The sequence below is a fragment of the Erwinia sp. PME.40.26/001 genome, from assembly GCF_055556675.1.
In genome coordinates this window covers 1-55,804 of sequence record NZ_JBVHNP010000001.1, presented here as the reverse complement: position 1 = coordinate 55,804, position 55,804 = coordinate 1, and the positions used below count along the sequence as shown (strand labels likewise).

62 protein-coding genes and 1 pseudogene (1 of these 63 cut by a window edge) are annotated in these 55,804 nt (G+C 55.0%); 22 read left to right on the top strand and 41 right to left on the bottom strand.

The genetic code is table 11. The features are described from left to right. A protein-coding gene (gene bglB / locus ACZ3HG_RS00315; protein WP_191933169.1) for a beta-galactosidase BglB crosses the window boundary here: on the top strand, window positions 1-32 show its 3' end. It extends 1,108 nt beyond the left edge of the window; 32 of the gene's 1,140 nt are visible here — the last part of the coding sequence; its start codon lies off the left edge, out of view; the stop codon is at window positions 30-32. A gap of 57 nt (window positions 33-89) precedes the next feature. Here the strand turns inward: bglB and ptsG are convergent, their stop codons facing one another. From ptsG to yceD, 14 genes are all read right to left on the bottom strand, one after another. Next, window positions 90-1,523 (bottom strand): PTS glucose transporter subunit IIBC, encoded by a 1,434-nt coding sequence (gene ptsG / locus ACZ3HG_RS00310; protein WP_191933170.1) that lies wholly within the window; start codon window positions 1,521-1,523, stop codon window positions 90-92. Window positions 1,524-1,827: 304 nt separating this feature from the next. Beyond that, the gene (locus ACZ3HG_RS00305; protein WP_191933171.1) at window positions 1,828-2,619 is read right to left on the bottom strand and encodes a metal-dependent hydrolase; all 792 of its coding nucleotides are present in this window, start codon (window positions 2,617-2,619) and stop codon (window positions 1,828-1,830) included. Window positions 2,620-2,629: 10 nt separating this feature from the next. Further along, entirely contained in the window at window positions 2,630-3,628 is a 999-nt protein-coding gene (holB, locus tag ACZ3HG_RS00300; RefSeq protein WP_191933172.1) for a DNA polymerase III subunit delta', read from the bottom strand. Then, entirely contained in the window at window positions 3,625-4,257 is a 633-nt protein-coding gene (gene tmk, locus ACZ3HG_RS00295) for a dTMP kinase (RefSeq protein ID WP_191933173.1), read from the bottom strand. Before tmk ends, holB begins: the two co-directional genes overlap by 4 nt. Next, window positions 4,247-5,272: a cell division protein YceG gene (yceG, locus tag ACZ3HG_RS00290; protein ID WP_191933174.1), complete on the bottom strand. Its 1,026-nt coding sequence runs from the start codon at window positions 5,270-5,272 to the stop codon at window positions 4,247-4,249. Before yceG ends, tmk begins: the two co-directional genes overlap by 11 nt. Window positions 5,273-5,284: 12 nt before the next feature. Continuing rightward, on the bottom strand, window positions 5,285-6,085 hold the full coding sequence (gene pabC, locus ACZ3HG_RS00285; RefSeq protein WP_191933175.1) for an aminodeoxychorismate lyase: 801 nt from the start codon (window positions 6,083-6,085) through the stop codon (window positions 5,285-5,287). Between the two features lie 129 nt (window positions 6,086-6,214). Continuing rightward, a complete protein-coding gene (gene fabF, locus ACZ3HG_RS00280; RefSeq protein WP_191937276.1) occupies window positions 6,215-7,456 on the bottom strand; it encodes a beta-ketoacyl-ACP synthase II in 1,242 nt (413 codons plus the stop codon). 88 nt (window positions 7,457-7,544) lie between these two features. Next, on the bottom strand, window positions 7,545-7,781 hold the full coding sequence (gene acpP, locus ACZ3HG_RS00275) for an acyl carrier protein (protein WP_004157115.1): 237 nt from the start codon (window positions 7,779-7,781) through the stop codon (window positions 7,545-7,547). A gap of 154 nt (window positions 7,782-7,935) precedes the next feature. Beyond that, window positions 7,936-8,670 (bottom strand): 3-oxoacyl-ACP reductase FabG, encoded by a 735-nt coding sequence (gene fabG / locus ACZ3HG_RS00270; RefSeq protein ID WP_062743729.1) that lies wholly within the window; start codon window positions 8,668-8,670, stop codon window positions 7,936-7,938. A gap of 13 nt (window positions 8,671-8,683) precedes the next feature. After that, entirely contained in the window at window positions 8,684-9,613 is a 930-nt protein-coding gene (gene fabD / locus ACZ3HG_RS00265; protein WP_191937277.1) for an ACP S-malonyltransferase, read from the bottom strand. 16 nt (window positions 9,614-9,629) lie between these two features. Next, entirely contained in the window at window positions 9,630-10,583 is a 954-nt protein-coding gene (locus ACZ3HG_RS00260) for a beta-ketoacyl-ACP synthase III (protein WP_191937278.1), read from the bottom strand. Between the two features lie 6 nt (window positions 10,584-10,589). Further along, a complete protein-coding gene (plsX, locus tag ACZ3HG_RS00255; protein WP_191933179.1) occupies window positions 10,590-11,624 on the bottom strand; it encodes a phosphate acyltransferase PlsX in 1,035 nt (344 codons plus the stop codon). A gap of 22 nt (window positions 11,625-11,646) precedes the next feature. Beyond that, window positions 11,647-11,817 carry a 50S ribosomal protein L32 gene (gene rpmF, locus ACZ3HG_RS00250; protein WP_003849870.1) on the bottom strand — a complete coding sequence of 57 codons (171 nt, stop codon included), beginning with the start codon at window positions 11,815-11,817 and terminating at the stop codon, window positions 11,647-11,649. Between the two features lie 14 nt (window positions 11,818-11,831). After that, window positions 11,832-12,353 carry a 23S rRNA accumulation protein YceD gene (gene yceD / locus ACZ3HG_RS00245; RefSeq protein WP_062743733.1) on the bottom strand — a complete coding sequence of 174 codons (522 nt, stop codon included), beginning with the start codon at window positions 12,351-12,353 and terminating at the stop codon, window positions 11,832-11,834. Window positions 12,354-12,495: 142 nt separating this feature from the next. Between yceD and ACZ3HG_RS00240 the strand changes: the two genes are divergently transcribed. Beyond that, window positions 12,496-13,083 (top strand): Maf family protein, encoded by a 588-nt coding sequence (locus tag ACZ3HG_RS00240; RefSeq protein ID WP_191933180.1) that lies wholly within the window; start codon window positions 12,496-12,498, stop codon window positions 13,081-13,083. 41 nt (window positions 13,084-13,124) lie between these two features. Here the strand turns inward: ACZ3HG_RS00240 and rluC are convergent, their stop codons facing one another. After that, on the bottom strand, window positions 13,125-14,087 hold the full coding sequence (gene rluC / locus ACZ3HG_RS00235) for a 23S rRNA pseudouridine(955/2504/2580) synthase RluC (protein ID WP_191933181.1): 963 nt from the start codon (window positions 14,085-14,087) through the stop codon (window positions 13,125-13,127). A 691-nt stretch (window positions 14,088-14,778) separates the two neighbouring features. Between rluC and rne the strand changes: the two genes are divergently transcribed. Together rne and ACZ3HG_RS00225 are read left to right on the top strand one after the other, a co-directional pair. Then, the gene (rne, locus tag ACZ3HG_RS00230; protein WP_465331288.1) at window positions 14,779-18,381 is read left to right on the top strand and encodes a ribonuclease E; all 3,603 of its coding nucleotides are present in this window, start codon (window positions 14,779-14,781) and stop codon (window positions 18,379-18,381) included. 146 nt (window positions 18,382-18,527) lie between these two features. Continuing rightward, complete coding sequence (locus ACZ3HG_RS00225; RefSeq protein ID WP_465331286.1) at window positions 18,528-19,277, top strand: NAD-dependent epimerase/dehydratase family protein; 750 nt, start codon at window positions 18,528-18,530, stop codon at window positions 19,275-19,277. A gap of 95 nt (window positions 19,278-19,372) precedes the next feature. Here ACZ3HG_RS00225 and flgL read toward each other — a convergent pair whose 3' ends face one another. The 11 genes from flgL to flgB all read right to left on the bottom strand — a co-directional run bounded on the left by flgL (window position 19,373) and on the right by flgB (window position 29,299). Then, the gene (flgL, locus tag ACZ3HG_RS00220; protein ID WP_465331284.1) at window positions 19,373-20,338 is read right to left on the bottom strand and encodes a flagellar hook-associated protein FlgL; all 966 of its coding nucleotides are present in this window, start codon (window positions 20,336-20,338) and stop codon (window positions 19,373-19,375) included. A 23-nt stretch (window positions 20,339-20,361) separates the two neighbouring features. Beyond that, window positions 20,362-22,005, bottom strand: a complete 1,644-nt coding sequence (flgK, locus tag ACZ3HG_RS00215) for a flagellar hook-associated protein FlgK (RefSeq protein WP_191933185.1) — start codon at window positions 22,003-22,005, stop codon at window positions 20,362-20,364. 130 nt (window positions 22,006-22,135) lie between these two features. After that, a complete protein-coding gene (gene flgJ, locus ACZ3HG_RS00210; protein WP_062743740.1) occupies window positions 22,136-23,077 on the bottom strand; it encodes a flagellar assembly peptidoglycan hydrolase FlgJ in 942 nt (313 codons plus the stop codon). After that, complete coding sequence (locus ACZ3HG_RS00205) at window positions 23,077-24,183, bottom strand: flagellar basal body P-ring protein FlgI (protein WP_062743741.1); 1,107 nt, start codon at window positions 24,181-24,183, stop codon at window positions 23,077-23,079. The genes flgJ and ACZ3HG_RS00205 overlap by 1 nt, the downstream gene beginning before the upstream one ends. 9 nt (window positions 24,184-24,192) lie before the next feature. Next, complete coding sequence (locus ACZ3HG_RS00200) at window positions 24,193-24,894, bottom strand: flagellar basal body L-ring protein FlgH (protein WP_465331281.1); 702 nt, start codon at window positions 24,892-24,894, stop codon at window positions 24,193-24,195. Window positions 24,895-24,980: 86 nt separating this feature from the next. Next, the gene (gene flgG / locus ACZ3HG_RS00195; RefSeq protein WP_191933186.1) at window positions 24,981-25,763 is read right to left on the bottom strand and encodes a flagellar basal-body rod protein FlgG; all 783 of its coding nucleotides are present in this window, start codon (window positions 25,761-25,763) and stop codon (window positions 24,981-24,983) included. Window positions 25,764-25,778: 15 nt separating this feature from the next. After that, window positions 25,779-26,534: a flagellar basal body rod protein FlgF gene (locus ACZ3HG_RS00190; RefSeq protein ID WP_191933187.1), complete on the bottom strand. Its 756-nt coding sequence runs from the start codon at window positions 26,532-26,534 to the stop codon at window positions 25,779-25,781. Between the two features lie 21 nt (window positions 26,535-26,555). Further along, window positions 26,556-27,764: a flagellar hook protein FlgE gene (flgE, locus tag ACZ3HG_RS00185; protein WP_465331278.1), complete on the bottom strand. Its 1,209-nt coding sequence runs from the start codon at window positions 27,762-27,764 to the stop codon at window positions 26,556-26,558. A 30-nt stretch (window positions 27,765-27,794) separates the two neighbouring features. Next, window positions 27,795-28,466 (bottom strand): flagellar hook assembly protein FlgD, encoded by a 672-nt coding sequence (flgD, locus tag ACZ3HG_RS00180; RefSeq protein WP_062743746.1) that lies wholly within the window; start codon window positions 28,464-28,466, stop codon window positions 27,795-27,797. Between the two features lie 11 nt (window positions 28,467-28,477). Then, the gene (flgC, locus tag ACZ3HG_RS00175) at window positions 28,478-28,882 is read right to left on the bottom strand and encodes a flagellar basal body rod protein FlgC (RefSeq protein WP_062743747.1); all 405 of its coding nucleotides are present in this window, start codon (window positions 28,880-28,882) and stop codon (window positions 28,478-28,480) included. A gap of 3 nt (window positions 28,883-28,885) precedes the next feature. Then, complete coding sequence (gene flgB, locus ACZ3HG_RS00170) at window positions 28,886-29,299, bottom strand: flagellar basal body rod protein FlgB (protein WP_154750752.1); 414 nt, start codon at window positions 29,297-29,299, stop codon at window positions 28,886-28,888. A gap of 155 nt (window positions 29,300-29,454) precedes the next feature. Between flgB and flgA the strand changes: the two genes are divergently transcribed. From flgA to flgN, 3 genes are all read left to right on the top strand, one after another. Further along, window positions 29,455-30,123, top strand: coding sequence for a flagellar basal body P-ring formation chaperone FlgA (flgA, locus tag ACZ3HG_RS00165; RefSeq protein ID WP_191933189.1), 669 nt, complete (start codon window positions 29,455-29,457; stop codon window positions 30,121-30,123). A gap of 104 nt (window positions 30,124-30,227) precedes the next feature. After that, complete coding sequence (gene flgM, locus ACZ3HG_RS00160) at window positions 30,228-30,530, top strand: flagellar biosynthesis anti-sigma factor FlgM (RefSeq protein ID WP_191933190.1); 303 nt, start codon at window positions 30,228-30,230, stop codon at window positions 30,528-30,530. A gap of 3 nt (window positions 30,531-30,533) precedes the next feature. Further along, complete coding sequence (gene flgN, locus ACZ3HG_RS00155; protein WP_191933191.1) at window positions 30,534-30,965, top strand: flagellar export chaperone FlgN; 432 nt, start codon at window positions 30,534-30,536, stop codon at window positions 30,963-30,965. 62 nt (window positions 30,966-31,027) lie between these two features. Here the strand turns inward: flgN and murJ are convergent, their stop codons facing one another. From murJ to rimJ, 4 genes are all read right to left on the bottom strand, one after another. Then, a complete protein-coding gene (gene murJ / locus ACZ3HG_RS00150) occupies window positions 31,028-32,566 on the bottom strand; it encodes a murein biosynthesis integral membrane protein MurJ (protein WP_465331274.1) in 1,539 nt (512 codons plus the stop codon). 203 nt (window positions 32,567-32,769) lie between these two features. Next, window positions 32,770-33,693, bottom strand: a complete 924-nt coding sequence (locus ACZ3HG_RS00145; protein WP_465331272.1) for a Gfo/Idh/MocA family protein — start codon at window positions 33,691-33,693, stop codon at window positions 32,770-32,772. Then, entirely contained in the window at window positions 33,690-34,340 is a 651-nt protein-coding gene (locus ACZ3HG_RS00140) for a DUF480 domain-containing protein (protein WP_191933643.1), read from the bottom strand. The genes ACZ3HG_RS00145 and ACZ3HG_RS00140 overlap by 4 nt, the downstream gene beginning before the upstream one ends. An 8-nt stretch (window positions 34,341-34,348) precedes the next feature. Beyond that, the gene (gene rimJ, locus ACZ3HG_RS00135; RefSeq protein WP_191933194.1) at window positions 34,349-34,942 is read right to left on the bottom strand and encodes a ribosomal protein S5-alanine N-acetyltransferase; all 594 of its coding nucleotides are present in this window, start codon (window positions 34,940-34,942) and stop codon (window positions 34,349-34,351) included. Window positions 34,943-35,204: 262 nt separating this feature from the next. On the opposite strand from rimJ, the gene grxB reads away from it, so the two are divergent. The 7 genes from grxB to solA all read left to right on the top strand — a co-directional run bounded on the left by grxB (window position 35,205) and on the right by solA (window position 40,325). Beyond that, the gene (grxB, locus tag ACZ3HG_RS00130) at window positions 35,205-35,852 is read left to right on the top strand and encodes a glutaredoxin 2 (protein WP_191933195.1); all 648 of its coding nucleotides are present in this window, start codon (window positions 35,205-35,207) and stop codon (window positions 35,850-35,852) included. A 152-nt stretch (window positions 35,853-36,004) separates the two neighbouring features. Further along, window positions 36,005-36,568, top strand: coding sequence for a lipoprotein (locus ACZ3HG_RS00125; RefSeq protein WP_062743757.1), 564 nt, complete (start codon window positions 36,005-36,007; stop codon window positions 36,566-36,568). Between the two features lie 136 nt (window positions 36,569-36,704). Then, the gene (gene pyrC, locus ACZ3HG_RS00120) at window positions 36,705-37,757 is read left to right on the top strand and encodes a dihydroorotase (RefSeq protein WP_191937284.1); all 1,053 of its coding nucleotides are present in this window, start codon (window positions 36,705-36,707) and stop codon (window positions 37,755-37,757) included. Between the two features lie 136 nt (window positions 37,758-37,893). Beyond that, window positions 37,894-38,136 carry a DNA damage-inducible protein I gene (gene dinI / locus ACZ3HG_RS00115; RefSeq protein WP_062743759.1) on the top strand — a complete coding sequence of 81 codons (243 nt, stop codon included), beginning with the start codon at window positions 37,894-37,896 and terminating at the stop codon, window positions 38,134-38,136. 194 nt (window positions 38,137-38,330) lie between these two features. Continuing rightward, complete coding sequence (locus tag ACZ3HG_RS00110) at window positions 38,331-38,618, top strand: hypothetical protein (RefSeq protein WP_191933198.1); 288 nt, start codon at window positions 38,331-38,333, stop codon at window positions 38,616-38,618. A 229-nt stretch (window positions 38,619-38,847) separates the two neighbouring features. After that, entirely contained in the window at window positions 38,848-39,102 is a 255-nt protein-coding gene (bssS, locus tag ACZ3HG_RS00105) for a biofilm formation regulator BssS (protein WP_062743761.1), read from the top strand. 107 nt (window positions 39,103-39,209) lie between these two features. Then, the gene (solA, locus tag ACZ3HG_RS00100) at window positions 39,210-40,325 is read left to right on the top strand and encodes an N-methyl-L-tryptophan oxidase (protein ID WP_191937285.1); all 1,116 of its coding nucleotides are present in this window, start codon (window positions 39,210-39,212) and stop codon (window positions 40,323-40,325) included. A 61-nt stretch (window positions 40,326-40,386) separates the two neighbouring features. Here the strand turns inward: solA and proP are convergent, their stop codons facing one another. Beyond that, on the bottom strand, window positions 40,387-41,865 hold the full coding sequence (proP, locus tag ACZ3HG_RS00095; RefSeq protein WP_191933200.1) for a glycine betaine/L-proline transporter ProP: 1,479 nt from the start codon (window positions 41,863-41,865) through the stop codon (window positions 40,387-40,389). A 598-nt stretch (window positions 41,866-42,463) separates the two neighbouring features. Here proP and ACZ3HG_RS00090 point away from each other — a divergent pair. Both ACZ3HG_RS00090 and ACZ3HG_RS00085 read left to right on the top strand, forming a co-directional pair. Beyond that, window positions 42,464-43,018, top strand: coding sequence for a cytochrome b (locus ACZ3HG_RS00090; RefSeq protein WP_191933201.1), 555 nt, complete (start codon window positions 42,464-42,466; stop codon window positions 43,016-43,018). A gap of 20 nt (window positions 43,019-43,038) precedes the next feature. After that, window positions 43,039-43,614, top strand: coding sequence for a YceI family protein (locus tag ACZ3HG_RS00085; protein WP_062743892.1), 576 nt, complete (start codon window positions 43,039-43,041; stop codon window positions 43,612-43,614). 45 nt (window positions 43,615-43,659) lie between these two features. Here ACZ3HG_RS00085 and trhO read toward each other — a convergent pair whose 3' ends face one another. Continuing rightward, entirely contained in the window at window positions 43,660-44,712 is a 1,053-nt protein-coding gene (gene trhO, locus ACZ3HG_RS00080; RefSeq protein WP_137268871.1) for an oxygen-dependent tRNA uridine(34) hydroxylase TrhO, read from the bottom strand. 207 nt (window positions 44,713-44,919) lie between these two features. Here trhO and ACZ3HG_RS00075 point away from each other — a divergent pair, with 207 nt between their 5' ends. Both ACZ3HG_RS00075 and mdtG read left to right on the top strand, forming a co-directional pair. Further along, window positions 44,920-45,840, top strand: coding sequence for a Kdo(2)-lipid IV(A) acyltransferase (locus ACZ3HG_RS00075; RefSeq protein WP_062743766.1), 921 nt, complete (start codon window positions 44,920-44,922; stop codon window positions 45,838-45,840). 135 nt (window positions 45,841-45,975) lie between these two features. After that, on the top strand, window positions 45,976-47,211 hold the full coding sequence (gene mdtG, locus ACZ3HG_RS00070) for a multidrug efflux MFS transporter MdtG (protein WP_465331265.1): 1,236 nt from the start codon (window positions 45,976-45,978) through the stop codon (window positions 47,209-47,211). Between the two features lie 5 nt (window positions 47,212-47,216). Here mdtG and ACZ3HG_RS00065 read toward each other — a convergent pair whose 3' ends face one another. Beyond that, window positions 47,217-47,966: a DeoR family transcriptional regulator gene (locus ACZ3HG_RS00065; RefSeq protein ID WP_191933203.1), complete on the bottom strand. Its 750-nt coding sequence runs from the start codon at window positions 47,964-47,966 to the stop codon at window positions 47,217-47,219. Window positions 47,967-48,049: 83 nt separating this feature from the next. Here ACZ3HG_RS00065 and ACZ3HG_RS00060 point away from each other — a divergent pair, with 83 nt between their 5' ends. Both ACZ3HG_RS00060 and ACZ3HG_RS00055 read left to right on the top strand, forming a co-directional pair. Next, window positions 48,050-48,634 carry an NUDIX hydrolase gene (locus tag ACZ3HG_RS00060; RefSeq protein WP_191933204.1) on the top strand — a complete coding sequence of 195 codons (585 nt, stop codon included), beginning with the start codon at window positions 48,050-48,052 and terminating at the stop codon, window positions 48,632-48,634. Between the two features lie 9 nt (window positions 48,635-48,643). Further along, window positions 48,644-49,006, top strand: coding sequence for an NUDIX hydrolase (locus ACZ3HG_RS00055; RefSeq protein ID WP_191937286.1), 363 nt, complete (start codon window positions 48,644-48,646; stop codon window positions 49,004-49,006). Between the two features lie 30 nt (window positions 49,007-49,036). On the opposite strand, the gene ACZ3HG_RS00050 is transcribed toward ACZ3HG_RS00055, so the two are convergent. The 6 genes from ACZ3HG_RS00050 to ACZ3HG_RS00025 form a co-directional block, all read right to left on the bottom strand. Next, window positions 49,037-50,368 (bottom strand): carbohydrate porin, encoded by a 1,332-nt coding sequence (locus ACZ3HG_RS00050; RefSeq protein WP_465331262.1) that lies wholly within the window; start codon window positions 50,366-50,368, stop codon window positions 49,037-49,039. A 577-nt stretch (window positions 50,369-50,945) separates the two neighbouring features. After that, window positions 50,946-51,464 carry a macro domain-containing protein gene (locus tag ACZ3HG_RS00045; protein WP_465331260.1) on the bottom strand — a complete coding sequence of 173 codons (519 nt, stop codon included), beginning with the start codon at window positions 51,462-51,464 and terminating at the stop codon, window positions 50,946-50,948. Further along, on the bottom strand, window positions 51,457-51,744 hold the full coding sequence (locus ACZ3HG_RS00040; RefSeq protein WP_465331258.1) for a hypothetical protein: 288 nt from the start codon (window positions 51,742-51,744) through the stop codon (window positions 51,457-51,459). The genes ACZ3HG_RS00045 and ACZ3HG_RS00040 overlap by 8 nt, the downstream gene beginning before the upstream one ends. An 11-nt stretch (window positions 51,745-51,755) precedes the next feature. Further along, on the bottom strand, window positions 51,756-52,199 hold the full coding sequence (locus ACZ3HG_RS00035) for a TreTu family toxin (RefSeq protein WP_465331256.1): 444 nt from the start codon (window positions 52,197-52,199) through the stop codon (window positions 51,756-51,758). Window positions 52,200-52,253: 54 nt separating this feature from the next. Further along, a complete protein-coding gene (locus tag ACZ3HG_RS00030) occupies window positions 52,254-53,309 on the bottom strand; it encodes a VENN motif pre-toxin domain-containing protein (RefSeq protein WP_465331254.1) in 1,056 nt (351 codons plus the stop codon). A gap of 265 nt (window positions 53,310-53,574) precedes the next feature. Further along, on the bottom strand, window positions 53,575-53,802 hold the full coding sequence (locus tag ACZ3HG_RS00025) for a hypothetical protein (protein WP_465331252.1): 228 nt from the start codon (window positions 53,800-53,802) through the stop codon (window positions 53,575-53,577). Between the two features lie 69 nt (window positions 53,803-53,871). Here ACZ3HG_RS00025 and ACZ3HG_RS00020 point away from each other — a divergent pair. Together ACZ3HG_RS00020 and symE are read left to right on the top strand one after the other, a co-directional pair. Beyond that, window positions 53,872-53,997: pseudogene (locus ACZ3HG_RS00020) on the top strand (SymE family type I addiction module toxin); the annotation flags it as partial. A gap of 167 nt (window positions 53,998-54,164) precedes the next feature. After that, window positions 54,165-54,500: an endoribonuclease SymE gene (gene symE, locus ACZ3HG_RS00015; RefSeq protein ID WP_338634858.1), complete on the top strand. Its 336-nt coding sequence runs from the start codon at window positions 54,165-54,167 to the stop codon at window positions 54,498-54,500. Window positions 54,501-54,545: 45 nt separating this feature from the next. Here the strand turns inward: symE and ACZ3HG_RS00010 are convergent, their stop codons facing one another. Further along, entirely contained in the window at window positions 54,546-54,818 is a 273-nt protein-coding gene (locus tag ACZ3HG_RS00010; protein WP_191935754.1) for a colicin immunity domain-containing protein, read from the bottom strand. Continuing rightward, window positions 54,815-55,804 (bottom strand): VENN motif pre-toxin domain-containing protein (locus ACZ3HG_RS00005; RefSeq protein ID WP_465331249.1); only part of this gene is annotated, 990 nt, incomplete at its 5' end. The genes ACZ3HG_RS00010 and ACZ3HG_RS00005, both read right to left, overlap by 4 nt.

Below are 55,804 nucleotides of genomic sequence, written 5' to 3'. Positions count from 1 at the left end.
GCCTGACAGAGTATCTGCGGGTCTATCTCTGAGGCATAAAAAAAGGGGCGCCTGCGCGCCCCTCCTTCGTGATGCTCATTCGTCATGCATTACGCATTACGCATGTAGTCATCCATATCGGTTTTCAGGTTATCGGACTTGGTGCCAAAAATAGCCTGAACGCCAGATCCTGCCACGACAACGCCTGCCGCACCCAGTTTCTTCAGTCCCGCCTGGTCAACTTTGCTCACATCCGCCACGCTGACGCGCAGACGAGTGATACAGGCATCCAGGTTAGTGATGTTTTCTTTACCACCGAACGCGGCCACCAGATTAGCCGCCATTTCACTGGCATTACCGGTCGTCTGCTCGCTGGTCGCGTCTTCACGGCCCGGGGTTTTCAGATCCAGTTTAGCAATCAGCACGCGGAAGATGGTGTAGTAAACCAGACCGTAAATGATCCCTACAATCGGGAACAGCCAGATTTTGCTGCTGTTACCGCTCAGGACGATAAAGTCGATCAGACCATGCGAGAAGCTGGTACCGTCGCGCATCCCTAACAGGATACAGATAGGGAACGCCAGGCCTGCCAGAATCGCGTGAATCGCATACAGGATCGGTGCCACAAACATGAACGAGAATTCAATGGGTTCGGTGATACCGGTCAGGAATGACGTCAACGCTGCGGAGATCATGATCCCGCCAACTTTGGCACGGTTTTCAGGTTTTGCTGAATGCCAGATAGCAATGGCTGCGGCTGGCAGACCGTACATTTTGAACAGGAAGCCGCCAGACAGTTTACCTGCCGTCGGGTCACCCGCCATATAGCGTGGGATATCACCGTGGAATACCTGACCCGCCGCATTGGTGAACTCACCAATCTGCATCTGGAAAGGAACGTTCCAGATATGGTGCAGGCCGAATGGCACCAGCGAACGCTCAACCACCCCGTAGATACCAAAAGCGACTACCGGGTTCTGATAGGCCGCCCACTGTGAGAACTCCTGAATCGCGGTACCAATCGGCGGCCAGACAAAGGAGAGTGCCACACCGAGGAAAATGGCGGTGAAGCCTGAAATGATGGGGACAAAACGTTTCCCGGCGAAGAAGCCCAGATACTCGGGCAGCTTGATACGGTAGAAGCGGTTAAACATATAGGCTGCGATGGAACCGGCAATAATGCCGCCCAGAACCCCGGTGTCAGCCAGGTGCTTCGCCGCAATTTCTTCGGCTGGCAGATGTAATACCAGCGGTGCCACGACTGCCATGGTTTTTACCATGATGCCGTAAGCTACCACGGCGGCCAACGCCGACACACCGTCGTTATTGGTAAAGCCCAGAGCCACACCGATCGCGAAGATCAGCGGCATGTTGGCGAACACCGACCCACCGGCTTCCGCCATCACATGTGAAACGACCGCTGGCAGCCAGTCGAAGTTGGCAGAACCAACGCCCAGCAGGATCCCCGCGATCGGCAGGACCGATACGGGCAACATCAGCGATTTACCGACCTTTTGCAGGTTCGCAAATGCATTTTTGAACATAGTGTAAAGCTCCTGAGTATGAGTGCTTTTCTTCGCGCTGTGCGCGTTGCAAGAGGGGGAGGTTCCTCTTACGGGTGGGGCAATTTATATGCCCTCGGTATTTATTACGAAGAGTAAAATAAATCCGTTCAAATTTGTTTGATGGCTATCACGTTTCGTTGAACGCGCACCATTTCCTGAGAAAAAGCGGCTCTGAATGGCCCCTTTTTTGCTCAAAAAAAAGGCAGAACCCGTTTTCATGGCGCTGCACTTTACGACTTTTAGCTATTAATTACGAGCTCTAAAAGAAATCCTGCGCGGTGAGTCAGTCCGTCAGACGTGACATCGGTACGTGGAACAGGCGGGAAAAGTTTTCCGTCGTCACCTGCGCCATCTGCTCAATGCTCACCCCTTTGACCACCGCCATATATTCCGCCACGTCGCGGGTATAAGCAGGCTGATTTTCTTTACCACGATGCGGTACCGGGGCCAGATACGGCGAGTCGGTTTCCACCAGCATGCGATCGAGCGGGACATAGCGCGCCGCTTCACGGATCTGCTCTGCATTACGGAACGTGGCAATTCCGGAGAACGAAATATAGAACCCCATATCCAGCAGCTTTTCCGCTGTCTGACGGTCTTCCGTAAAACAGTGCAGTACGCCGCCGCACTCTTCTGCTTTCTCTTCCTGCAGAATGGCCAGCGTGTCCTCACGGGCATCGCGGGTATGCACGATCACCGGTTTGTTCAGATCGCGGCCCACGCGAATATGTTCACGGAATGACGCCTGCTGGCGGGCCATCGTCTCCTTCTGATAGAAATAATCCAACCCGGTCTCCCCCATCGCGACAACGCGCGGGTGAGCAGCCAGCTCGCGCAGCTCCGCAAAGTCGTACGCCTCTTCCTGATTCAGAGGATGCACGCCGCAGGAGTAGGCCACACGGTCACGCTCACCGATCAGCTCAACCATTGCCTTGTAGCCCGGCAGGGTTGTGGCTACCGCCAGCATAAATTTCACATCACGCGCGGCCGCTTTTGCCAGCACATCGGACACGTCCTGATGCAGGGTTTCGTAGTTCAGGCCATCAAGATGGCAGTGTGAATCAACTAAAAACATAATGTACTCTCTAAAGCGGTGAAGCGGCTGAAGCCGGTTTAATCATTATTTCCCAGCTCAACAGCTGTTCAGTCAGTAACAGTTCGCGGTTAACGGCGACAACCGTTAACAGGCGGTCACGGCAAATCATCCATTGCCGCAGGCTGGCATCGAGCGCACTGGCGGGAAGCATCCCGGCGATATGCATCACTTCACTCTGGCGATCAACATTGGTGATAAAGGAGGCACCGCCCTGTTGCCATTTCACCGCATCCACCAGTAATGAACAGAGCCAGCCTATGCGCTGCGCGACATTATCGTGGTGCAGCACCGGGAGCAGACTCAGCATATCGCCCTGCAGGGCAGCAGGCAGCGCCTGACAAAGCAGATCGCGCTGATGCCAGGTTTTTTCTTCCAGCAGCGTTAGCGCTGCCGCCGGCGCACCCGCCGACAGACGCAGCGCGGCAGCCCGTTCGTTCACCCCGGCAGGGCACTGTTTCTGTAACCATTGCAGGCTCTGCGCTTCATCCGGCGGTGCCAGATGCCACAGCAGACAGCGGCTGCGCAGCGTGGGTAGCAGCCGGGAGGGCTCACGGCTGCTGAGTAAAAACCAGGTATTCTTCGGCGGCTCCTCCAGGGTCTTCAGAAGGGCATTGGCTGCGGCCTCCGTCAGTTGCCCGGCATCCGGCAACCAGACCACCTTTGCCCCACCCTGCTGGGCGTGATGATACAGCTTCTCGGTCACGCCACGAATAGCATCAACCCCGAGAGAACTCTTGCCCTTTTCCGCCTCCAGGCGATACCAGTCAGGGTGCGTTCCAGCCAGCATCAGCTGGCAGGCATGGCATTCCCCGCAGCTTTTCAGCCCCTCCGGACGCCTGCACATCAGCCAGCGGCTGATCCCCCAGACCAGCGCGTCATCGCCCATTCCCGCAAGGGCCTGTATCAGCAGTGCATGATGGCCACGCTGCTGTTGATGCTGACTGAGGATCTGTCGGTAGCTGTGATTCAGCCACGGATACCAGTTCATTGCTGTTCCTGTAACCACTGGCCAAGCGTCTGCTGCAGTGAGGCTGTCACCTGGGCCAGCGGCTGCGTGGCATCCACCGTTTTAATGCGGGGGTCGGCCGCGGCGAGTTGCAGATAGCGATCGCGGGTGCGGGTAAAGAAATTCAGGGACTCCTGTTCAATACGATCGAGTGCCCCGCGCGCCCTCGCGCGCTGCAGGCCAATCTCCGGCGTCACATCCAGATACAGCGTCAAATCCGGGGCGAAATCGCCCAGCACCGCCTGCTTCAGGCTGTTCATCAGCCCGGTATCCATCTGCCGCCCGCCGCCCTGATAGGCCTGCGAAGAGAGATCGTGGCGGTCACCCACCACCCAGGCACCCCGCGCCAGTGCGGGTTTGATGACGTTCTCCACCAGTTGAACGCGTGCGGCATACAGCATCAGCAGTTCGGCGCGATCGGTAACCGGTTCATCACTGATCCCCTGCTTGATCAGCTCACGCAGTTTTTCCGCGAGCGGAGTACCGCCGGGTTCGCGGGTGAAAACAATGTCGTTAATGCCATGGCGCTGAAGTTCGCTGACTACCGCATCACGGGCGGTGGTTTTCCCTGCGCCTTCCAGACCTTCAATAACGATAAATTTACTGTTCATTTTTTTCCTTCATCGCCAGGCGATAGACCTGCACGGCTTTATTATGGCTGGCCAGATTAGTGGTAAAGGTATGTCCCCCTTTCCCATCGGCCACAAAATAGAGGAAGTTGGTCTTATCGGGATGTGCAGCGGCAGCCAGCGAGGCTTTACCCGGCATGGCGATTGGACCCGGCGGCAGTCCGTTGATGGTATAGGTATTATACGGCGTCGGCGTTTCCAGATCTTTACGCGTCAGGGTGCCCTTGTAGCTTTCACCCATGCCATAGATAACGGTCGGATCGGTTTGCAGACGCATTCCAAGGCGCAGCCGGTTGATAAAGACCGAGGCAACACGGGTGCGTTCGGCGCTGACAGCCGTCTCTTTTTCAATGATCGAGGCCATAGTCAGCATATCATTTTTACTTTTATACGGCAGGTTATCCATTTTTCCCTGCCACTCGCTGTCCACCAGACTGACCATGCGGTCGTGGGCGCGTTTCAGCAGCGCGACGTCGGTGGTGTTCGCCGTGTAGAGATAGGTATCAGGGTAGAACCAGCCTTCGACCTCCGCCTGTTCCCCTTCCAGCTTTAGCGCTGATGCCACGCTGGCCAGTTTGTCATCTGGCAGGGTGTGTTTAATATAGGGCGCCTTACGCAGCTGGCTCAGCCACTCCTGCATCCGCGTCCCCTCCACGAAGCGCAGTGGGAATTGCGCCTCCTTTCCACTCGCCAGCAGGGCCAGCATCTCGCGAACGGTCATCTCCGGAGTAAAGCGGTAGGTCCCGGCTTTAAATTTTGCCAGATCGGGCTCCAGTTTCAGCAGTACGCCAAACCACGGGCCCGGTTGCACTATATGCTTCGACTCAAGCTGAGCTTCCAGCACCACGCGGCCTGATCCCGCCGGCAGGGTGAATATCGTTTCCCTGTCCACAGTTAACCGGGAATCGGCAAACTGGCGCGTCTGCCAGTAGCCATAAGCCACCGCCAGCAGCACGACGGCCAGTAGCACCACAATAATCTTTCGGAGTGTAGTCATAACGATCCCGCGTCATTCAAAAGGGTGGTTGAGCAGATTAAACAGCTGCCGGGAGGAGTAACACCACTCCTCAGCCTGGTAAACTGGCAGGACGGGCATCAGGGCATTGGTGATCAGCACTTCTTCTGCAGCGGCCAGCACGTCTATTTTTACGCGCACTTCTTTCAACGTAAAGCCCAGTTGAACGACCTGCTGCATAACCCGCTGACGCTGAATACCGTTCACCCCGGATGCACTGAGATCGGGGGTAAACACCTGATTTCCCGTGCGCCAGAATAAATTAGCCGCACAGCATTCCACCAGCATGGCGTCACTGTCAAGCACCAGTGCCTCATCGGCGGTAGTCTGCTCAAGCTCTGTACGGATCAAGACCTGTTCAAGGCGATTAAGATGTTTGATACCGGCAAGGTGCGGGTTTTTACCCAACCTGACGCTGCTGAGCGCCAGCCTGACGCCGCGCTCGCGCAGCACATGATAGTGTGCCGGGTAATCAGCAAGAGAAATCACCCGCGTGGGCTGGCAGCATCCCGCCGTGCTGTAGCCGCGCCCTCCGCTGCCGCGCGTCAGGATCACTTTCAGCACACCATCATCCCGGGTGGCCGCCGCGCCGATCATTTCACTTTCCAGCCGCTGCCAGTCTACATCGCCGATCTTCAGTCGTTCACAGCCCTGCTGTAAACGCGAAAGATGGGCTTCAGTCCGCTGGATCTTGCCCTGATGGATACGGGCCGTTGTGAAACAACCATCACCAAACTGCACTGCGCGGTCGCGGGCTGCAATACTGTCCCGCCGTTCACCGTTGACCCAAACCATGATCGCTCTCCGTTATCGTCCTCTGCCAAGACTACCTGCCAATCCCGCCAGAATCATCTGATTGTCTCATCCAACTCACCATAAAAAAAAGGCCCGCACGGTGCGGGCCTTTCAGTCGGTCGAGCAAACTCAGATCTTACGGAAAATCAGCGACCCGTTGGTGCCGCCGAAGCCGAAGGAGTTACACAGCGTGTACTCCAGACCTTTGGTCTGACGTGCCGTATGCGGAACGAAATCCAGGTCACAGCCTTCATCCGGGTTATCCAGATTGATGGTCGGAGGGACCACCTGGTCACGCAGAGCAAGAATGGAGAAGATCGACTCTATCGCGCCCGCCGCCCCTAACAGGTGACCGGTCATGGATTTCGTCGAGCTGACCATCACGCTGTTAGCGCTGGCACCAAAGACCGATTTCACGGCCTGGGTCTCCGCTTTATCACCGGCCGGCGTTGAGGTGCCGTGTGCGTTGATATAGCCGATTAGCTCCGGAGAGAGTTGCGCATCTTTCAGCGCGTTCACCATCGCCAGGGCCGCGCCTGCACCGTTTTCCGGCGGCGAAGTCATGTGATAAGCATCGCTGCTCATGCCAAAACCAACGATTTCCGCGTAGATTTTTGCACCGCGTTTTTTCGCATGCTCATACTCTTCCAGCACCACCAGGCCTGCACCGTCACCCAGTACAAAGCCGTCACGATCTTTGTCCCAGGGACGGCTTGCCGCCTGTGGGTTGTCGTTGCGGGTTGAAAGCGCACGTGCCGCACCAAAGCCACCCACACCCAGCGGGGTACTGGCTTTTTCAGCACCACCGGCCAGCATGACATCGGCATCGTTATACGCAATGATACGCGCAGCATGACCAATGTTATGCACGCCAGAAGTACAGGCAGTGGCGATGGAGATACTTGGGCCTTTCATGCCAAACATGATCGTCAGGTGACCTGCAATCATGTTAACAATGGTCGACGGAACAAAGAACGGGCTGATTTTACGTGGGCCACCGTTCACCAGTGAGGTGTGGTTTTCTTCGATCAGTCCAAGACCGCCAATGCCGGAGCCAATAGCGGCCCCAATACGGTCAGCGTTCTCTTCGGTGATTTCCAGGCCGGAATCCTGCATGGCCTGAATGCCAGCGACAATCCCATATTGGATGAACGCGTCCATCTTGCGCTGATCTTTGCGCGAGATGAATTCATCACAATCAAAATCTTTTACTAAGCCAGCAAAACGCGTTGCGTAGGCACTAGTATCAAAATGGTCGATGAGGCTGATGCCACTCTGACCGGCAACAAGAGCATTCCAGGTGGACTCTACGGTATTGCCGACAGGAGACAACATGCCAAGACCAGTCACAACTACACGACGCTTAGACACGTTCGTCCTCCAGGGAGGGAAAAGTTGACACTGTGTGGGACGTTCAGAAAAAACTCAGGCGGTCGAATGACCGCCTGGAGATGCTCACTTATGCCTGGTGACCATTGATGTAATCAATAGCAGCCTGAACGGTAGTGATTTTCTCAGCTTCTTCGTCCGGAATCTCGGTGTCGAACTCTTCTTCCAGAGCCATTACCAGCTCAACGGTATCAAGAGAATCAGCGCCCAGATCTTCTACAAAAGAGGCAGTATTAACAACTTCTTCCTGCTTAACGCCCAGCTGCTCGCCAATGATTTTCTTAACGCGTTCTTCGATAGTGCTCATACTATTAAATTTCCTATCAAAACTCGCTTTCGCGATGGTTTTCGTAGTGTATAAAATGTTGAAAAAGATGCAACTAAATCCCGGCTGGTCCAACCACGATTTTACGCTATTTTGCGGCCTTAACCCCAAATAACGCAAATATTTTTCGTGATTTTCAGACCATGTACATTCCGCCATTGACGTGCAGCGTCTCACCAGTGATGTACGCTGCCTCGTCAGAGGCTAAAAATGCAACGGCATTGGCGATTTCCTGCGCGCCGCCGAGGCGACCTGCAGGGACTTCCGCCAGAATGCCCGCACGCTGATCTTCGCTCAGTGCACGCGTCATGTCGGTTTCAATAAAACCAGGTGCCACGACGTTAACAGTAATGCCACGGGACGCGATTTCGCGCGCCAGTGACTTGCTAAAGCCAATCAAACCCGCTTTTGCTGCCGCGTAGTTTGCCTGACCCGCATTACCCATTGTTCCAACGACGGAGCCAATGGTAATAATTCGACCCGCGCGTTTTTTCATCATGGCACGCATTACCGCTTTTGACAGACGGAATACTGAAGTCAGATTGGTGTCCAGGATATCCTGCCACTCGTCATCCTTCATGCGCATCAGAAGATTATCACGCGTGATGCCTGCATTATTGACTAAAATGTCCACTTCGCCAAATTCGGCGCGAATATTTTCCAACACGCTCTCAATCGAAGCAGAATCGGTCACATTCAGCAGCAGGCCTTTACCGTTATCACCCAGATAGGTACTGATAGCGTCGGCACCGCTTTGGCTGGTTGCAGTTCCCACCACTTTGGCACCGCGTGCCACCAGGGTTTCTGCAATCGCACGGCCGATCCCACGGCTTGCACCGGTGACCAGCGCGATTTTACCTTCGAAGTTCATGTTTATCTCCGTGTTATTGTTCCAGCGCCGCTGACAGGCTGGCCTGGTCGTTTACCGCCGCCGCCGTCAGGGTGTCAACAATACGTTTCGTCAGGCCGGTCAACACTTTACCTGGACCCACTTCCAGCAGTGACGTCATGCCCTGCGCGGCCATAAATTCGACACAACCGGTCCAGCGTACCGGATTATACAGCTGACGCACCAGCGCACTGCGAATCGCTTCCGGTGATGTCTCGCACTTCACATCAACGTTATTGACCACCGGGAAGGCTGGGGCGCTGAACGTCAGTGCATCCAGCGCTGCGGCTAATTTGTCTGCGGCAGGCTTCATCAGCGCACAGTGTGACGGTACGCTGACAGGCAGCGGCAGTGCGCGCTTAGCGCCGGCGGCCTTACAGGCAGCACCCGCACGCTCAACAGCTTCTTTATTACCCGCAATCACTACCTGGCCCGGTGAGTTAAAGTTCACCGGCGAAACAACCTGCCCCTGAGCCGACTCTTCACAGGCTTTGGCGATGGACGCATCGTCCAGGCCAATAATAGCCTGCATGGCCCCCGTCCCTTCCGGAACGGCTTCCTGCATCAGTTTGCCGCGCAGTTCAACCAGCTTAATCGCATCAGTAAACGCAATGACACCTGCACAAACCAGCGCACTGTACTCACCCAGGCTGTGCCCTGCAAGCATTGACGGCGCTTTTCCGCCTTTTTCCTGCCAAACGCGGAAAATGGCAACAGAAGCAGCCAGCAAAGCAGGCTGAGTTTGCCATGTTTTGTTCAATTCTTCCGCAGGGCCCTGTTGCACCAGTTGCCAGAGATCGTAACCCAGTGCGTCCGAAGCTTCACGGAAGGTTTTCTCTACAATCGGGTTGGCTGCCGCCAGATCGGCCAGCATGCCTTGCGTTTGCGATCCCTGTCCCGGGAAGACCATTGCAAATTGCGTCATTGTGATTTCCTGTTAATTAAAAGCGAACCAGTGCAGAACCCCAGGTGAACCCGCCACCAAAAGCTTCCAGCAGAATTAACTGACCACGCTGAATACGGCCATCACGTACCGCTTCATCAAGGGCAGTCGGCACCGACGCGGCCGAGGTATTGCCATGACGATCGAGTGTCACCACCACTTTATCCATGTCCATGCCCAGTTTGCGGGCCGTGGCGCTGATAATACGCAGATTGGCCTGGTGCGGTACCAGCCAGTCGATCGACGAACGATCGAGCTTGTTGGCTTCCAGCGTCTCATCGACGATATGTGCCAGTTCAGTGACCGCGACCTTGAACACTTCGTTACCCGCCATGGTGACATACGCCGGCTGGTCCTGGTTTGCACGATCCTGATTCGGCAGCGTCAGCAGCTGGCCATAGCGTCCATCAGCGTGAAGATGCGTAGAGATAATCCCCTGCTCTTCGCTCGCCCCCAGCACAACAGCGCCTGCGCCATCACCAAACAGAATGATGGTACCGCGATCGTTCGGGTCAAGCATGCGGGCCAGCACATCTGCACCGATGACCAGGGCGTGTTTCACCGCACCGTTCTTGATGTACTGATCGGCCACGCTAAGTGCATAGGTAAACCCTGCACAAGCCGCCGCAAGATCGAATGCCGCCGCATCGTCAATCTCCAGCATCTGCTGGATCATGCAGGCTGAACTGGGGAAGGCATGGCTGGAGGAGGTTGTTGCCACCACGATTAAACCGATATCATTTTTATCGATACCGGCCATTTCCAGCGCGCGCTCAGCGGCGTGGAAGCCCATGGTCGCCACGGTTTCATCCGGGCCTGCGATACGACGTTCACGAATGCCAGTACGGGTGACAATCCACTCGTCTGACGTTTCCACCATTTTTTCCAGATCGGCGTTAGTCCGCACCTGCTCGGGCAAATAGCTGCCCGTACCGATAATCTTCGTATACATGTACGCTCAGTCACTCTTAGGTAATACAGCTTGAAGGCGGGCAGCAATCCGCTCGGGAACTTGCCGCCGCACCGCCTGCTCTGCCTGTTGGATCGCTACCGTAAATGCGCGTTGATTCGCTGCACCGTGGCTCTTAATTACGGTACCGCGTAACCCTAACAGACAGGCGCCATTGTACTGGTCGGGGTTGAGATGGCCGAATTTCTTCGCCAGGCGCTTCTGGATCCAGCGCCCCAGTAACCTCAACCACCAGGCCTTCTTTTTACCTTCGCCCTGTGATTTCAACAGCGAAAGAAACATTCTTACCACGCCTTCCATCGTTTTCAACGTGACGTTGCCGACAAAGCCATCGCAAACAAGCACGTCTGTTTTACCGGTAAGAAGATCGTTGCCTTCAAGGTATCCAATATAGTTAAGTTCTGGCGTTGCGCGCAGAATCGCCGCGGCATCACGGATCGAACTTAACCCTTTGGTCTCTTCCTGACCAATATTTAACAATGCCACTCGTGGCCGCTGGATAGCTAAAACTTCTTCAGCCATCACCGCACCCATAACGGCAAATTGCACCAGCATCGCACTGTCTGAGTCAACGTTAGCACCCAGATCCAGTACCACGGTTTTACCCTGATGCTGATGCGGTAACACGGTCATTAACGCCGGGCGAACAATGCCGTCCAGCGGTTTTAATAATAATTTAGCCAGCCCCATCAGTGCGCCGGTATTGCCTGCGCTGATGCAGGCCTGCGCCTGCCCCTCTTTCACCTGCTCCAGCGCAATGCGCATGGAGGTTCCGCGACTGGCGCGGATCGCCTGTGAAGGCCTGGCATCACTGGCAATAACCGATTCGGCAGGAATGATCTGCAGACGCGCCCTGAGGGCAGAATCAGCTTTGGCAAGTAATGACGTGATGGTGTCGGGGTCACCGACCAGAAGGAGATGCAGATGCGGATTAGATTCCAGTGCCTGCAGTGATGCAGGCACTGTCACGCAGGGACCGAAGTCCCCGCCCATGGCATCTATCGCCAGGGTCAACCGTGTCAAAGTAGCGCCGCGAACCGCGGAATTACTTAACGATGACCTTGCGACCGCGGTAGTAACCATCCGCAGTGATGTGGTGACGCAGATGCGTTTCGCCAGAAACTTTATCTACGGAAAGTGCTGCTGTGGTCAGCGCATCGTGTGAACGACGCATGCCACGTTTGGAACGGGTTGGTTTATTCTGTTGTACGGCCATGGACCTTACTCCTATTACTTACGCTTTAAACTGGCTAATACGGCAAATGGATTTGGCTTTTCTGCCTCTGCAGGCAACTTGCCAAAGACCATGTCCGCCTCGGACACTTCACAGTGTTCAGAATCATGCACCGGAACGACAGGCAGGGCGAGAATGATTTCATCCTCCACCATTGCCAGCAGATCGGTTTCGCCAAACTCGTTGACGTTGATCGGCTCGTACGCTTCCGGCAGTGCTTCGGCCTGTTCGTCAGTGACGACCGGGCTGAAACAGTACGATACGTGGACGTGCTGTGGAAATGTCTTGTTGCAGCGTTGGCAGCACAGCGTCACAGAGACTTCGGCCGTACCTTTCAGTACTGCCAGACGCTGTTCGTCAATCGCGAACGACATGACACATTCTACATCACTGTCCACACTCACTACCGACTCAGCAATCCGCTCAACCTGTTCAGGGGTGTAAACACCCTGGTAGTCCAGGCGTTTTTGAGCGGTACGAGCCGCATCGAGAGTCAGGGGTAATTTTACCTTTTGCATAGGGCGCGCATATTAACTTTGTAACGACATAGAGTCAAAGAAAAAGGCCGTATTACGGCATCTTTCACCCATCATTCGCATCCAGTGCGGCGCATAGTTTAAAATGCCTGCCACTGATTCGCTATCTATTATGGAAAAAATAATGCGACAACTGGTATTAGCCTCAACGTCGGATTACCGAAAAGCTTTATTAGCCAAGCTGGAACTGCCCTTTATTACCGCTGCCCCCGAGGTCGATGAAACTCCACTGGCGAATGAAGATGCCACGCAGTTAGTGGTCAGACTGGCCGCCGCTAAAGCCCGGGCGCTGGCAGAACGTTATCCCGACCACCTGATTATCGGTTCCGATCAGGTCTGCGTAGTGGCCGGGAAAATTTGCGGGAAGCCGCATACCGAAACCCGGGCCCGGGAGCAACTGCGCGCCGCCAGCGGTCACAGCGTGGTGTTCTATACCGGCCTGGCACTCTGTGACAGCCGCGACGGCTCATTGCAGGTGGTGTGTGAACCCTTCAGCGTGGATTTCCGCACGCTGACCGAGGGCGAGATTGCCACTTACGTGAGTAAGGAGCAGCCGCTGAACTGTGCCGGAAGTTTTAAAAGTGAGGGGCTCGGCATTACGCTGTTCGACCGCCTGTCCGGACGTGACCCGAATACGCTGGTCGGTCTGCCGCTGATCGCCCTGTGCGATATGCTGCGGGCCGCAGGCGTGGATCCGCTGACGGCATTATAAGGAAGAAAAGGAACAGGACGGCCGGGGCCGTCCATAACGGCTTACAGCGGAAGCGTAGTTTTACGTAAAACCGCCAGGCAACGCTTCAGTTCGTCATCCAGCGGTGCCTCTACCCGCATCACTTCGCCCGTGCCGGGGTGGGTGAAACGCAACGCAGCGGCGTGGAGGAACAGGCGTTTAAGGCCGGTGCCTTTTAGCTGCTGGTCAAACTCCTCTTCACCGTAGCGGTCGTCAAAGGCGATAGGATGCCCGGCATGTAAGGTGTGTACGCGAATCTGATGCGTGCGTCCTGTCACCGGGCTGGCTTTGACCAGCGTTGCCACCGCATAGCGCTCTTCCACCTTAAACAGTGTTTCTGACGGTTTACCTTCACTGTTAACCTTGACGATACGTTCACCGCTTTGCAGGATATTTTTCAGTAAGGGAGCCCGCACGGCTTTCACATGTGAAGGCCACTGCCCGCGAACCAGAGCGAGGTAATCTTTCTGCATGCCCTTTTCTCGCAGCTGTTCATGCAGCGAACGCAGCGCAGATCGCTTCTTGGCCACCAGCAGAATACCGGAGGTGTCGCGATCCAGGCGGTGTACCAGCTCCAGGAAACGGGCATCGGGGCGCAGAGCACGTAATCCTTCAATCACCCCGAAGCTGAGGCCACTTCCTCCGTGCACGGCGGTGCCGGACGGTTTGTTCATCACCAGAATATGTTCGTCTTCAAAGACAATAGCCTGTTCCAGCGCAGCGACCTTCGCCAGCTTCGGTGACAGATTATCATCCTCACGTTCCGCGACCCGCACGGGGGGGATGCGCACCTCATCCCCGGCTTCCAGCTTATATTCCGGTTTGATGCGTTTCTTGTTCACCCGCACTTCGCCTTTACGCAAAATGCGATAAATCATACTTTTCGGCACCCCTTTAAGATGGGTACGCAAAAAGTTATCGATACGTTGTCCTGCCTCATCGGCAGAAATGGCAATAAAATGTACGGCTGGAGTATTGGTTTTCATGGTTGGCGATTCTAAATAGTGCGCTGTGATAGCGCCACCTCTTTTTCTGTGCTTAACTGACGGAGACGGTTACCGCAGGAAGTTGTGACCGGTTTTTAGACAATCTGCTGAAAAGCACTGCAATACGTTCTAAAAGCTGAGAGAAACTTCTCAACGCGGATAAAGTCACCTTGCGATCACCGCCTTAGCAATGGAATAATATCTCCGTTTTTTACGCTAAGACTTGTGAATGCAAGGGAATAGATAGCGTACACCCCTTTGATTTCGTGTTGCAGCGAGGCAGCAGGCGAAATAAACCCTGGAAACGGACATAAGTCGGTATCCGCGGCGAATAAGAGCAGCTAACAGGGCTGTGGCTCGGAAGATTAAGGGTGAGAAATTTTGCAGGATAGCGCATACACGCAGCAATGGCGTAAGACGTATTGTGCAATCAGGCATTTAGCGGGCTGCGGGTTGCAGCCTGGACGATAAAACGGGATTGGTTCACCTGGTATCCTTACTGGCGGTTCCCCCCACAAATGCGCTGTTTTTCCATATGTAAAACAGGCTACCGAGTATTTGCGCCCCTTTAGCTGCTGACAACCGGGAGGTTGACGGCTTTGCGATGAGACACGGGGTCATCGGTTTCTGACGTCCAGCGTTACTTTGCCCGCAGCTTTGTCACTAATGTAAGAATAATGAGTAAGTTACGATGAAAAGAATGTTGATAAACGCAACTCAACAAGAAGAGTTGCGTGTCGCCCTCGTTGACGGACAACGTCTGTACGATCTGGATATTGAAAGCCCTGGACACGAACAGAAAAAAGCCAACATCTACAAAGGCAAGATCACCCGCATTGAACCCAGCCTTGAAGCCGCATTTGTTGATTACGGCGCTGAACGGCACGGTTTCCTACCTCTGAAAGAAATTTCCCGCGAATACTTCCCTGCTAACTATAACGCCCATGGTCGTCCAAACATTAAGGATGTACTGCGTGAAGGTCAGGAAGTCATCGTCCAGATCGATAAAGAAGAACGTGGCAATAAAGGCGCAGCCCTGACCACCTTTATCAGTCTGGCAGGGAGCTATCTGGTTCTGATGCCAAACAACCCACGAGCCGGCGGTATTTCACGTCGTATCGAAGGGGATGACCGCACCGAACTGAAAGAGGCCCTTTCCGCTCTGGAACTGCCAGACGGCATGGGTCTGATTGTCCGCACCGCAGGCGTAGGCAAGCAAGCTGATGCGCTGCAGTGGGATCTGAGCTTCCGTCTGAAGCATTGGGAAGCCATTAAAAAAGCCGCTGACAGCCGCCCTGCGCCGTTCCTGATCCATCAGGAAAGCAACGTGATTGTCCGTGCCTTCCGTGATTACCTGCGCCAGGACATCGGCGAAATCCTGATCGATAACCCGAAAGTGCTTGAGCTGGCTCGTCAGCATATCGCCGCCCTGGGCCGTCCGGATTTCAGCAGCAAAATTAAACTGTACACCGGTGAAATCCCGCTGTTCAGTCATTACCAGATCGAATCGCAGATTGAATCTGCCTTCCAGCGCGAAGTGCGTCTTCCTTCCGGCGGCTCGATTGTTATCGACTCCACCGAAGCGCTGACCGCCATTGACATCAACTCTGCACGCGCCACGCGCGGCGGCGACATTGAAGAAACGGCGTTTAACACCAACCTTGAAGCCGCTGACGAAATTGCCCGCCAGCTGCGCCTGCGTGACCTGGGTGGCCTGATCGTTATCGACTTTATCGATATGACACCCGTCCGTCACCAGCGTGCGGTAGAAAACCGCCTGCGCGAAGCCGTGCGTCAGGATCGTGCCCGTATTCAGATCAGCCATATCTCTCGCTTCGGCCTGCTGGAAATGTCGCGTCAGCGCCTCAGCCCGTCGCTGGGTGAGTCCAGCCATCACGTTTGCCCGCGCTGTAGCGGCACCGGCACCATCCGTGATAACGAATCTCTTGCACTGTCCATTCTGCGTCTGATTGAAGAAGAAGCGCTTAAAGAGAACACCAAAGAAGTGCATGCCATCGTGCCTGTCCAGGTTGCCTCTTACCTGCTGAACGAGAAGCGTGAAGCCGTCAGTGCCATTGAAAAACGCCAGGGTGGCGTCAAAGCAATTATCGTCCCTAACGATAATATGCAGACACCACACTACTCGGTGCTGCGCGTTCGCACCGGCGAAGAAACGCAGACACTCAGTTACCATCTGCCTAAACTGCACGAAGCCGAAATGGCGCTGCCTTCTGAAGAAGAGCACGCCGAGCGCAAGCGCCCTGAGCAGCCTGCCCTCGCCGCCTTCGTCATGCCTGATGCGCCACCAGCGCCACAGGAAGAAACCGCAGAAGTGGCCGTGACTCAGCCGGTTGCACAACCACAGGTCAAAGCCCCTGCCGCCGCTGCGCAGCCGGGTCTGGTCAGCCGCTTACTCAGCGGGCTGAAAAAGCTGTTTGCTGCCGAAGAGAAACCGGCTGAACAGCCTCAGCCGCCGGTTGCAGAAGAAAAACCGACCGAAGCAGCCACCCCAGCGCGTGGTGAACGTCGCAATAACCGCCGTCAGAACAACAACCGTCGCGACCGCAACGGCGAGCGTAATGAACGTTATGGCGATCGTAACGAACGCAACGGCGAGCGTAGCGACCGCAATGGCGAACGTAACGACCGCAATGGCGAACGTAACGACCGCAACGGTGAACGTAACGACCGCAACGGCGAACGTAACGACCGCAACGGTGAACGTAACGACCGCAACGGTGAACGTAACGACCGCAACAGTGAGCGTAATACCGACCGCAGCAGTGAGCGCACCGAGCGCGCCCCGCGCGAACGCAATAACGAAGGCCGTGACGACCGTCGTAACAACAAGCGCAACGCGCCGCAGAATGATGCCCGCAGCGAGCGTATGGTGCCGGATGAGTTTGAACGCAGCGAAACCACGCCGGCTCGTCCGCCGCGTCAGGAGCGTCAGCGTCGTCGTCCTGGTCAGAACCAGGAAGAAAAGCGCCCGGTTGTGCAGGAAGAGCCGATCGTTGAGCCGCTGATTGAAACCGCTGAAAATCTGGAAGAGCAGGAAGAGAACGTACAGGTCATGCCGCGTCGTAAGCCGCGCCAGTTGAACCAGAAGGTGCGTATCGAAACCGCTGAACAGACCGCAGCCCGCTCGTTTGACACTGAAGAAACGGCCCCGGCTGAACAGCCTGTCGCCAGCGAAACCGTGGCCGAAGTGGCAGACGGTGACGATCGCGATGGCAACAACATGCCACGTCGTTCACGTCGTTCACCGCGCCACCTGCGCGTGAGTGGCCAGCGTCGTCGTCGTTACCGTGATGAGCGCTACCCAACACAGTCACCGATGCCGCTGGCTAATGCTGCTGCATCACCAGAAATGGCTTCCGGTAAAGTATGGGTGTCTTACCCGGTAGCACAGGGCAGCGATCACGAAACGCATGAAGAACCTGGCCATTCTGTGGTTCCTGCTTACGGCCACGCTGACGTTGATGCGCCACAGGCCGTAGCAGCCGCAGACAGCATCATCAGCGCGAAGGAAGAAAACCATGAACCTGCTGTTGTCGCTCCTGTTGCAGAAGCTTCTGCAATTGAAGCTCCGGCAGCAGAACAGGCAGCCCCTGTGCAGCTTGCGGAACCCCAGCCTGAAAATCTGCCAGAAATCACTCCGGTGATAGCGGAAGAGACGTCGGCCATCGATGCACCGGTAAGTGAAGAACCGGCCGTCATCTCTTCTGCTGATGAAGCTGTCGCAGAAGAGACCGCTGCCGCGTCTGTTTCGGCAGACGACGTTCAGACAGAACCGGCCTTCGTTGCCGTTGATGCCGTGGCCGAAATCGTTGAAGAAGCGAAGCAGGCTGCACCTGAGCAGCAGGCAGCCGAGATTGCTCACGCCGCGCCGGTTGAAGTCAGCGACGCGCTTGAGCAGCAGGTTGCTGAAGTGCTTCATGCACCGGAAGTGGCAGCGGAACCCGTTGTTACTCAGGAACCTCATGCGCCTGTCCCTGCCCGCGATGAACCTGTCGCTGAAGCAGAGACGCCTGTCGCGGCTGAACCTGTTGTTAACGCACCGGTTGTTACTGAAACGGCTCAGGCTGAAATCGTGCCCGCTGCACAACCGGCTCAGAGCAACTTCAAGCTGCATGCCACGGCACCGATGACAAAAGCACCGGCTCCGGCTTACCAGCCAGAGACCCCACCTCAGAGCGACTGGGTGCGTCCGGACTTTAACTTTGAAGGTAAGGGATCTGCTGGCGGCCACGCGGCGACCCACCAGGCGACGGCTCCGGCCACGCGTCCTTAATACCGGATAAAGCGTCAATCAGGCCCTGACCTCTGGTCAGGGCTTTTTTTATGCCCTCACTTCACTGAATACCTTTTTCTCTGTTTCACCTTCCCCCCGGGCTGTGGCAGAGTGGCTGTCCTGTTTTCAACCCAAAGGCTGACAGCGTGACCGTTAAAAATATTCTCCTCACCGGCGCAAGTGGGCGCATCGGGCGTACCTTTTTCAATGCCATGAAGGAGAGCTGGCGCTTCGTACTGACCGACCTTAGCCTGCCGGCTTACGATGTACCTTCTCCGCACCTGTTTATTCCAGCTGACCTCTCGCTGCCGGGGGTGGCTGCCGAGCTGTTGCGCGGAGAGACGTTTGATGCGGTGATTCATCTGGCCGGCATTCCCGATGCCGGTGCGGCTTTCGAAGACCTGCTGCCCGCCAATATTTTATCTACGACTTACCTGCTTGAAGCCGTGTCGCATACCCCCTGCCCGCGCTTTATTTTTGCCAGCAGCGCACAGACTATCGAAGGGTATCCTGAAGACGTGCAGATCCACCCGGGTATGGCGGTGGCTCCGGCCAATTTATACGGCGTGACGAAATGCTACGGGGAAGCACTCTGCTCCTTTTACGCCACTCAGCGCGGCATAAGCTGCGTGGCACTGCGGATAGGGGCATTTGAAACCCGCTGCCCCAGCAACCTGAAAAACGCCAGAGACTACAGCGCCTGGCTCAGTCCGGAGGATGGCGTCAGGCTGCTGACCGCAGCGGTAACGGCAGAAAATATTACGTTCTTTATTGGCTACGGGATCTCAGATAACCGGTTTAAACGATTTGATCTGAGTCAGACTCGCGAGGTGCTGGGCTATCAGCCCCGGGATAATGCTTTCAGCGAATTTGTCCCGGAACAGTCGATCTTTTAACGGCGGCAAAAAAAAACCGCTGCCAACAGAGAGCTGTCGGCAGCGGGACAAACTGAACGTACCCGGTTAAAGCACGTTCAAATTCTGATGTCAGATTATCGATTCAAACTAAACAGTGACAGCTTGGACATCTGCTGGAATACGGTATAGGACGCCTGCAGGGCGGCCTGCTGCATGGTGTAACTGGAAATGGTTTCGGTCGTATCTGCGCCGATCAGTCCGCTGACCTTATTTTTCAGACTGAGCGTGGTGTCATCCCCTTTCGCATCCAGTTTCCCCAGTTCATCAAGATTGGTACCAATCTGTGCACGAACCGCTGACACGTTTTCCTGCGCATTGCGCAGACCGCGGTTGGCTTTACCCATATTAAGGGCCTCGGCATCCACCGCCGCCTGGTCGGCATTTTCCAGCGGGACCTTCAGCGATTTGATCGCCGTATCCAGAATGGTAAAGATATTACTTTCACTGGCCGTACCGTCAGGCTCTTTCACCGCGCTGCTGGTGAGTGAGTCGAATATCTGCGCACCGGTGTGGTTGATGATCAGCGTACGGCTGGCATCCACCTTCTGGGAAATGGGTGTACCCCCGCCCTGATAAGTGGTGTTTCCGTTCGCATCCGTCACAAACGGTGGCGTATCGCTTTCATAACCGGCAAATACATAACGGCCATTGCCGTCGGTGCTGTTGGCCAGGTTCAGCATCTGTGCACGAATCCCTTCTAACTGCGTCGCATAAGAGGCGCGGTCTGTGTCAGATAAGATACCGTTGGAGGCAGCCACTACCGTAGTCTGCGCGCTGATGATAACGTCCACCGCCTGTTTCAGCGTGGTATCTTCCGTCGACTGGTTCTGTGTGGCAAACACGCGCGCCGTTTTGTACTGGGCGGTTTCCGCCTGAGCCTGGGACACTACCACCGCCTGCGCTGCGGCCACCGGATCGTCCGACGGTCGGTTCACCCGGTTGCCGGTCGCGAGCTGTTCACCCACTTTCAGCCAGCTCGCCTGCGAAGTCTGGATGCCGCGCATCTGCTGGTCATAGATCATGCCGGTACTGAGTCGCATGGTATTAATTCCTCTGCAATAAATTAGCTGACAGCACTAATCAGTGACTGAAAAATGGTGGAAGCGGTCTGCAATACCTGGGCATTGGCCATGTAGTACTGCTGATAGCGCGTCAGATTCGAATACTCTTCATCGAGGTTAACCCCGGAAACCGACTGCTGCTGGTTGGTCAGCTGCGTTACCACGGCCGTCTGGGTCTTACTGGTGGTTTGCAGCGTACTGGTTTTGTTACCCACCTCAGCCACCAGGCTGGCGTAACCCTGCGTCAGGGTGCTCTTACCGTTGATCACGTTCGCGGTCTGCAAGGCCAGCAGCTTTTGCACATTCTCATTGTTGCTCGCGCCCCCCGTCGAACTGGCGGCAGCCAGCTCAGACTCCTTGGTCACCAGCACGCTCATGTCACTGACTACACTTGCAACCGGCTTGATGGTAAAGCTGTCTTTACTGGCGGGCAGCTGGTCATACGCAACGGAAAGACCGTCAAATGACAGCGTCTTCGCCGTAGCATCAACGGTTACCGTTGACTTGGTGTTATCCGACAGACGGGTCGCCGTCCAGTTAGTGCCGTCGTAACTGACAGAGTAATCAGACGCCTGCACCTTAGTGGTATCACTCCACGTGGCCGTCAGGGACGCGCCACCGGTATTGTTGGTGTTAGCCAGTACAGAAGGCTTGCCAAGACTGAAGAAAGCGCCGCCGTCCTCGCCCTGGCTATCTTTGCCCTGCATATGCTGGGCGTTAAAGCTGGTACCCAGCGCCATCGCCAGCTGGCCGACCTGATTGCGTGCGCCGTCAAGATCGCTGCGGAACGCCAGCAGGCCACCCAGTGAACCGGTGGTGATCAGCTTTTCAGAGAACTGCGTTTTTGCGCCCGTAGCCGGATCGACGGTGGCGAGTGTGGTACGCGCCGGATCGGCGCTGGACGGCACCGCCGCCAGCTGGCTGTAGGTGTCACCCTGCACCAGGGAGATACCGTTGCCGATGGAGATATTGTAACTGCCGCCATTCTGCTGGCTGACATTCACCCCCACCAGCTTATTCAGCTCACTGACCAGCTGATCGCGCTGATCCAGTAAATTATTTGGTTCGCTGCCCGCACCAGCGCCCTTCAGCTTAGTGATCTGCTGATTAACGTTCGCGATCTGTTTGGCGTAGTTATTAATCTGGTCGACAGTTGCCTTCACCGAGGTGTTCACGCTGCTGTCGAGATTCGATAAATAGGTATCGGTCACCTGGAACTGATTCACCAGTCCCTGCGCTTTGCCGATGACTGCCTGGCGCGCAGAGGAGTCGCTGGCATTGCTGGACAGCGTCTGCAGCGAGCTGAAAAAGTCCTGAATATTGGTCGACAGCGTATTCGTGGTGCTGGAAAAGATGTCATCAAGACTGGAGATCTGACCGTACTGGGTAGTGATCGCGCTGGACTGTGCGCTGGCCGCACGCAGCTGGTTGGTGATGAACTGATCGTATTCGCGATAGACTGTCGAGACATTCGCCCCGTTGCCGTAATAATTGTTACCGCTCAGGGTACTGTTCGCCTGAGCCAGCACGGTGGTCTGGCGTGAATAACCGGTAACGGCATAGTTAGTGATGTTGTTACTGGTGGTATTCAGCGCGGCGGATGCGGCGCTTAACCCGCTCATTGCGGTATTAATTAAGTTTGCCATTTCGGTTCCTTGTTAACCGGCAACTGCGAGCCAGCATTGACGAATCATTTGCCGGAAGCGGGTTAACCCCATCCGGCCTGAAAAGGTTATCGGTTAAATCGGGGTAAACTTGAGCCTTCTCCCCACATTTTTAAAACAAATCGCCAATATCCTGGCTGTAGGCTTTGACCACTTTTTCACCCATGCTTTTGAACTGCTGGATCATGCCGACCAGTTTCTGTGCATACTTAGGATCGGTCGCATACCCCGCGGCCTGCAATGCCTGTGCGCCCTGCTCGGGTGAAGATGCGGTGGTCACTGCGGCGTAGCGCGGGTTGTTACTCAACAGTTTGACGTAGTCGTTCAGGGCGTCGAAGTAGGAGTCATAAACGCGGAATTTCTGCTTTACCTTCTTCGCCTCACCGTTTTCGAATTCGGTGGTCATGATATCGGTGGTCTTGCCCTGCCAGCTGCCCGTGGCTTTAATGCCGAAGACGTTATAGCTCGGCTTACCGTCGCGGGTGAGGATCTGACGCTGACCCCAGCCGGATTCCAGCGCAGCCTGCGCGAGGATCAGGTGATGAGGAATACCGCTTTGCTCACTCGCTGCCTGCGCCGGTTTCGACAGCATGGCGATAAAGTCACCGTTATCTCCCGACAGCGGCATCTCATGGGAAGAGAAACGCGGCACCGCCTTGCGGACAATCTGCTCCATTGCAATCGGCGGTAACGTGTTAATAAAGCTCTTATCCAGCGGCATGGGCACCGTACCCGCTTTTTCATTCAGCGGCTTCTGGCCTTCCATCTGTTTAACAATGAGATCTGCCAGACCGAGGCCTTTCGCCCCGATCTGCTGGCCAATCTGCTGATCGTACATGGAGGTATAAAGCCGCGTCTGTTCGCTGCTCATCAGGCCATCCTGAGGCAGCGCCTGGCGCATACTTTTCAACATCATCTGTACAAACATCCCTTCGACCTGTTTGGCCACTTCCCGCGCATGGGCTTTCGGATCGTTGCCCGCCAGGCGTTTCAGGTTGTTTAGCGAGCGGCTGTCATACGCCGCGCTGGTCAGAGACTGGCTGTGGTCGGTCATCAGATAATTTCCAGTTTTGCGTGCAGACAGCCTGCGCTTTCCATGGACTGCAGAATCGACATCAGGTCGATAGGCGTTGCGCCCAGCGCGTTTAGCGCCCGCACTACGCTGTTCAGGTTGGCGCTGGCATTGACGGTCTGTAACGCCCCACCGCTCTGACGCAGATCGATCTGAGTCTGTGGTGTCACCACCGTCTGACCGCCGCCAAACGGCGTATCCGGCTGGCTGACGTTTTGCGTCTGGTTCACGGTAACTGACAGGCTGCCCTGCGCGATGGCGCACTGTGTCAGCATCACCTCACGGTTCATCACTACCGAGCCGGTGCGTGAGTTGATGATCACTTTGGCATCCTGGATCGGCACCGAAACGTCAATGTTCTGAATATCTGCCAGCAGGCGCACCTGAGAAGTGCTGTTCGCTGACGAGCGGATTTGCACGGTGCGGCCGTCAACGGCCTGGGCCATACCGTAACCGCCCCGGCTGTTAATGGCGTCGCTGATGCGCTGCGCCATGCTGAAATCTTCCTGATTGAGGTAGAGACTGACCACGTTGCTGGTGCCGAAGTTGTTCGGCAGCTCACGCTCAATGGTGGCACCGCCGGTGATCCGCCCGCCGTTGACCTGGTTCACCTGCACACTGCTGCCGCCGGCGGCCGCACTGGCCCCGCCGATCAGAATATTCCCCTGCGCCAGCGCATACACCTGGTTATCCACCCCTTTCAGCGGTGTCATCAGCAGCGTACCGCCGCGCAGACTTTTGGCGTTCCCCATGGAGGACACCACGACGTCCAGCACCTGGCCCTGACGGCCAAACGCCGGCAGCTTGGCAGTGACCATCACTGCCGCCACGTTTTTCAGCTGCATATTGGTGCCGGTCGGCACGGTGATCCCCAACTGCGACAGCATGTTACTCAGGCTCTGCGTGGTAAACGGCGTCTGCGTCGTCTGGTCACCGGTGCCATCCAGCCCCACCACCAGGCCGTAGCCGATAAGGGAGTTATCGCGCACGCCGCCCACCGTCGTGAGATCGCGAATACGATCGGCCTGAGCCAGGGTGCTGAACCCCACCATCAGCAGCAGGGCAAATCGAATCAGTACATTACGCATTAAAACCTCTTACATCGGTGATATGTTCAGGAAGAACCGCTGCAGCCAGCCCATATTCTGCGCTTCATTGATATAGCCGTTACCGACGTATTCAATGCGGGCATCGGCCACCTGAGTAGAAACAACGCTGTTGCTGGCGCTAATCGTGCGGGGGTTAACCACGCCGGAGAAGCGGATAAACTCTGTTCCCTGATTAATCTCAATCTGTTTCTCACCGACCACATTCAGGTTGCCGTTCGGCAGGACCTGATTAACGGTAACGGTGATGGTGCCGGTAAAGGTGTTGTTCGCCGAAGCGCCCCCTTTGCCAGAAAAATCATTTTTGCCTTCCCCGGAGAAGGTGGCTTTATCGCCGCCCAGCAGTCCGACCAGGGCACGCGGTGTGGCCGACAGCCCAAAGCTGCTGCTGCCATCACGTCCGGCATTGGCTGAAGAACTCTTACTCGCGCTGACATTTTCCTGCAGCGTGATGGTTAACGTGTCGCCAATATTACGCGGGCGTCGATCCTCAAACAGCGGCTGGTAGCCGTAGTTCATCGGCATCACGCCCTGAAAAATAGAGCCGTTGACCAACGCTGGCGAAGCAGGCATCGGCTGGGCCGTTGTCGAACCTTCGACCAGTGGCTTACGGGGGACTAACGCACAACCGTTAAGCGTTAGCAGCAGCGTGGCCACTAACAAACGTCCAGGCAATGAGATCTGCTGCGCCATGGATATAAACCTTTCATTACGAGAATATTTTATTAACGGGCCGGGCAAGCCCGGCACCTGTAACGGTCAGACAGTCCGTTTTACACTTACAGCTGAGTCAGCTTCGCCAGCATCTGGTCAGACGTACTGACCGCCTTACTGTTAATTTCGTAAGCGCGCTGAGTCTGGATCATGCTGACCAGCTCTTCCGCTACGTTAACGTTCGACGTTTCAACGTATCCCTGATACAGCGTACCTGCGCCGTTATTGCCCGGGTTACTCTCGGTGGGAGCACCCGAGGCCTGCGTTTCCTGGTAAAGGTTCTCACCCATACTTTCCAGACCGGCGTCATTGATAAAGGTACTCAGCGTCAGCTGGCCTACCTGTACCGGGTTGGTCTGCCCCTGCTGCGTAACGCTCACCACACCGTCACGGCTGACCGTCATGCTAAGGGCATTCGGGGGAATGGTGATGGCAGGCTGTACCGGGAAACCGCTGTTGGTCACCAGCTGGCCATTCTGATCGGTCTGGAATGAGCCATCACGGGTATAGGCGGTCGTTCCATCCGGCATCTGCACCGAGAAGAAGCCCTGACCACTGATCGCCACATCTTTCGATGAGTCCGTCTGCGACAGGTTGCCCTGATTGTGCAGACGTTCGGTAGAAACCGGACGGACACCCGTACCAATCTGTAAACCTGAAGGCAGCGTTGTCTGTTCTGACGACTGAGCCCCTGGCTGACGCATGGTCTGGTACATCAGGTCTTCAAACACCGCGCGCTGACGTTTAAAGCCGTTGGTGCTGACGTTTGCCAGGTTGTTGGCAATAACGTCCATGTTGGTCTGCTGGGCGTCAAGGCCGGTTTTGGCAATCCATAAAGAACGGATCATGTGTTATTCCTCTGGTCAGCTCATTGACAGCAGCTGGTTGGCTCTTTGTTCGTTTTCATCGACGCTGGAAATGACTTTCATCTGCATCTCGAAACGACGGGCGTTGGCGATCATATCGACCATGGTCTGCGTGGTACTGACGTTGCTGCCTTCCAGCACGCCCGGCATCACTTTCATCGTCGGGTCGTTGGCCAGGGTGGCACCACGCTGTGCCACTGCGCTGGCGGAGACGCGGAACATGCCGTCATCGCCGCGCGTCAGCTCGCTGCCGGTCGCCTGCACCAGCTTGAGCCTGCCCAGCTGCACCGTCGCGTTCGGGGCATCACCCGGATTCAGCGCGGTAATCGAACCGTCAGCCGCGATGGTGAGTTCAGCGCCCTGCGGCACCGCAATCGGCCCACCGTCGCCCATCACCACGTTGCCCTGTACGGTAAGCTGCCCGGCCGGGCTGACTTCCATATTGCCGTTGCGGGTGTAGGCTTCGGTGCCGTCGGCAGTCTGCACTGCCAGCCAGCCGTCTCCCTGCATCGCCACGTCCAGCGCACGCTCGGTGTAGTCCAGCGCGCCCTGCGTCATATCTACTCCCGGCGTTGACGCCGTGACCAGCGTACGGGTGGGCAGTGACAGGCCTTCCACCGGAACCGCACGCGCAGCGCTGAGCTGCGCACGGAAGCCCGGTGTGGCGGCGTTGGCCAGGTTGGCCGCCGTCACTGCCTGCTGATCGAGGGTCTGACTGGCAGCCCCCATTGCGGTATAGATTGCGTGATCCATTGGACTCCCCTGTTAACCGTATTAACGCAGGTTGACCAGCGTGTTAAGGATCTGGTCCTGAGTTTTGATGGTCTGCGCGTTTGACTGATAGTTACGCTGCGCGACGATCATGTTCACCAGCTCTTTACTCAGATCAACGTTCGAAGACTCCAGCGCACCGGCGGTCAGCGTACCGAGGTTACCGGTTCCGGCGATGCCGGTCAGCGCCTGACCAGATGAGGCGGAAGCAGACCACACGTTGTCACCTTCCGACTTCAGGCCTTCCGGGTTAGCGAAGTTAGCCAGCACGATCTGACCCAGCACCTGAGTCTGTTCGTTGGAATAGGTCCCGACCAGGGTGCCGTCATCATTGATCTGATAGCTGGTCAGTTCGCCAGGCTTATAGCCATTCTGAACCGGGTTACCAAAGGTGGTGGTGCCGTTGTTCTGCTGCAGGCTGCCGGTGATATCGACGGTCAGATTGGTCGGGCCTGCTGAACCGTTCAGGGAGCCCATGGTGAAGCCGACCAGACCGCTTGCCGGGGTAGTCAGGTTACCGCTGGTGTCAAACTCCAGATTGGTCACCGTACCTGTTGTCCCGGTTGACGCATCTACTGGGGTAACGGTCCAGTTATTATCAGCCGTCTTGTTGAAGTACAGGTTGATAATGTGTGAGTTACCCAGCGAGTCAAACGTGGTCATCGCTGACTTGGCGTTATATGTCGTAGGATCGGCAATTTTCAAATCAGCAACAGGCTTAATGGTGTCCGTAGAGTTCAGGTTAGCCGTCATCGATGTCGTTGTGGTGGCTTTAGCCGACATGCCGCCAGTGGGTACACTCAGGCCTACCGGGTTAGCACCGGTCTGGATAGTTGGCGGTGTGCCGGTGGCCGGATAGCCGGTCAGCTGCAGACCCTGCATATTGACAATATTACGATCGGCGTCGAGGGTGAACTGGCCGTTACGGCTGTAGTACACCGCACCGCTGGCATCCGCCATGCGGAAGAAGCCCTGCTGGCTGATCGCCACATCAAGACCACGGCTGGTGGTGGTGGTGGTACCGTCGTTAAAGTCCTGCACCACGGCCGCAACCTTGGTACCCAGACCGACTTTTGATCCGGCAAACATATCGGCAAACGCGACGGTGCTGGATTTAAAACCCGCTGTCGCGGAGTTGGAGATGTTGTTACCAATAACGTCGAGGTTGCTCGATGCCGCGTTTAAGCCGCTGACTGCCTGTGAAAAGCCCATGTTGTCACTCCTGAAGCATAAATTAGTGGATTAAATAATCTGACGTATGTTATCCAGGGTGGTCGTACCCATGGTGCCAAGGTCAAGTACTGCGCCTTTTGAGCCGCTACTGACGCCGCTCACCAATGCATAGTTCAGCGGCTGTGCCACCAGCTGGCCAGTAGCATTGCTGGCGCTGATGGAAACGGTATATTTGCCGTCGGCGGCGGCGGTGCCATCCGCGGCTTTACCATCCCACTGGAAGGTATGTACGCCAGCGGTCTGTGCGCCGAGGTCAATGGTCTGGATCACGGCACCGCCAGCATCTTTAATGGTGGCGGTCGTCGAGGTTGAGGCCTGCCCCAGTTCCACACCAAATGGCGTGGTGGTGGTTTTACCGACCAGAATTTGTGACCCGTTGACCATCACACCGTGACCGATCAGCGTCGACGCCTGTAAAGACTGGCCGGAAGTAATCTGGCCGGAAATCGAACCGAGGGTAGTGTTCAGCTTCTCAATCCCGCTCAGGGTGTTGATCTGCGCCAGCTGCGAGGTCAGCTGGCTGTTGTCCATCGGGTTCGTCGGGTCCTGGTTCTGCAGCTGGGTTACCAGCAGCGTCAGGAAGTTACTCTGTAAGTCCGCCGCTGACGTATCAGAAGAAGACGAAGAAGACTGCAGCGTGGTGGTAGCCTGCTTCTCATTTACACCAACAGCAATACTCATCGGGAAGCTCCTTATTGACCCATGGTTAAGGTTTTCAACATCATTTGTTTAACGGTGTTTAAAACCTCGACATTGGCCTGATAACTGCGCGAGGCCGACATGGTGTTCACCGTTTCACCCACAACATCCACATTGGGCATTTTTACGTAGCCTTTGGCATCTGCCATCGGGTTACCGGGTTCATAGACCAGACGCGCCGGGGCCGGATCGTCGATCACCTGAGCCACTTTGACGCCACCGGTAGGCGAACCCGGTGCCGCGTCGGTTTGAAACACGACCTGCTTCGCCACGTAGGGCTGACCGTCCGGCCCGGTGACGCTGTCGGCGTTGGCCAGGTTACTGGCGCTGACGTTAAGACGCTGTGATTGTGCAGCCATTGCCGAACCGGCAATATTAAAAATATTCAAAAGTGCCATGCGTTATTGCCCCTGTAGCACAGACATCATGCCCTTAATCTGACTGCTGATAGCCATCAAATCCGTCTGATATTTCAGACTGTTATCGGCAAACTCTGTGCGTTCGCGGTCCATATCTACCGTGTTACCGTCCAGCGCAGGCTGGTCAGGAACGCGGTACATCAGATCCATCGAAGGCGGTTGAAGATTTTCTGCAGGAATATGGCGTGCCGACGTCACCGCCAGCGACAGACCGGAACCCTGCGCGCGCCCCTGTTCCAGCACTTTGTTCATCTGGCTGGCGAAATCGATATCGCGTGCCTGATAGCCTGGCGTGTCAGCGTTAGCGATATTGGATGCCAGGATTTCCTGTCGCTGTGCACGCAGGTTCAGGGCTTCGGTATTAAACCGTAGTGCTGCGTCCAGTTTGTCGAGCATGCGTCCTCCGCAAGTGAGAATTTAGAGCTGACAGCATAATCGCCGGGGGGAAAGGGCTATCGTTTGAATAGCGCTAAAAAGCGTCGCTAATTTGCGCCTTGACAATATGTGCGGAGGGGTAGAATCAGTGCCAGGTTGATTAAGAGGAAGCCCTGATGCGAGGAATGACAAGACTGCTGGCCGTTTTACTGGTTCTGATAAGCGCCTCTGCCAGTGCTGCTGACCTTAACGCACAGCTCAATGAATTTTTCAAAAACCGCTATGGGCAAAGCGGACAGGCTGCCGATAACATGACCGTAGTGGTGAAAACGCCACAGCGGATGTGGCCCGCCTGTGAACAGCCGAAGTTCTCCCTGCCCGGCAATAGCCGCATGTGGGGCAATATCAGCGTCGCGGCCAACTGCGAACAGAATCGCCGTTATATCCAGGTCCAGGTTCAGGTTACCGGTACTTATCTGGTCGCCACCCGCCAGGTCTTACGGGGTGCCACCATCAGCGCGGATGATATGCGCCTGGAACAGGGTCGGCTGGATACCCTCCCCGCCCGTACGGTAATGAAAGCGGAGGAGGCAGTCGGTGCCATCGCCCTGCGTGACATCACGCCAGGACAGCCCGTTACCCAGATGATGATGCGCCAGCCATGGCGGGTGAAGGCCGGTCAGACGGTCACCATCACCGCCAGCGGTGATGGTTTTAACATCAGCAGCGAGGGTAAGGCGATGAACAATGCCGCCGCCCTGCAGACGGTCAGAGTACGAATGAATTCAGGACAGATTGTGATGGGTAAGGTCGACGCTAATGGGAATATTCTGATAACGCTATAAACCACTAAAGTAGGCCTCAGTTCTGCCGATAGTGTTAATAACGGCCATTTTACTATTAGAATATTGAACATCAGACCCGCATGTCTGAGTTAACAGGAGCGCATATGAGCATCGACAGAACCCAGCCACTGAAACCAGCAAGTACCGTTCAGCAACGTGACACCAATGATGTTGCCCAGCCGAAAGCCCGTGCGGCAGAAAGTAAAGCTGCGGCCACGCCAAACGGTACTCAGGTTGTCCTCAGCGGTGCCCAGTCACAGCTGACCAAAGCCAGCGCCCAGGACATTAATACTGTTCGTGTGGAAGAGCTGAAGAACGCAATTCGCAACGGCGAACTGAAGATGGACACCGGCAAAATTGCCGACGCGCTGATTCAGGAAGCTAAAGACTCACTGCAAGGTAATTAACCCATGGATAAGCTGCAAAACGCCCTTGATAAAATGCTTGAAGTTCTGTCATCGCTGGCCGATGTCATGAATGCAGAGCAGGAACAGCTCTCAGCAGGTCAGGTTAACAGCAGCTTATTACAGCGAATTACCGAGGATAAAAGCTCTTTACTGGCTACCCTCAACTTCCTGGAAGAGATGCGTCGTGACGCGGAAAAAGCCAGTGGAACCCATGTGCCCTATAGCCGGCACCCCGAACTGGCGCGTCGCTGGTCATCTATTCAGGATCAGACGGTAAAACTGCGTGATACCAATCTACACAACGGTATGCTGCTCAATCATCAAATCAGTCATAACGAGCATGCGTTGCAGGTACTGAAGCCTTATCAGTCACAAAAATTTTATGGCCCTGACGGTCATGCGGTAACCAGCGCTCCGGTCAGCCGCAAAGCCTGAGTCTCCGTCAGCCATTGTCAGACTTTACCCTGCAGCGCTTTTGCGCTGCGGGGTTTTTCTGTTCACACCGCCGAACGGCGGGAGAAGTGTGCCGGGCGGAACCCCAGCAGCGCCAGCACGGCAAAATAGACACCGCCGCCCACCGCGCAGACTGCCGCCAGTCGCAGCAGGCGCGACAGCATATTGCCGGTCGCCCAGTCTGGCATCAGCAGCATCATGCCCACTAACGCCGCAGCCATCATCACCACGGCAACGACCAGACGGACGAGGAAGCTGAACCAGCCCGGCTGTGGCTGGAAAATATCCTGTTTACGCAACTGCCAGTAAAGCAGTGCCGCATTGAGGCAGGCCGCCAGACCGATCGACAGCGACAGCCCCGCATGTTTTAGCGGGCCAATAAAGGCAAGGTTCATCAGCTGAGTGGCGGCCAGCGTGAACAGCGCAATTTTCACCGGGGTTTTAATGTTCTGACGGGAATAGAAGCCCGGTGCCAGCACTTTCACGACAATCAGCCCCATCAACCCGACCGAATAGGCCACCAGCGCGCGCTGGGTCATTGCCGCATCGAACGCGCTGAATTTACCGTACTGGAACAGCGACACGGTCAGCGGCTTTGCCAGGATACCCAGCGCGACGGCGCTGGGCAGCGCCAGCAGGAAGCAGAGCCGCAGCCCCCAGTCCATCAGCCGGGAATACTCATCCTGATTACCGCTGGCAAAGCTTTTTGCCAGTGACGGCAGCAGGATAGTACCCAGCGCGACGCCCAGCACCCCGGATGGAAATTCCATCAGACGGTCGGCGTAGTACATCCAGGAGACGGAGCCTGACACCAGGAAAGAGGCAAAGATGGTGTTGATGATCAGGGAAATCTGACTGACTGACACGCCGAGGATCGCCGGGCCCATCTGACGCATCACGCGCCATACGCCGGCATCCTTCAGATTCAGACGCGGCAGCACCAGCATGCCGATTTTCTTCAGGTGCGGGAGCTGATAGCCCAGCTGTAACACCCCGCCCGCCACCACCGCCCAGGCCAGCGCCATGATCGGCGGATGGAAGTACGGTGCGGCAAAGACGGCAAAGCCGATCATGCTGACGTTTAGCAGCGTAGGGGCAAAGGCCGGCACGGAGAAGCGGTTCCAGGTATTGAGGATCGCCCCCGCCAGCGACGCCAGCGAAATCAGCAAAATATAGGGAAATGTGACGCGCAGCAGTGAGGAGGTCAGGGCAAACTTATCGGGCGTGTCCGCAAAGCCCGGAGCGGTGATCAGGATCACCCACGGGGCGGCGAACATCCCCGCGACAGTGACAATCGCCAGCGCCAGCGTCAGCAGTCCGGAAACATAGGCCACAAACACTTTTGTCGCTTCTTCACCCTGCATACTTTTGTACTCCGCAAGGATAGGCACAAAGGCCTGAGAAAAAGCCCCTTCCGCAAAAATACGACGCAACAGGTTGGGCAGCTTAAAGGCGATAAAGAAGGCATCCGTCGCCATGCCTGCGCCGAATACGCGCGCGACGATGGCATCACGCGCAAAACCCAGCACGCGTGAAAACAGGGTCATGGAGCTGACCGCCGCCAGTGATTTCAACAGGTTCATGTATATCCTGATTCAGGTATCCGGGAAGACCGGCTTGCAACAAGAGAGGTCCGGTGAGATCCGGTCCGTTTAGGGTGTGGATAGTCTACTGAAGTGAAAGGAAATAACCACTGCGGATTGTTACGGGTTTTATCCTGTCTGCGCCGGCCTGCATCGTCATTGAAAAGGGCTGACCAAAAAAGAAGGTCAGCCCCTACAGCCGCCTATTCCCGCTCGGCGTCACGCCACAGTTTTTCCACCATACGCTGGGCGATTAACGCCTGTTCTCCGCTGGTTTGCGGCATTGTCTGATTTTCCACACAGCGGATAAAATGGTGCGCTGCGCCGACAAAACCGCGCTGCTCCAGGGTGGTCTGCCAGCCGGGGGTTGGATCCACACTGATCTTCCCCGCTTTCTCCTGCTGCCAGTCGCGCATCTCGCTAACCTGATAGACGGCACCGTCATCGATTGCCATCACCCGCTCGGTCTGGCTCCCCGCGCGGCGATGCATACTGGTGGTCACCTGGATGTTACCGGCGTTAAAATGGTGTTCGGCATACAGCATCTGGCCGCTGTCGTTCGTCTGCAGCGTCCCACTCAGGAGCCGCCCCTCGCCACCGGCCAGCCACAGCGCACTGTCGACCACGTGCAGGTAATCATCCAGCAGCGTGAAGAACAGATCCTGTGGGCCGACGCTGTCGCTGCGGTGCTTATCCATGCGGATAGCGGCGGGCTGCACCAGTGCCTCTTTCAGTTGGAGGTAGCGCGGTGCAAAGCGGCGGTTAAACGCCACCATCAGCTTACGCCCGCGCCTGTCAGCCAGTTCCACCAGCCGCTCGGCCTCGCTCAGGGTGGCCGCAAGCGGTTTGTCCACGCAGACATCCACACCGGCACGCAGCAGGCGATCCACAATGGCATAGTGGCTGGCGGTGGAGCTGTGAACAAATACTGCGTCGCTGGCCGCAGCCAGGTCGTCGAGGGTCGCCAGCAGCGGAATACGATAGCTGTCGCAGATCGGCCGCGCCTTTGCCTGATTTGGTGAAAAAGCCCCGGCAATTTGCCAGCCGTCGGTGCGGGCCAGCACCGGCAGCCAGGCCTTCTGCGCTATCCCTCCCAGCCCGACGATACCGACTTTCAGTCCGCTCATTCCGCCCCCTGTGCGTTCAGTAACCGGTCAATCTGCTGCTGTAAAGACGCGACCTGCTGTTCGAGGGTGTCGACGCGCGCTTCCAGCCCACCATCCGTTTCAATGCCGGGGCTGGCGGTCAGTGTCTGTTCCTCCACGTCACCGCTGAACAGGTGCCTGTAGCGGCTTTCGCGCTTGCCCGGTTCACGAGCCAGTCTGACCACCAGCGGCCCCTCTTCGCGCTGCACCAGATGCTCCAGTACCTGCTCCACTTCCCCCACATCGGCAAAGTCATACATCCGCGTACTGCGGGTACGCAGCTCACCCGGCGTCTGGGCCCCACGCAGCAGCAGAGTGGCAATCACCGCGACCTGCGCCGGAGAAAATTTCAGTTGGCCGAACTCAGAATTACAGAAACGCTGCTCATACTTCACTACCCGGCTGCCAACGCCGCTGAGGGCCGTCAGCTGATGTTTTTTAACCAGCAGATCGAGCGTATTCTGCACTTCGCTCTCGCTCAGGGACATGACCGGTTCACGGTTCGACTTTTGATTACAGGCGGTGACCACGCCGTTCAGCGACATGGGGTACTGGTCCGGCGTGGTGACCTGTTTTTCCAGCAGGCAGCCGATCACCCGCGCTTCAGTGGCGGTTAAGGGCGTTTTGATCATCAGGGTTATACTCCACGCCGTTCCGGCGTCCATTCATGGGAGGTCAGCGCCGTCAGGACATGGTCCTGCCAGCGGCCATCAATCATCAGGTAATCTTTGGCATAGCCTTCTTTTTCAAAGCCGAGGCGGGCCAGTAACCCGCCGCTGCGCTGATTGTGTGGCATATAATTGGCCATAATACGATGCATTCGCTGCTGGCGCTGCATATAGCGAATGGCACTTTGCAACGCTTCGAACATCATGCCCTGCCCCTGCCATTTCTCGCCCAGCGAATAGCCGAGATAGCAGGCGTGAAACGAGCCGCGCAGCACGTTGCTGAAGTTCGCCACGCCGCGGATCTCATTCTCATCCGGGTCCATGACGGCAAAGTAGAAGGCACTGCCCTGTTTCTGCATTTCCATTATCAGACCCAGCCGTGCCTGCCAGCCGGAAGGATAGCAGTGGCTTTCGTCACGGACCGGCTCCCAGGGCTTCAGGAAAGCGCGATTTTCAGCATAGTAATCAGCCAGTCTCCAGGCATCACGCTCATTGACCAGACGGACAACCAGACGATCGGTAGTCAGGTGCACTTTCGGCACGGCAGTACGGTAGCCAAACATCTTATCTCCTGAAATCTCTGGCCAAAATAACATTCTTCAACGGGAGCCACCGGCAGTAAACAGCACGGAATTCCTGTTGCTTCACTATAACCGCCATCGCGAACCCGGGTAAAATAGTGCCGGATAAAAAATCGCGAAATTGACGATAAAACCGTGAAAATCCGGTGTGAATTTGCCCTATGCCGTGTTCTCTTCCATACTTCTTTAATACATTCAGGTAATTGATGGATTTTTCATCGTTATCACGACTAAGGGGAACCGATTGAAACTTTATATCTACGATCACTGCCCGTTCTGCGTTAAAGCCCGTATGATCTTCGGTCTGAAAAATCTCCCGGTTGAGCTCATCGTCATGATGAACGATGACGAAGCCACGCCAAACCGGCTGATCGGCCAGAAAATGGCCCCCATCCTGATGAAAGACGACGGCAGCTGTATGCCGGAAAGCCTGGATATCGTGCAGTATATTGATCGGCTGGACGGAGAGCCGCTGCTGACCGGGAAAACCAATCCGGCCATTACAGACTGGCTGCGTCATGTTCATAGCTATGTGAATAAGCTGCTCTATCCGCGCGTGGCGGAAGCCCCCTTTGCTGAATTCTCAACGCCGGAAGCCCGTACCTATTTCAAAAACAAGAAGCAGGCGGTCGCCGGTGACTTTGCCGAACTGCGTGAGCACTCCGCAGGCTGGATCAAAAATATCAATGACGACCTGCGTAAGCTCGATAAGCTGATTGTGAAACCCAATGCTGTGAACGGTGAACTGTCGCTGGACGATATTCATCTGTTCCCTCTGCTGCGCTCGCTGACGCTGGTTGCCGGCGTCGAATACCCAAGCCGCGTGGCCGACTACCGTGACAATATGGCTAAACAGACTCAGGTTACTCTGCTCTCCTCTTCCGCCTCCTGACCTGCCGGGCCGTCGTATGGCGGCCCGACACATCCCGTTGTCATTTCCTGCGGTTTCTCTCAGCGTTGTCCTGGTGACGAACCGGCCTGAGTGGTGCATGCTATTCCCCTGCTCCGGCGGGATCGTCCGGTGATTAAAAACAGAGGAACAACATGAAAAAAACACTTTTTGGCCTTGGCGCTTTACTGTTAGCGGGTTTGGTCAGTGGCTGCAATCAGATCGCCCAGTACAGCATCAGCGAACAGGAAATTAACCAGGCGCTGGTTAAGCATAATAATTATGAAAAAAATATTGGTGTCGCCGGTCTCGCCGACGCGCACATTACGCTGAAGGATCTCGCCAGCCAGATAGGCCGTGAAGAGCCGAATAAAATCACGCTGACCGGTAAAGCAGATGTGAATATCAGCTCCCTGTTTGGCCCGCAGCAGGCGCAGATGACGCTGAAAATGAAAGCGCAGCCAGTCTTCAACCAGCAGGAAGGGGCCATTTATCTGAAAGACATGGAGCTGGTCGATGTCACGGTGCAGCCGGAGAAGATGGAAGGCGTGCTGAAAACGCTGACCCCGTACCTTAATGAGTCGCTGAAAAATTACTTTAATCAAAAACCGGCTTATGTCCTGAGCACTGACCGCAGCAAGGCGGAGTCGCTGGCGAAACGCTTTGCCAAAGGGCTGGAAGTGAAACCGGGCGAACTGGTAATCCCCTTCACCGACTGATCGACAAAACGGTACGGGCAAGCCCGTACCGTTTTTTCACCCCCTTCGCATAAACCTGGTGCATTCCCCGCGCTTTATCCCTATCCTTAGTACCCGGCCAAAACCTGCCTTTTTCCTTTCTGCCGGAGCATATCGCATGACCACACAACCTCAGCAACTGATTATTCGCCGCCCTGACGACTGGCATATCCATCTGCGTGACGGGGAGATGCTGGAGGCGGTCGTGCCCTTTACCAGTGAAGTCTGTGGTCGCGCCATCGTGATGCCTAATCTGGTGCCGCCGGTCAGCAGCGTGGCCGCCGCCCGCGCCTATCGCGAACGAATTCAGGCCGCTGTCCCTGCCGGCCATCATTTCACTCCGTTGATGACCTGCTATCTGACTGACGGTCTCGACCCGGACGAAATTGAGACCGGCTTCAGTGAAGGGGTCTTTACCGCCGCGAAGCTCTATCCAGCGCACGCCACGACCAACTCCGCACACGGTGTCACCAGCATTGCCGCTATTGCCCCGGTGCTGGAACGCATGCAGAAAATCGGTATGCCGCTGCTCATCCACGGTGAAGTGACTGATGCGCACATTGATATCTTTGACCGTGAGGCCCGGTTTATTGAGACGGTTCTGCATCCGCTGCGCCTGCAGTTCCCGGAGCTGAAAGTGGTCTGCGAGCATATCACCACCAAAGAAGCGGCCGCTTACGTGCTGGAAGGCAATCGTTTCCTCGGCGCAACCATCACCCCACAGCACCTGATGTTCAACCGTAACCACATGCTGGTCGGTGGTATTCGTCCGCACCTTTACTGTCTGCCGATCCTGAAGCGCAATATCCACCAGCAGGCGCTGCGCGATGCGGTTGCCAGCGGGCATGAACGTTTCTTCCTCGGTACCGATACCGCCCCCCACACACGCGACCGTAAAGAAACCAGCTGCGGCTGTGCGGGTGTGTTTAACGCCCCGTCCATGCTGGCCGCTTATGCCACCGTCTTTGAAGAGATTGGGGCGCTGGCCCACTTTGAGGCGTTCTGCGCTGAAAACGGGCCGCGCTTCTACGGTCTGCCGCTGAATGAAGGTACCGTGACGCTGGTACGCCAGCCCTGGACCGTGGCCGACGCGGTCCCGGTTGGCGATGACGGCCATACGCTGGTGCCGTTCCTGGCGGGCGAAACGCTGAACTGGCGGGTTGTGGTTTAGTTTTTGCCAGACAGATGCCGCTATCTGCAGGCGGCAGGGGGGCCCGCATTTTCGGTTACCCCCCGGTCCCCGGTAAAAAGGATTGCACCCGGCCGAATTACTGTATATATTTACAGTAATTCAACCGGAGGCTATCATGCGTATTGAAGTCACTGTAGCAAAAACCACCTCGCTGCCTGCGGGTGCCATTGATGCACTCACGCAGGAACTCAGCAAAAGAATCGACAAACAGTTTCCTGACGGCAGCAATACCATTTCTGTACGCTACGCCGGTGCCAACAACCTGACGGTGATGGGCGGCGGAAAAGAAGCCAAAGATCAGATCAGCGATATTTTGCAGGAAACCTGGGAAAGTGCTGACGACTGGTTTATATCCTGAATAATCCACATTGCCGCTGCGGTTGCGGCGACTCCCTCTGCGGCCTGAAGCAGAATGGATAAATAACGATTGTGCCATTTTCGCCGGATACGCTATCCGGCTTTTTTACGTCTTTTTTTGCTGAAGAACACCGATAGACGCAACGGGTAGAATATCTTATTCTGAGCCTGACATTAATTACTGAGGTTTTTCTTATGGCTGCCGATAATCCAGAAGAGGCGATGACGTTTGGTGAGCTACTGGCCATGATTGGCGAACAGCAACGCCGTCTGACAGTATTAGAAAATGCCTTTTCCACCCTCTCCTTTTGCCTTGATGATAAAGCTAATCAACTGTTAATTCACAGTTTAAAGCTGGAGGGGCAGAACCAGAATCGTGATGAACAGTTGCAAAAACATTTCATCCGTCTGGCCGGGGAACTGGAAAAACGTTCAGGGGTGTTGCCCTCCTCTCCGGATGCACTCTCTACCCCAGAAATATGAGTGCTTTTTCACAGCCGAATTAATCGCGCCATCCCCTGCAGGGTGATTATTTTTCGCCCTGCTGAGGTTTAATTACCGGATGAATAGCGCCGTTTTTTTAAACAGCGCGAGATTTACATCGGCGAACAAAAAAAGTCCTGTTATAATTAGAACGCTCTAAGAAAAAAAACGCATTGAACCTCGATAAATCACTTCGTTGCCATCATTCACGAGTAATAAGGGGGTTATAATGGACAGAAACAAAGAGGTCATCCAGACACATCCCCTCATCGGATGGGATATCAGTACCGTAGACAGCTATGATGCCATGATGATCCGTTTACACTCGCTCTCTTCTGACCAGCAACAGGCGGAAGATGCAGAAGTCGGTCAGACCTACTGGCTGACCACGGACGTGGCAAGGCAATTTATCTCCATCCTTGAAGCTGGCATTGCCAAGATAGAAGCGACTGAATACCAGGATCGTGACTACAAAAAGCACTAATCTGTGACGGAACGATGTTTCTCAGAGGCACCCAACAGGGTGCCTTTTTCATGTCCGCAATAATTTGGTATTCTGCTGCAATTGCTTGATTAACTGAGGCTGATGCGATGGTTTACGATTTAATTGTGGTGGGCAGTGGTTCCGTCGGCGCGGCTGCGGGATGGTATGCGACCCAGGCCGGTCTGAAAGTGCTGATGATCGATCGTCACCATCCCCCGCACCGCGAAGGCAGTCATCACGGTGAAAGTCGGCTGATCCGCCATGCCTACGGCGAAGGGGCGCGCTACGTGCCGATGGTGCTTCGTGCCCAGCAGCTGTGGGATCAGCTGGAGCAGCAAAGCGGCGAGCGGGTGATGCAGCGCAGCGGGGTACTGAATCTGGCTCCCCAGTCCTCTGAATTTATTCAAAATGTCATCCAGAGTGCAGAGCTGTTTGCGCTCAACGTGCAGATCCTCAATGAAGTGGAAATCAGCCAGCGCTGGCCACAGATCAGCGTCCCCGACGGCTATGTTGGCGTGTTTGAACCTCAGTCCGGTTATCTGAAGTCGGAAATTGCCGTGAAAAGCTGGATCCGCCTGGCGAAAGAGGCGGGCTGTGCGCAGCTGTTTAACTGCGGCGTGACGCAGATTGATACGGTAGAGGGACTGCAGGCGGTTACCACGCCGGACGGTGTTTATCGCGCTCGCAAGCTGCTGATCAGCGCCGGAACCTGGGTGAAAAGCCTCTATCCTGCCCTGCCGGTCACCCCGGTGCGTAAAGTCTTCGCCTGGCATCAGGCCGACGGGCGCTACAGCGAGAATAATCAATTCCCGGCGTTTACCGTTGAGATGCAGGATGGGATCCACTATTACGGTTTTCCCGCTGATAATAACGCCATCAAAATCGGCCGGCATGAAGGCGGGCAGCCGATCGATTCGCCGGAAGGGCGTAAACCCTTTGGCAGCGTGGCGGAAGACGGCAGTGAGCTGTTCAACTTTATGCGCACCTTCCTGCCCGGCGTTGGCGTCTGCCTGCGCGGTGAGGCCTGTACCTATGATAATTCGCCGGACGAAGATTTCATTATTGATACCTTCCCCGGTGAACCTGACCGGATGCTGATCACCGGGCTGAGCGGTCACGGATTCAAATTTGCCAGCGTACTGGGAGAGATTGCCGCGCAGTTTGCTCAGGGAAAAAGCAGCGAGTTTGATTTAACCCCCTTCTCGCTGACGCGCTTTCGATAGCCACAGACAGGATGAAAAAAAGGGCTCCCGACGGGAGCCCTTTTGCTTTTCTGCCTGGCGGTTACTTACCGTCAGCGGGACGGGGCTTTCGACCGCGCAGACGCAGCTTATCCACCAGTCGCTGTGCTTCAGCGCGGCTGCCTACCGACGGAGCTGAACCACGCAGGGGCTTACGTGCTGTTTCCCGCAGGGTGAAAACGGTGATCACCCCAATCACCCCGGCGCCCATCAGGTAGTAGGCGGGCATCAGGAGGTTGCCGGTTTTCTCTACCAGCCAGGTGGTGATTAATGGCGTGGTCCCGCCAAACAGCGAGACGGAGAGGTTAAAACCAATCGCCAGCGCACTGTAGCGGATATCGGTGGAAAACAGCGCGGGTAGCGTTGCCGGCATGGAGCCGCTGAAACAGGTATGGATCGCGCCGAGAATAATCAGGCCAAGGAACACCAGCCACAGATTGCCCGTGCCGATCAGCAGCATGCAGGGCACCGCCAGCAGGATCAGCGCGATGGCCCCGCCCCAGATCACCGGACGACGGCCCAGGCGGTCGTTCCAGTGTCCCCAGAACAGCGTCAGCGGCATCATCACAAACATCACCACCATAATCAGCAGCAGTGAACTCAGCTCGCTCAGGCCCAGGATCCCCGTCAGGTAACTTGGCATATACGACGTCATCATATAGTTAGAGACGTTAAACAGCAGCACCAGACCAATGCACTTCAGCATGGCAGCGCGGTACTTTTTCAGCATCTGCCACAGCGTCAGGCGCGGCTTGCTGTGTTCCAGCGCTTCCTGCTTTTCCATATGCTTCTGGAAGGCAGGCGTCTCTTCCAGCTTCAGACGGATATACAGCCCAAACAGCCCTAAAGGCGCGGCAATAAAGAAGGGAATGCGCCAGCCCCAGTCAAGCAGCGCGGACTCTGGCATCGCCGCGGTCAGGCCAGTCACCAGTCCGGCCCCGAGCAGATAACCGCCAAGTGTACCGAACTCCAGCCAGCTGCCCATAAAGCCCCGGCGCTTATCGGTGGAGTATTCGGCAATAAAAGTGGCCGCTCCGCCGTACTCGCCCCCGGTAGAGAAGCCTTGCAACAGGCGTGCCAGCAGCAGCAGCACCGGCGCCATGATACCGATAGTGGAATAGGCGGGTATCAACCCGATGCAGAACGTGCCGATCGACATCATGATCATCGTCAGCGCCAGCACCTTCTGGCGGCCGATACGGTCGCCCAGCGGACCAAACACCAGCCCACCCAACGGACGTACGAGGAATGCGGCAGCAAAGGCACCGAAGGTGGCCAGCAGCTGTGCTGCCGGACTGCCGCCGGGGAAAAACACTTTACCGATGGTCACCGCAAGAAAACTGTAAACCCCAAAGTCAAACCACTCCATGGCGTTGCCGAGGGCGGCCGCTCCGACGGCACGCTTGAGCATTGATTTATCCACAATAGTGATATCGTCAACGCTGAGTTCCGGCCTGGCCGATTTATCTTTATTCCAGAAATGCTTTTTATGAGGCTGTTGCCCCTCTGATGTCGTACCCATTGAGCGCTCCCGGTGTTGCAGTAAGTGAGCAGCCTCATAGCTTTCGTCGCCTGACAGAGAAGGGAAAAACAAAGGGGAAGAAAGCTATAACGCAGCAAAGTCAGAATGGTCATGAACGGTAAATCTTATAACGTCTGTGACTTACACTCCTTTACAGTAGACAATATTCCAAAAAACTTCAAGTTAAGCGCAGCATTCGCTGTTTTGTGGCACAACCACCGTTTTACACGTTGCCATTATGGTTTAATGCCAGACGGCGCGCTGCCCTCTCCTGCCCCTCACCCCCACAATACATAAATTTATATAACAATTACCATCAGCGTGATATTGACATAACGTGACAAAAAACTGACATTCGCTGAGAATAACAGCAAAAAATCAGAACATGATATTTACTACAGCGACGGAATAATCATTGATATGGCCGTCTCATACTGTCACAAATCCGACTTCGCCTTCTGATTAACTGTCGATAACCTCCCGCATCATTCAAAATATTTCACAATATTAATGAATTTACTAACCAGTAAAATTATTTGTTGATTTTGCTCAGGTACCCGGTCAGTCTTACTGAAAATTCTCACAAGCGGATTTCCCTATGCAGTTGAAAAATAGCGCCTCTCGTTATGGCTCAGTGAGCATCATTATGCACTGGCTGGTGGCGGCAACCGTTTATGGCATGTTTGCGCTTGGTCTGTGGATGGTCACGCAGGGCTATTACGACACCTGGTATCACAAAGCCCCGGAGCTGCATAAAAGCATTGGGATGGTGCTGTTTGCCGTGATGCTGGTGCGCGTGGTGTGGCGATTTGTCTCCCCACCACCGAAGCCGCTTGCCAGTTATACCCCGCTGGTACGCTACAGCGCGGTCGCTGCCCACCTTCTGCTTTATGGCATCCTGTTCGCGATTTTAATCAGCGGCTATCTGATCTCGACGGCGGAAGGTAAGCCGATCGATGTCTTTGGGGTACTGCCGGTTCCGGCGGTATTTGCCGGGCTGGGCGAACAGGCCGATTTGGCCGGCGATATTCATCTCTGGCTGGCCTGGAGCGTGGTGATCCTTTCCGTGATCCATGCGCTGGCCGCACTGAAACACCACTTTATCGATCGCGATATCACGTTAAAAAGGATGCTGGGTCACCGCATCGATTAATCACAGAAATGGAGAACACCATGCTGAAGAAAAGTATTCTGGGTTTAACTACTGCCGCACTGTTAATGACTGCCGGCACCGCGTCTGCCGCTGACTATAAAATTGATAAAGAAGGGCAGCACGCGTTTGTCCAGTTCCGCATCAAGCATCTGGGCTACAGCTGGCTGTACGGTACCTTTAAAGATTTCGATGGCGCATTCACCTTTGACGAAGCCGATCCGGCTAAAGATAAAGTGAATGTCACCATCAAAACCGGCAGCGTAGATACCAACCATGCCGAGCGTGACAAACACCTGCGCAGCGCGGACTTCCTGAATGCCAGCAAATTCCCGCAGGCGACCTTCGTCTCTACCGGCGTGGAAAAGCAGGGTGACGGCCTGACCGTTAACGGTAACCTGACGCTGAACGGCGTGACCAAACCGGTGAAACTGGCGGCTAAGCTGACCGGCGAAGGGAAAGATCCGTGGGGTGGCTACCGTGCAGGCTTTGAAGCCACCGGTAACCTCGCACTGAAAGACTTTAATATTAAGTCCGATTTAGGTCCGGCCTCGCAGGAAGTCGAACTGATGATTTCTGTCGAAGGTGTGCGCCAGTAAATGATTGTGGCGTCATCATCGTCCGCGATGATGACGCCTGCACCGTTACTCTTCCGGCGAAGGGATGTGCATGGTGGTGCTCAACAGCCCACGGGATTTGTTGAAAATCTTATTACCATTCTCACGCCCCGCACGTCGGGCGCGCTGCTCTTCAGGCGGTAACGCCAGCTCTTCCATACAGATCGGGCTACAGCAGTGGTTGAATTTGCTGGCGCAGCTCGGGCACTGAATAAACAGCAGGTGACAGCCATCATTCAGGCAGTTAACGTGGGTATCGCAGGGCTCGCCGCACTGATGGCAGTTGGCGATAACATCCTCAGAAATACGCTCCCCCATCCGCTCATCAAAGACAAAGTTTTTGCCTTTAAACCGCACCGGTAATCCCTGTTCACGGGCGCGACGGGCGTACTCAATGATGCCACCTTCAATATGGTACACGTTCTCGTAACCGTTATGCCGCATCCAGGCGCTGGCTTTTTCACAGCGGATCCCCCCGGTACAGTACATCACGATCTTCTTATCTTTATCCTGCTGCAGCATATCGACGGCCATGGGCAGCTGATCGCGGAATGTGTCCGCCGGGATCTCCAGCGCGTTATCGAAATGCCCCACTTCATATTCATAGTGGTTACGCATATCCACAAAGACCGCCTGCGGATCATCCAGCATGGCGTTCACTTCCGCTGCCTTCAGATAGGCCCCGACATCGCTGGCATCGAAGCTGTCATCTGTAATGCCGTCAGCGACAATGCGGTCACGTACTTTCAGACGCAGCACCCAAAAGGATTTACCGTCGTCGTCCAGCGCAATGTTCATACGCAGGTTATCCAACGCAGGATGGAAGTCATACAGCGCAGCTTTCATGGTCTCGTACTGGCTGGCCGGGACGCTGACCTGGGCATTAATGCCCTCTGCCGCCACATAAACGCGACCGAAAACTTTCAGCCGGGTCAGGGCAATATACAGGGCGTCGCGAAACGCGCGGGGATCGTCGATAGTGAAATACTTATAAAAAGAGACTGTAGTTCGCGGCTCGGTTTCGGCCATCATGCGCGCCTTCAGCTCTTCATTGGAGACAAGGTTATGTAACACTGGCATGGTGTACGTTCCTGTATTCAAGGAGAGGAAAAAATTTTCGGCGCTATCATACCCGAGCCGCCACACCTTGTCCTTAGCCGAAAAAAGTTTTCTTTCCGCGTCTGCCGCCGAAAACTTCGACTACACTAAGAAAAATGGCACAATAGGCCATAAATAAACTTTAAACTTCTTCATAATAGCCCCCTTTTTTTTACGATCTGGAAACTCATGACCCAGCTGCCTCAGTTCAATCGTGCATTGTTGCATCCCCGTTATTGGTTTACCTGGCTCGGTATTATCCTGCTTTACCTGCTGGTGCTGCTGCCCTACCCGGTGCTTTATTATATTGGCTGCGGCCTGGGCAGGTTATCCATGCGCTTCCTGCGCAGCCGCGTCACCATTGCCCGGCGTAACCTGGCGCTCTGCTTCCCACAGATGCCTGCCGCCGAGCGTGAGGCGCTGGTCCGCCGTAACTTCGAATCGCTGGGTATGGGGCTGATTGAAACCGGCATGGCCTGGTTCTGGCCTGACTGGCGGATTAAAAAATGGTTCAGTGTCAGCGGGCTGGAGCATATCAGCCAGGCGGCGGCTGACGGGAAAGGAGTGCTGTTGATTGGTATCCATTTTCTCACCCTGGAGCTGGGTGCGCGCATCTTCGGTATTCATAATCCCGGCATTGGCGTATACCGTCCCAATGATAATGCCCTGCTCGACTGGCTGCAGACCTGGGGACGTATGCGTTCCAATAAAAGTATGCTCGATCGCAAAGATCTGAAAGGCATGATCCGCGCCCTGAAAAAGGGGGATATTATCTGGTACGCCCCGGACCACGACTACGGCCCAAAAAGCAGCGTGTTTGTGCCGCTGTTTGCCGTTGAACAGGCGGCGACCACCAAAGGCAGTTACCTGTTGATCCGCAGCGGCAACCCGGCGGTTATCCCTTTCGTGCCGCGCCGCCTGCCATCGGGTAAAGGGTATGAGATGGTGATCCTCCCTGAGCAGACCGGCATTCCACTGGACAGTGAAATCGCCACGGCAGCACACATGAATAAAATTATTGAACACGGCATCTTAATGGCACCCGATCAGTATATGTGGCTGCACCGCCGTTTTAAAACCCGCCCTGAGGGGCAACCCTCTCTCTATTAACAGCCTGCAGGCCGGACTACCGGCCTGTTTCATTATTTGAAACGGTTTTTCATTTTTTTGATTGCGCGCCGTTCAGTCGCCTGATATCAGCGTATACTGGTTAAGCTGATTGCTGATAAGGTTACTGTTTACTTTATGTCTACCCCCGATGTCCCCGCTATCGCCATCCACTGGCAACGAAATCTGTTCGTCACCTGGATAGGGTGTTTTCTGACCGGCGCAGGCTTCAGTCTGGTCATGCCCTTTCTGCCGCTTTACGTTGAGCAACTGGGCATCACCGACCCGCAGGCCCTGAATCTCTGGTCAGGTCTGGTGTTCAGCATCACGTTCCTTTTTTCGGCTATTGCCTCGCCCTTCTGGGGGGGACTGGCGGATCGTAAGGGACGAAAAATCATGCTGCTGCGCTCGGCACTGGGCATGGCTATCGTGATGATGCTGATGGGCATGGCGACCTCGATCTGGCAGTTTCTGGCGCTGCGCGCCCTGCTCGGTCTGCTCGGCGGATTTGTTCCCAACGCCAACGCCCTGATCGCCACGCAGGTTCCGCGCGGTAAGACCGGCTGGGCGCTGGGCTGGCTCTCCACCGGAGCCGTCAGCGGGGCGCTGATTGGCCCGCTGATCGGCGGCCTGCTGGCCGACAGCTTCGGCCTGCGTCCGGTATTCTTTATTACCGCTGCAGTGCTGTTTACCTGTTTTCTGATGACGCTGTTTTGCGTACGTGAGAGTTTTATCCCGGTGCACAAAAAAGACATGCTGCATGCCCGCCAGGTGCTGACCTCGCTGAAAAATCCCCGTCTGGTACTGGCGCTGTTTGTCACTACGTTGATTATTCAGGTCGCCACCGGATCTATTGCACCGATCCTGACGCTTTACGTCCGCGAGCTGGCGGGCAACGTCGCTAATCTGGCGTTTATCAGCGGGATGATCGCCTCAGTGCCGGGTGTGGCAGCCCTGATGAGTGCGCCGCGCCTCGGCAGGCTGGGCGACCGGATCGGGCCGGAGCGCATTCTGATCACCATGTTGATACTCTCCGTGCTGTTGCTGATCCCGATGGCCTTTGTGCAGAACACCTGGCAACTGGGCATTCTGCGCTTCCTGCTCGGGGCGGCCGACGGTGCGCTGCTGCCTGCAGTGCAGTCCCTGCTGCTTTATAACGCCAGCAATCAGGTCGCCGGCCGCGTTTTCAGCTATAACCAGTCGTTCCGCGATATCGGAAACGTGACCGGCCCGCTGATGGGGGCCGCCGTGTCAGCACATTTTGGCTTCCGTGCAGTGTTTATCGTCACAGCCTGCATCGTCCTGTTTAACGTACTTTACACCTGGATTACACTGCGCCGGCGCAGTGAACGTATGGTGGTACGCGAGGAATAGCCCGGTCAGACCAGACCAATCTGCAACTGATGCAGCCGCTGGCACATCTCTTCATCGGGCCACTCATCGACCACCAGTGTGCTGGCCAGCGACAGGTCGCCAATGACGAACGCCGAGGCGGAGTTAAGCTTTTCCTGGGACACCAGCACCACCGTCTCTGCAGCCCGTTCTGCCAGCGCCCGTTTGACGCACGCTTCCTCATAGCTGCCGGTGGTGAGCCCGGCGCTTCGGTGTACCCCGGTCACCCCCATAAAAAACAGATCGGCATTGATACGGCGGATCCCCTCGATCATCGCCGCTCCGGTGGTCACCACAGAATGCTTATACAACTGACCGCCGATAATAATCACATCGATTAGCGGATAGTCCACCAGCCCCACCGCCACACCCGGACTGTGCGTCACGACCGTAAAGGCAAAATCGGTAGGTAGCCGCCGGATCATCTCTGCCGTGGTGGTGCCGCCGTCAATCATCACCACCTGACCCGGCTGGATCAGCCCGACGGCCTTCTCCGCGACGCGCCGTTTAGAGTCCATCTGCACGCTTTTGCGCGTTTCAAACGGTGCGATGGCGGCCGAAACCGGCAGCGCACCGCCATGAACCCGCTGCAGTAATCCCTCTGCAGCTAATTCCCTCAAATCCCGCCTGATAGAGTCTTCTGATACGGCAAAATGCTGGCTCAGTTCCCGCGAAAGCACCTGCTTCTCACGGTCGAGCATGGCCAGAATCTGCTGTTTGCGCTGGCTGGAAAGCACCCTTATCCCCTTCACGATTGATCTTGATATTGCACGATTATGCGTGTTAGCGTGTTATCTGTCACCTTATTATGGGCACAAACATGCAAAACATGCAGAAACGCGTACGCAACATCCGAGAGCAGCTGCTGTCGGATAACTGGTACACCCTGAAAAAATACACCTTTGAACTGCTGCGCCGTGACGGCAGCTGGCAGGAACAGAACCGGGAAGCTTACGATCGCGGTAACGGTGCCGTGGTGCTGTTGTACCACAAAGCCCGCAAAACCGTGGTACTCACCCGCCAGTTCCGCTTCCCCGTCTTCGTGAATGGCCACAGCGGTTTCCTGATTGAAGCTACCGCAGGCCTGCTGGATAACGCCTCGCCGGAAGCACGTATTATTGCCGAGGCGGAAGAAGAAACCGGCTTTCGCATCACGCACATCGAAAAAGTCTTCGAATCCTATATGAGCCCCGGTTCAGTGACAGAAAAACTGTTCTTCTTTATCGCCGAATATTCTGACGACGACCGTCAGGGAAGCGGCGGTGGTGTTGCGGAGGAAGGCGAAGATATCGAAGTACTGGAGTGGCCCTTTTCCCGCGCACTGGAAGCCGTGCGCAGCGGCGAAATTATGGATGCCAAAACCATCATGCTGATCCAGCACCTGGCCCTTAACCCTAATTTTTAGGAAACCCTTATGAAATCACTGCAAATTCTGGTAGCAGGCCCGGTACGTAGCGGCACGGGCGATCGGGAAGACTTGATCCATGCCAACCTTGAACGCATGGAACAGGCTGCGTTAGCCCTTTACCAGAAAGGGCATATTCCACTGATTGGCGAGTGGCTGGCGTTTCCACTGGCGCGGATTGCCGGGTCGCAGAAGATTGGCGATGCGATCAGTGAAGCGTATTTATATCCGGTCGCACACCGTTTAATCGGCCACTGTGACGCCATTCTGCGTTTACCGGGCGAGTCGCGCGGAGCAGATAACGATGTGCGCATTGGCCGTGAACTGGGGCTGACGATTTATCACCATCTGGATGAGGTGCCTCAGTGCTGACCTGAAGCGGGGCCGGATGGCCCCCTGTCATCAGAAGCTGATATCTGCTGCGAGCCCCCCGACCAGCGCGTCATTCACCTGGCGTACGCCGCCCGGTTTAGTGATCACCTGTAAGTTTGGCCGCACGTTCAGCCAGTGGGTGGCCTTCACATTATAATAGACCTCATAGTTCCACTCTGATCCCTGCTGCAACGGCAGGTAAGCCGGGTCGTTATAGTCACTGACGCCCCGATCCTCGTTCTGCTGATTGCGCATTTTAGTGTAGTCGTTGTTGACGTGAATACGCGCCATGCCGACGCCGACTTCATCACCCGGGCGTGCATCAAACGGCCCCTTCCACGCCAGCGCCAGCGACTGGTAGTTATCCAGTCTCGCGGTGCGATGGTCGTTCATCACATACTGGAAGCTGACGCTCAGACCCCGACTTTTGTCCCCGTCCATGGCAAAAAGCTGCTGCTCGGCCAGCAGATAGCCGCCGTATGCCTTTTTGGTTTTACCATACCCGCCATCGTGCCAGGTGTGAAAGTCGCCCCCTTTGGTTGAGCTGTAGAACATGCCCAGCCGGTAGTTGCCGGGCAGTTTCTCCTGGCCCAGCTGTGGCGTCCAGCCCAGCTCTACCGGAACCAGATTCCCTTCGCCGTGGCCCATATCAAAACGGAACCCGTTCGCTTTGGTGTCGTTCGCCTTGTTCTGGTTATATACGCCGACCTGGAAATAGACGTCATCAGGCAGATTCAGCTTTACCCTGCCCCCCCACTGAGAAATCGGGGCGTTAAACCAGCGGTCGTTGCGCCAGTGACCCGGCTGCCCGTTGCCCATTGCCCAGTTCTGAAACATCCCGACGCTGGCGGTATCGAAATCTTCATTGGTCGTCACCCGGCCCAGTTTGACCTCCAGCCAGTTATCCAGCAGCTTCTGGTTTAACCAGAACTGGGTCAGGCGCAAATAGTCACCGCGTGCCGAAATACCCTGCACGTTCGACAGGCCCCCCGTGCGGGGATCGTTGATATAGGGCGTCAGATTTTGCCCGTTACGGTTGGTCAGGGTGGCCTGGAACTGGCCGCCCTGCCAGTTCAGCAATTTTTCCAGATCCAGCTTGCTGCCGAACGTCCACTGATCGGCATAACGCATCGTGGTGCTGGTGCGGTAGCCGCCGGCCAGGTTGGCCGCCGACTGCGTGGTGTAACCCACCTGGAAGTCTACGCCCTCATCGGCAAGATGCTTGCGATAGCCCGCCCAGTCACCCAGCAGCCAGGGGGAGTCGGGGTCAAACGGAGCCACGCTGGCGAATGCCGGGGCTGCCAGAATAAGGAGGCTGAAGGAAAGCCCGGTAAAGCTCGTTTTGAAAGAAGGTTTGCGCATCTGTCTTATTTTTCCTTATCACTGATCCTGAAACAGGGGGTGAACAGCCCGGCCATGACCGGAGCTGGGGCAGATCATTTGCCCGGCGCTAATACATCATATTTCAGAAACAGAACCCCATTAAAAACGTGCGAAAAACCGCCGACAGCACGCGATGCTGGTGAGTCAGAGAATTCCTGGGAGGTGAAGTTGTGTGCATTCGGGTGAATGCACTGCTGATATGTGAGGACCTGGAGCGCCCGCAGATGTATCTCCGGACATGATTTCTAGCTGAATGTTCAGTGCATAAGGCTGGTGCCGGTTTGAGCACACCGGATCGGCAAAAGATGCATCCCTGCGGGCCTCGGCACGCGGCGTCCTGCCGCGTGACGCCCGGCTTACCTCAAACCGGCACCATCCCTTCAAACATTCGTACTCGCTGTAGGTTGTTAACACCGCCATGCATGACATACTTGTCTCGGTGACCCTACCCCAAAATCCTGTTCCATTCTGAAACAGAATCCCGGCATGATAAACTCTCCCCTGAACAGAGGTGGTGACGATGAAAAAGTTACGATTCATCGCTAGCAAGATGAACCTACTTATTGATCTCATTGAAATACAGACTGTAGTTAACCTGGTCAAGGCAAACTAAGTTAACCATCTCTATTTTATTATTTTCATGTAAACAATGAGTAATAACACCCAATGCAATTTTGGCTGCTAAGTCCTTTGGAAATTTATAAATCCCTGTGCTGATATTCGGAAAAGACACAGTCTTAATGTGATACTCGTCAATTAGCTGAAAACAACTACAATAGGCTCTCTTTAACAACTCAACTTCATCATGAATCCCATCACTCCAGCATGGTCCTACTGCATGTATTACATAGTCAGCGGGCAAATTTCCGGCATTTGTGATTACAGCATTACCAACTTTACAGCCACCTTGCCGATTTCTTATTATCTGACACTCGGACAAGATCATTGGCCCACCAACACGATGTATTGCACCATCTACACCGCCACCACCAAGTAAAGACGAATTAGCCGCATTCACAATAGCTCCTGCAGCCACTTTCGTTATATCGCCACGCAATAACCGAACTCTATTCATTAACTTCCAAAATCCGTATAAGATTTTCTATCGCTTTTTTTTGCTCTTCTAACTCATCTGGGCTTAACAATAGGTTAATTAATTGAGCATCTAAAGCACTGTCATAGACATCAATGCTCATCCAACCTTTAGACCACATATCAACAGTTCCGAGCTTATTTCCCCTCTCAAGCTCAACACGCTCTAAGTCACCAAAATCACCATTTCTAAAAAAACTGTATTGAAGCTCATACCCGGGTAAATGTGGGGCAATCTCTGTTTTAAAAAAATCGATATTCATGATTAATTCCCCTATTTTTTATCTACAACTGTAATATTTTTAACTTCAGGTAGTTGGCTACCACCTTGTTTATTAAGCATAAACTTCTGTGATTTACCAGCATCTGGGCCAATTAGCTTGAACCATCCATCTTTCCCACCTTGTAACAAACTATTTGTAGGGACATCAAACTCAACGTATACCGATCCCGCAGGTGCTGTTGCCTTAAAGTCCGAAACACCATTAGTAGAAATAAATGTCTGCCCACCGCCTCCTTGAACCACTTTGCCTCCATTTTGCATTTGGGCTAATTCATCAGAAGACATCCATCTACCAACTCTAGTAACATTGATTTCATTGATGATCGCCCTTTCACCTAGTTTGAGTGCGGAACTGGTGTTTGGTATTACCTCTTTCGCTACACTATTTTCAACTGTTGTAGCTGCACCGGGTTTGCCACTTGGGAAGCTCCCCACACCCAACGTGCCATAAACCAGGTTCCCTAATCCTTCAGCCCCGGTCTTCAGTAACTACGCTTCAAGCCAACCACATTTTCCCACACAATTATCAATGATATCAGCATACCATTTTGCCGAGTCCTCATAAGCACGCCCGGCCATATTGTCCTGCTGACGCAGTTCAGTATAAGCCTTTTCGCTGAGTTCAATGGTGTCGCCGATTTTTTTCACACAAACTGCATCACCCGCATCCCAGCAAGATTTCAGCTTCTGGATATTATCAGCCGACTCTTTAGCCATATCCTTACGGATATTCTGCTCACACTGGGGTTCACCGTTACATTCCTTATAGCGAGTCGTATATTTCTTCGGGCTATCCTTGCTCAGGAAGTTATTCTCCACCGCATTCTTGCCCGTAAGCGCTCCGGTCGTTGCGGCTGCCGAGCTGTTGCCTGCTACCGCCCCCGCTGCTCCGGCGGCAATCGTGCCCAGCAGGCTCAGTTGCTCTTTGTCCGCCTGCGACAGTCTGGCAATGTCCTCTGGCGTGCTGGCGTGATATAACGCTTCGGCAATAAACCGTGTGGCCAGCTCACCGCTGAACGCTCCGGCGGCTCCCGCTGCGGCATTACCTCCCGACATCTGCGCCGCCACCGCGCCCCACACGGCATGCGCCATCGCGTTGGCAACCACATTCGTGTTGCCGCCGGCATCGGTGGTTTGCGCTTTGATGACCTGCGCCACCAGTGGGTTAGCCGCTCCGGCAACCGCCTGTGAAATATTTCCGTTAACCAGTCCCTGAAGCACACCGCTTACTGCCTGAACCACCATCTGGTTCTTGCTGCCCACGCCGTAGTCGGACATGGCTTTCTGATAGGCATCGCTTTTGCGTAAGCCTTCCAGCCAGTCAGCGCGCTCTTTCTCCGTCGCGTTTGCCTCAAGCGGTGCAGCGCCTTTTTTCGCCTCTTCCAGCCCTTTGATATCGCCCATCGTGTTCACGATGCTGACCATCTGGCCGGTGATTTCACCCACCGCCTGTGCCGTCTGTAAACGCTTCTGCTCTTTCTCTTTATCAAAAATCGGGCTGATGCTGCCGTTGGCCGAGGCAGTATCACGGCTCAGGCTCCCCACGTCCTGCTGTTGGTTAGTCGTATCGCGGATAACAATCGTGCCCTGTTCTACCGCTTACCGGGTAGTACTTTGGCGTTTAAAGTACCGCCACAGGAGCCGGAGGTGATACAGGCCCTATGCCAGCTCTGCCCGAAGCTCTCGGCGCGCAAGCAACGCGAGCTGTAGGATGTGATTCAGGTCACGGCGAAGCTGAAGAAGCGCGGCGGTAGCTGACCGTTAAAGTAAAAATCCCGGCACAATGGCCGGGATTAGTTTTGCCTGAAGCTTAATAAAAAGCGTCTTGTGTTAGCTGTCTACCCATTGGGATAACTTCATTTTTATCAAAAGACAAAAGATATTCCTCATCATAAACTTTTATTGAGTACCCATAAAGTATCCCGTCTTCTTCACTTACCCCCATAACACCGCCCTTTTTACCAGCATATTTCTTATTTTTTTCTTTGCAATCAGGGGATATTTCCACTTCCTGATAAAAACCAATCTTATTTTCCATAAAAATCATCTTGGTTATTTATGTGTTATTCGCCCATCAAGAGATATATTTAGGTACGAACTGTAAGTATCCCGCTCACCCAGCCTGCACCTGAAGGGCGACTGGCTGGAAGAGGCAGGCTTCGGGACAGATACGCCGGTCACCATTACTGTAGAGCATGGGCAACTGGTGATCCGACCGCTCGTCGCTGAGTGAAAAGCAAAATTATCTCGACTCATGAGCAGATGCCGATGACGAAGCAGAAGTTTGTGTCTGAGATGCTGGATAATGTGATTGGTAAAACGGAGTAGTTAACAGACGCGGAACTGAGGTGCTCGAACACCCCAGCCCGCTAACCACAGGCAACTAAACAGGAGTTGATCATGGCTGAGACGCATCATAAGCCAGAGACGGGTACACCCACAACAACAAGGGGTTACACCGTGAGCTATATCCGGGATTCACGCACCTTTGAACCCGTACCGGCAATTACGCTCAGGGGCAACTGGCTGGAAGTGGCGGGGTTTGCAACCGGGACGCCGGTTAATGTGCGGGTGATGAACGGTTGTCTGGTGCTGACGGCAGAAGTACCGCCACCAGAGCCGGAGGTGATACAGGCCCTGCGGCAGCTCTGCCCGAAGCTCTCGGCGCGTAAGCAGCGGGAACTGATGGACGTGATTCAGGTCATGGCGAAGCCGCAGAAGCGCGGCGGTAACTGACCTTTAAAGGAAAAATCCCGGCTCAGAAGTGGCCGGGATATTCTTTTACTTATTGATATAAGTGGTTATGATTTTATTTATTTCACCCCGTAGTTGTTCATCATTAAATTCGTATTCTTCACGATCTTCATCTGGGTTATACATATCAGCCATACAAAATATAGTTGATAAACACTCACTTATCTTCTCATCATAGTTCAGTATATTTTTGCTATCTCTTTCTATACGCCAAAGCTCTATGTATGCTTCTGCGAATGTTGCTGCGGATAACCTTTCAGCGCCAAAAGATCTAGCAAATTCCAAAAGTAAATAACTCATCTTAAAATCCCATTTTTCATATAGTTATCATATTGAGGCGTTCCTGGAATAACTTTAAATCCCGTAATAAACTCACCTGACTTATCGATAACAACTGCATTATTTGTATTCGAATTAAAGAATACTTTAGAGTCTTTCACAAAACCATAAGTACCATTTTCGGTGGTGGCTGCATCATCTAAATGACTCTTAATGGCAGTCTCATACTGCTTAAGCGTCTCGGGATTTTTCTTTGTGGTAACAATGTCAAAATCAATTGCATGTTTGAATTTCTTATCTAACTGTTTGGCACTAAAAGCGACACTATCAGAGACAATAACGGCTCCAACATCAGGGATTTTCTTGCCCGGAATAAGGATGCCAGCCATCAGCCCCCCCATACCTTCCAGTGCAAGCTGATCACCTTGGTTAGCTTTCTGAGCGAGTGTTTTTATCCCTTCCCAGGTATCACCATTCATTAATGCACTAACCGAGTCGGCCACCGTCTGGTTTTTGCCAGACAGGTCACTCATAGCTTTAGTGCAATAACTGTCACCTATCGCACAAGCTGTCAGTGCCATTGCGGCATCAGCAGCATAGTCCGCAGAACCTAACACGCTGTCACCACCATCAGCTAGTGCATTGATAGTTCCGTTAACCAGTTGCGATAAAGAGCCTTCGCCAAGGGTTTCTCGAACCTGAGCTTTCATTGCCTCAGCACTTTCCTTAACCGCTGCCCGCGCCTTATCTCCACTCAGCGAGTTATTCTCCACCGCATTCTTGCCTGCAAGCGCTCCGGTCGTTGCGGCTGCCGAGCTGTTGCCTGCTACCGCCCCCGCTGCTCCGGCGGCAATCGTGCCCAGCAGGCTCAGCTGCTCTTTGTCCGCCTGCGACAGTCTGGCAATGTCCTCTGGCGTGCTGGCGTGATAAAACGCTTCGGCAATAAACCGTGTGGCCAGCTCACCGCTGAACGCTCCGGCGGCTCCCGCTGCGGCATTACCTCCCGA

Bases quoted from the DNA above. Each gene is read 5' to 3' on its own strand.
- ptsG (WP_191933170.1), bottom strand. From the start codon at position 1,523: ATGTTCAAAAATGCATTTGCGAACCTGCAAAAGGTCGGTAAATCGCTG.
- ACZ3HG_RS00305 (WP_191933171.1), bottom strand. From the start codon at position 2,619: ATGTTTTTAGTTGATTCACACTGCCATCTTGATGGCCTGAACTACGAA.
- holB (WP_191933172.1), bottom strand. From the start codon at position 3,628: ATGAACTGGTATCCGTGGCTGAATCACAGCTACCGACAGATCCTCAGT.
- tmk (WP_191933173.1), bottom strand. From the start codon at position 4,257: ATGAACAGTAAATTTATCGTTATTGAAGGTCTGGAAGGCGCAGGGAAA.
- yceG (WP_191933174.1), bottom strand. From the start codon at position 5,272: ATGACTACACTCCGAAAGATTATTGTGGTGCTACTGGCCGTCGTGCTG.
- pabC (WP_191933175.1), bottom strand. From the start codon at position 6,085: ATGGTTTGGGTCAACGGTGAACGGCGGGACAGTATTGCAGCCCGCGAC.
- acpP (WP_004157115.1), bottom strand. From the start codon at position 7,781: ATGAGCACTATCGAAGAACGCGTTAAGAAAATCATTGGCGAGCAGCTG.
- fabG (WP_062743729.1), bottom strand. From the start codon at position 8,670: ATGAACTTCGAAGGTAAAATCGCGCTGGTCACCGGTGCAAGCCGTGGG.
- fabD (WP_191937277.1), bottom strand. From the start codon at position 9,613: ATGACGCAATTTGCAATGGTCTTCCCGGGACAGGGATCGCAAACGCAA.
- ACZ3HG_RS00260 (WP_191937278.1), bottom strand. From the start codon at position 10,583: ATGTATACGAAGATTATCGGTACGGGCAGCTATTTGCCCGAGCAGGTG.
- rpmF (WP_003849870.1), bottom strand. From the start codon at position 11,817: ATGGCCGTACAACAGAATAAACCAACCCGTTCCAAACGTGGCATGCGT.
- yceD (WP_062743733.1), bottom strand. From the start codon at position 12,353: ATGCAAAAGGTAAAATTACCCCTGACTCTCGATGCGGCTCGTACCGCT.
- ACZ3HG_RS00240 (WP_191933180.1), top strand. From the start codon at position 12,496: ATGCGACAACTGGTATTAGCCTCAACGTCGGATTACCGAAAAGCTTTA.
- rluC (WP_191933181.1), bottom strand. From the start codon at position 14,087: ATGAAAACCAATACTCCAGCCGTACATTTTATTGCCATTTCTGCCGAT.
- rne (WP_465331288.1), top strand. From the start codon at position 14,779: ATGAAAAGAATGTTGATAAACGCAACTCAACAAGAAGAGTTGCGTGTC.
- flgL (WP_465331284.1), bottom strand. From the start codon at position 20,338: ATGCGACTCAGTACCGGCATGATCTATGACCAGCAGATGCGCGGCATC.
- flgK (WP_191933185.1), bottom strand. From the start codon at position 22,005: ATGGCAAACTTAATTAATACCGCAATGAGCGGGTTAAGCGCCGCATCC.
- flgJ (WP_062743740.1), bottom strand. From the start codon at position 23,077: ATGACCGACCACAGCCAGTCTCTGACCAGCGCGGCGTATGACAGCCGC.
- ACZ3HG_RS00205 (WP_062743741.1), bottom strand. From the start codon at position 24,183: ATGCGTAATGTACTGATTCGATTTGCCCTGCTGCTGATGGTGGGGTTC.
- ACZ3HG_RS00200 (WP_465331281.1), bottom strand. From the start codon at position 24,894: ATGGCGCAGCAGATCTCATTGCCTGGACGTTTGTTAGTGGCCACGCTG.
- flgG (WP_191933186.1), bottom strand. From the start codon at position 25,763: ATGATCCGTTCTTTATGGATTGCCAAAACCGGCCTTGACGCCCAGCAG.
- ACZ3HG_RS00190 (WP_191933187.1), bottom strand. From the start codon at position 26,534: ATGGATCACGCAATCTATACCGCAATGGGGGCTGCCAGTCAGACCCTC.
- flgE (WP_465331278.1), bottom strand. From the start codon at position 27,764: ATGGGCTTTTCACAGGCAGTCAGCGGCTTAAACGCGGCATCGAGCAAC.
- flgD (WP_062743746.1), bottom strand. From the start codon at position 28,466: ATGAGTATTGCTGTTGGTGTAAATGAGAAGCAGGCTACCACCACGCTG.
- flgC (WP_062743747.1), bottom strand. From the start codon at position 28,882: ATGGCACTTTTGAATATTTTTAATATTGCCGGTTCGGCAATGGCTGCA.
- flgB (WP_154750752.1), bottom strand. From the start codon at position 29,299: ATGCTCGACAAACTGGACGCAGCACTACGGTTTAATACCGAAGCCCTG.
- flgA (WP_191933189.1), top strand. From the start codon at position 29,455: ATGCGAGGAATGACAAGACTGCTGGCCGTTTTACTGGTTCTGATAAGC.
- flgM (WP_191933190.1), top strand. From the start codon at position 30,228: ATGAGCATCGACAGAACCCAGCCACTGAAACCAGCAAGTACCGTTCAG.
- flgN (WP_191933191.1), top strand. From the start codon at position 30,534: ATGGATAAGCTGCAAAACGCCCTTGATAAAATGCTTGAAGTTCTGTCA.
- murJ (WP_465331274.1), bottom strand. From the start codon at position 32,566: ATGAACCTGTTGAAATCACTGGCGGCGGTCAGCTCCATGACCCTGTTT.
- ACZ3HG_RS00145 (WP_465331272.1), bottom strand. From the start codon at position 33,693: ATGAGCGGACTGAAAGTCGGTATCGTCGGGCTGGGAGGGATAGCGCAG.
- rimJ (WP_191933194.1), bottom strand. From the start codon at position 34,942: ATGTTTGGCTACCGTACTGCCGTGCCGAAAGTGCACCTGACTACCGAT.
- ACZ3HG_RS00125 (WP_062743757.1), top strand. From the start codon at position 36,005: ATGAAAAAAACACTTTTTGGCCTTGGCGCTTTACTGTTAGCGGGTTTG.
- pyrC (WP_191937284.1), top strand. From the start codon at position 36,705: ATGACCACACAACCTCAGCAACTGATTATTCGCCGCCCTGACGACTGG.
- dinI (WP_062743759.1), top strand. From the start codon at position 37,894: ATGCGTATTGAAGTCACTGTAGCAAAAACCACCTCGCTGCCTGCGGGT.
- ACZ3HG_RS00110 (WP_191933198.1), top strand. From the start codon at position 38,331: ATGGCTGCCGATAATCCAGAAGAGGCGATGACGTTTGGTGAGCTACTG.
- bssS (WP_062743761.1), top strand. From the start codon at position 38,848: ATGGACAGAAACAAAGAGGTCATCCAGACACATCCCCTCATCGGATGG.
- solA (WP_191937285.1), top strand. From the start codon at position 39,210: ATGGTTTACGATTTAATTGTGGTGGGCAGTGGTTCCGTCGGCGCGGCT.
- proP (WP_191933200.1), bottom strand. From the start codon at position 41,865: ATGGGTACGACATCAGAGGGGCAACAGCCTCATAAAAAGCATTTCTGG.
- ACZ3HG_RS00090 (WP_191933201.1), top strand. From the start codon at position 42,464: ATGCAGTTGAAAAATAGCGCCTCTCGTTATGGCTCAGTGAGCATCATT.
- ACZ3HG_RS00085 (WP_062743892.1), top strand. From the start codon at position 43,039: ATGCTGAAGAAAAGTATTCTGGGTTTAACTACTGCCGCACTGTTAATG.
- trhO (WP_137268871.1), bottom strand. From the start codon at position 44,712: ATGCCAGTGTTACATAACCTTGTCTCCAATGAAGAGCTGAAGGCGCGC.
- ACZ3HG_RS00075 (WP_062743766.1), top strand. From the start codon at position 44,920: ATGACCCAGCTGCCTCAGTTCAATCGTGCATTGTTGCATCCCCGTTAT.
- mdtG (WP_465331265.1), top strand. From the start codon at position 45,976: ATGTCTACCCCCGATGTCCCCGCTATCGCCATCCACTGGCAACGAAAT.
- ACZ3HG_RS00060 (WP_191933204.1), top strand. From the start codon at position 48,050: ATGCAAAACATGCAGAAACGCGTACGCAACATCCGAGAGCAGCTGCTG.
- ACZ3HG_RS00055 (WP_191937286.1), top strand. From the start codon at position 48,644: ATGAAATCACTGCAAATTCTGGTAGCAGGCCCGGTACGTAGCGGCACG.
- ACZ3HG_RS00050 (WP_465331262.1), bottom strand. From the start codon at position 50,368: ATGCGCAAACCTTCTTTCAAAACGAGCTTTACCGGGCTTTCCTTCAGC.
- ACZ3HG_RS00045 (WP_465331260.1), bottom strand. From the start codon at position 51,464: ATGAATAGAGTTCGGTTATTGCGTGGCGATATAACGAAAGTGGCTGCA.
- ACZ3HG_RS00040 (WP_465331258.1), bottom strand. From the start codon at position 51,744: ATGAATATCGATTTTTTTAAAACAGAGATTGCCCCACATTTACCCGGG.
- ACZ3HG_RS00025 (WP_465331252.1), bottom strand. From the start codon at position 53,802: ATGGAAAATAAGATTGGTTTTTATCAGGAAGTGGAAATATCCCCTGAT.
- symE (WP_338634858.1), top strand. From the start codon at position 54,165: ATGGCTGAGACGCATCATAAGCCAGAGACGGGTACACCCACAACAACA.
- ACZ3HG_RS00010 (WP_191935754.1), bottom strand. From the start codon at position 54,818: ATGAGTTATTTACTTTTGGAATTTGCTAGATCTTTTGGCGCTGAAAGG.